This window comes from Alicyclobacillus tolerans, assembly GCF_900142255.1.
GTDB lineage: Bacteria > Bacillota > Bacilli > Alicyclobacillales > Alicyclobacillaceae > Alicyclobacillus_I > Alicyclobacillus_I tolerans.
Genome location: NZ_FRAF01000014.1, coordinates 1 through 57671, shown reverse-complemented (window position 1 = coordinate 57671; position 57671 = coordinate 1). Strand labels below are relative to the sequence as shown.

Sequence of the window (57671 nt, the reverse complement as noted above, 5' to 3'; positions counted from 1 at the left end):
CAGAGAATTTAGAATCGGCCAGTCAGCTACTGCATCGCTTCCATCTGGCATGGTTTCTGTTTCGCGATGCGGAGATGCCATGGTTGATCCGGCAAAATGATCGCGGGTGATAGCCAATGGTGCTTCAGGTGGTTGCTGGTTGAGATATTCTGGGAGCCATTCGCATAATTGTTCGCGTTCTTCGTAAGTCAACCAAACAGAACGGGCAGGCAATCCCTGAAAGTGCACGTTTTCTTGAGCATAATGCAGCCAGTGTGTCATGCGTTGATTATGTGGGTAGTGTTTGAGCAAAGCAGCATCGAGTTGAAAAATATCCTGTGCTTTTCCAGAGAGTGCAATAAATCGTAAGGGGCCATCTCCTCGACTGAGACGTTGACGGGCAAATAAAGTAATAAAGGAGGGAATATTGACTGCCTGTTCTAGACCAGCTTCTTTTGCTGCTGCACGCAAATGGTTGCCATATTCAAAGATGATGCTGCCCATTTTGGCAAAACGCAACATAGCCGCGGTGTGGCGAACCACACTTTGAGCAGATAATGTCAAATAGTGACTAGGATTTTCCGTCCGTAAACGTAAAGCTTCCGACACACTGCATTCATCTGGAATGTAGCCTCTTAACAAATCGTGGGCAGGTGTCTGGTCAGTCACAATATCAGGGACCATCCCACGGTTAGCTATAGAATCGTAAATTGTTCCAGCATGACCGAGCAAGCCAATAGAAAGGGGGTATTTCTTGCGGCATGCTGCCTGAGCCATTTGCAAGGCATTTTCTATACTGTTTGTAGCTACGTCGATATATCCTGTATCGAGTCGCCGCTGAATCTGTTCTGCGCTTACTTCTGCTACAATGGCCACTCCGCCGTTCATTTTGACGGCCAAAGGTTGCGCACACCCCATGCCGCCAAGTCCACTTGTCAAGACCCACTTGCCCAACAGTGTACCGCCCCAGGATTCGGCAACTTCACGAAGCGTTTCGTAAGTATTCTGTAGAATGCCTTGAGCGCCAATGTATGCCCAAGATGCGGCCGTGGACTGTCCATACATCAGTAAACCTTTTTGCTCTAATTGATAATGGTGATCCCAATTTGCCCATTTGGGCACGAGCATGCCATTTGAAATAAGAACGCGCGGAGCCATGGGATGAGTAGCAAAAACGGCAACAGGTTGGCCTGACTGAATAAGCAACGTCTCGTCTTCTCGCAAGTCAGCAAGTAAGTTTTGTGTTTCTAGCAGTGCTGCTTTGTTGCGAATCGCTCTGCCGGTACCATAAACCGTCCATTCGTAAGGGTTTTCGGCTACAGCGGGGGAAAGAACATTCTCTAATAAGCGATACAAGCCTTCCTGTGGCCAACCTTGACAATGCGTAGGTTGCATTCGATAAGACATCATGTCACTCCGTTCTTTCTTGCCGTTCGCAATGAAACGCTTTCATTACCACAAATTCCTGCTAAAAGTTCGCAATATTTTGCGTAGTCTGTTGATTGAAACTGCGTTAGTCTTCCTATGAGAATCCACAATATGAGGAGGTAGTCAGCGAACATGTTCATGGAAAAGCACAGTATTGATTATATTCCAAGTCATGAGCGACATGGAAAGGCCCGAAGTTTGTTCACGATTTGGTTTTCTGCTAATGCTCAAATCACGACTGTGGTTACTGGAGTCTTGGCCATTGTACTGGGACTCAATCTAGGCTATGCCGTGCTAGCCATCGTGATCGGCAATCTGCTTGGAGGTCTCTTTATGGCTTATCATTCTGCTCAAGGTCCGAAGCTTGGCGTTCCGCAAATGATTCAAAGTAGGGCACAATTTGGGAAGATAGGGGCTATTCTGCCACTTATTTTAGTTATCGTCATGTATATTGGTTTTTTCTCGAGCAGTGCTGTGCTTGGTGCGCAGGCACTGTCTGGGGTTCTCCATCTTTCTGTCACCATGAGCATCATCATCGTGAATATCGCAGCAGTTTTACTGGTAACAATCGGCTATGACCTGATTCATACTTATGAAAAATATGTAGCTATTGTTTTTGTGATTTTATTTCTCTATATCAGTGTGCGTATGATGCAATTTTTACCGCATGTTCACTCGACACCCGTTCCGTTTCACTGGAGTGCCTTTTTGCTGGTCATTTCCATCATGGCAAGCTGGCAACTGACCTACGCTCCTTATGTAGCAGATTATTCTCGCTATCTGCCGGAGAACACGTCGGTAACAGCTACCTTTTTCTGGACCTATTTGGGTTCAGTCATCAGTTCATCCTGGATGATGATACTAGGGGCTATGGCTGCAATAATTGCACCTAAACAATCTGCGGATATGGTTCAATATCTTGAACAACTTTCTGGAACTCATTGGTTTTTTGTCACGGGTATCATCATTTTTCTGGGCGTTCTGGCTATTAATGCTCTCAATTTGTATGGAGGATTTATGTCGGTAACGACAACGCTAGGGGCCATTCGTCATTTACATGTTACAGGTTGGCAACGCATGCTTTTTATTTTGTCAGTTGGAGCCATTGGTACGCTCATCAGCATTCTTGGACAGGGGGATTTTTTGACAGAGTACTCAAATTTCATTTTGCTGTTACTTTATTTTATAGTGCCTTGGACGTCCATTAATCTAGTGGACTTTTACTTCTTACGCAAGGGGAAATATGACATAGAAGGTATTTTGGGACGTAACGATGCTTATGCTGGCATCAATCTTGCAGCTATTGTAGCTTATGTCATAGGTGTTCTTGTACAGTTTCCCTTTATGAATACAACCTTACATGAAGGATTCATCGCTAAATGGATGCATGGCGCAGATATTGCCTGGGTGGTGGGACTGTTTGTCTCAGCATTCTTCTATTATCTGCCCATGCGTCTCCAAATGAATCGGGAACTTAGCAAGACTCAGTTAAATTTGTAAAAAATCAGAGGAATTGTTTCAAGTGAAGACGAAGTTTACAATATTGTTGGATTTATGGTTAGTTTTTCGTTTGCGATGATAGATGTCCATGAAGATTCTATTTTTTTGACAAGCATCCGAGAGAACGGCAGGAGGTTTTTTTGTGCGGGTTGTCGTGACGGGGTATGGCATCGTATCGCCGTTAGGGTTAGGGGTTCCAATCTTTTGGGATTCTTTGTTGGCGGGTGTTTCTGGTATTCATGCTTCACCCGCCTCTTTGGCCAATTGGTCACCGGCGAGCGCAGATATTCCTGATTTTCAAGCGGAGCAATTTCTAGATAAAAAACGAGCGTCGGAATTGGATCGGGCAGCGCAGATGGCGATGGTAGCCGCTCGGGAGGCCCTCACTCAGGCGGGTTACGAACAAAGTGGTGAAGTAAACTGGGGAGTACCTGTTCATCGAGTAGGTATTGCCGTTGGGACTACTTATGGAGGTGTGGGTTCGCTGGTAGAAGGTGCGGAGGCGATTTATCGACAGGGTAGGAATCGCGTCAGTCCGCGTCTGGTTACCAAATCTATGCCGAGTGGCACGGCTGGTGTACTGGCTCGTCATTATGGCGTGATGGGACCTGTGCTCACCATTTCTTCCGCTTGTGCTTCTTCGGCCAATGCTATTGGCGAGGCGGCTGCATGGATTGCTGCGGGGCGAGCGGATATTGTACTGGTGGCTGGCACAGAGTCGCTGTTCAATCCACCAATTTTAGCGAGTCTCTCTGCTTCTGGGGCGCTTGCTAAAACGGGGAATGGCGACCCATCCACCTGGTCCCGTCCGTTCGATCGCGATCGGCAAGGGATGGTCATGAGTGAGGCAGCAGCTGTGTTGATTCTTGAGTCAAGGGCACATGCTGAAGCACGTGGTAAAGAAATTTTAGCTGAATTCGTTGGTTATGGAATCTCGAATGATGCCTATCATGATACTTCCCCTCATCCGGACGGTGTTGGCGCGGCGCTCGCTATGGAACAAGCTTTGCAGCAAGCTGGACTCCAGCCGAAGCAAATTGGTTATATCAATGCCCACGCCACTGCTACGCAAGCGGGTGATGTGGCAGAGTGTCGGGCATTGCGCAAGGTGTTTGCCGATGCGTTGGCAGATATTCCTGTTAGTTCAACCAAAGGAGCTACAGGACATGCTTTGGGGGCGGCAGGTGCCTTAGAAAGTATTGTCGCTCTTTTGGCACTGCAAACGAGCCGCTTGCCAGTGAATTTGCATTGTGATGCACCGGATGAAGAAGCGCCTCCGCTTTTGGTTTTAGGTGAGGTCATGTACCGCTCTGTAGATTATGTTCTTTCCAATTCTTTTGGTTTTGGTGGGCAGAATGCTTGTTTAATTTGGAAGAGAACGATATAAAGTCATTTCTCTAAGAAACCAGGAAATAGAGAAAGGAGAAGCCAGCACATGGTCATGACGGCTGAAGAACGTCGGCAGTATTTGCAAGACTTGTTTCCGGTTTGGCCGCGATATACCTTGTCTCAGCACTTTGAACATTTATTGACTCTTTATGCCCATCGTCCACTTCTGATTGTTGAAGATAACGTGTTTACCTATGAAGAAGCGTGGGAAAAGGGAAAAGCGTTTGCCAAATCTCTTCTCAAACTTGGTGTCAAACGTCGTCAACATGTGGCGTTGCTGATGGCTAATGAGGCGGACAACTTCTTTGCGATGCTCGGAGTATGGATGATCGGTGCTGTTTGTGTGCCCATCAATACCATGTTGCGTAGCGATGAAATCCACTATCTACTGCGTCAATCAGACAGCCGTTGGTTGATTATGCACCAGACTGCCAGTGGTGTGGCTCACGATGTTGAAATAGAGAAGATTTATGATGAATTGACGAATCGTGATCGGTCTATACATCTTGAACAGGTTGTTTGCATTCAAAATAGTGAACGGCCGCTTGACGGGCGATTTATATCCTGGGAAACTTTTCAGCATCTTGCCGACGATGTCAGTGATGAGATTTGGCGCAGGGAACTTGAAAAGAATCGTTATCCAGACGAAGTGGCAGATATTATCTATACATCAGGATCAACTGGGCTGCCAAAGGGTGTCATGATTACGCACGATATGTTTTTGCGATGCGGTTTCTCCACTGCACTCAGTCGTGCTTTTGAAGATGGACGAAGAATTTATACGGCGTTGCCGCTTTACCATGTCTTTGCATTGGTGGAGGGGATTTTAGCGGCTTCTTTTGTTGGCGGTACACTGATTACTTCGCCACGATTTACCGCAACGACTACTTTGCAAATGATGGAAAAATATAAGGCGACGGATTTTCTCTGCGTACCTTCAATGCTTGTGGCAGTTGTCAATCATCCTGAAGTTTCGCGTTATGATGTCTCTGTACTGAATGCGCTGATGTGTGCAGCAGCACCTGCCCCCATTGCCATTTGGGAGCGAGCGGTAGATGTGCTCGGAGTTCAGGAAATTTGTGCGGGTTATGGTGGAACAGAGGCGACTGCAGCCACAGTACATACTGAAGTTGGGGCTCCAATTGAGATTGTGGTCAACAAAGTAGGGCGGATTAAGCCAGGTGGCTCCAGTGGCTTACCGGAATTCGGCGGGGCAAATTGTCAGTATAAAACCATTGATCCGTTTACCGGGGAGGATTTACCACCTGGCGAGGTAGGAGAGTTGACGGTCCGTGGCAATCTGGTAACGCGTGGCTATTACAACAAGCCAGAAGAAACGGCAGCGGTTATTGACAAGGACGGTTGGTTTCGTACGGGTGATCTCGGTCGAATCGATGAAGAAGGTTATCTGGAATTACTTGGGCGCAGTAAGGAACTCTACAAAATTTCAGGAGAGAATGTAGCTCCCAAAGAAGTAGAGGATGTCATTTGTAAGCATCCAGCTGTAGCTCAGGCATACGTCGTAGGTGTCAAAGATGCTATGACTCACGAAACAGGGGCTGCCTTTATTGAACTGAAACCAGGAGTGGAATGTTCGCGTCGTGATATCATAGAGTTTTGTCAAGAACGCTTGGCAAAATTTAAAATTCCTCGTCATGTATGGTTTGTCAGCGTTGAAGAATGGCCAATGACTGGAACAGGAAAGATTCAAAAATTCAAGTTGCAAGAGATGGCAGAAGCTCGTTTGAATCGTGATGAGAGTGATATGCGATTCATGGAATCCTGAACCAAGATGTCCAGGTGCCAAGAAAAATTTCTAACAAGCAAAGCTCAGCCAGCCATCTGGTGTTGGCTGGCTTTTTTCCTTGTCGGCATCGTCTGCAAGATGGGGTATTCTGACAGACCCTTACTGATGCGAGGGACTGTTACCATCAGGAATCGTATCCGTTGTGTTTGTGTGAACTGTGATATTTCTCGTCATGCATTTCATAGTGTTTGCTAGGATGCATGGAATGTGAATGCGAGTGCATGGAATGATGCATGGAATGGTGCATAGGACTGTAACTGGACTTGCTTTTCTCTGCGTAATGAGGAGAAGGTATTTTTAACATTTGTCCGGGATAAATCATATTGGGATTGCGAATACCGTTTGCTGATACGATAGCTTGCACGGTTGTCCCGTATTTGACAGCAATATCACCGAGTGTATCGCCCTTTTGAACCATATAACGTACCATGAATGGATGGACACTCCCTTCTGTTGCTAGATCGTGGACCGTGCAGTAGTCTATGCTGATATGCAAAAAGAGTAGCGGGATCAATGCCTATGAAGAGAATCCAAAAAGGCCTATTTAGGACGAAAAGATGATAGCGAAGTGCTGTGGTTGGAACAGGTTAGGAGTTGGCATCATGAAAACAGTCATCTTGTTGATTGTCACAAGTATATTATGGGCGGGAAATTTTGTAGCCGGTAAAGATTTGGTGGGGCATGCATCAGCTTTGACCCTGACAGAATTGCGCTGGCTTCTGTCCGCGGTTTGTTTGGTGCCTGTCATACGATTAACAGAACGCAAGTTTTGGCCTCAAAAATCCACTTGGCTGCCACTGGTGGGCATGAGCGCTACAGGCGTCGTGTTATTCAATGTATTTACTTATCAGGCACTTGAGCATACAAGCGCCGACCAAGTCGGGCTTCTTTCAGCGCTTAACCCACTTGCCATAGCTTTGGCTTCATTATTTTTTCTTCGTGAGCGACTGCGTGGTCTACAGTGGATAGGCATGTTTATCTCTTTAGCTGGCGTTGTCGTTGTGATTACGAGTGGTCGCTTGATGAAACTGTTGCAGTTACAGGTCAATCAAGGAGATTTATGGATGTTGCTCGCAGTCGCCATATGGGGAATTTATGCGGTCTTTAGCCGACAAGCGATGCGCGATGTATCTCCTTATCTGGCTACTTTTTGGTCAGCCGCTATAGGAGCCGTAGTCTGCCTGCCTTTTACAGCTTCCGGTTTATATCATTTGCCTGCTTATCCCGCTTTTTGGTATGCAGCAGGATATACTGCCGTGCTCGGTACGGTCGTGGCTATGGTTTTTTGGAATCTTGGCGTTTTACGTATGGGCGGAACCGTTGCGGGCATGTTTCTCAATCTCAATCCCATCTTCACGGTCCTCATTGCTTTTTTTACGCTTGATGAGACTGTAGGGTGGGCAGAATGGTTAGGCACAGCTTTAGTCATAGGAGGTATGCTCCTGTTTGCTGTACGTAAACCATTAAGAAGACATCGTGTCCAGGCAAAACTTGCAGATTCTTTATCCTGTCAGGAGGATTAAATCATCATCGGTGTCCATATACAGGAAAAAGTCCTCCTTTACCCACAGAGGGTCGGGAAAAGGAGGATTTTGTATAGGGATAGGCTCACACAAATTGCTCTTCTTCGGTCGATCCGGTCAAGGCCGTGGTGGAGGAGAGTCCGCCAGCAATCACTTGAGTTACTTCATCAAAATATCCTGTGCCAACTTCTCTCTGATGACGAGTAGCGGTATATCCTTCTGCTTCACTTGCAAACTCTGCTTGCTGAAGTTGCGAATAAGCAGCCATGCCAAATTGACGATATTGATAAGCGAGAGAGAACATGCTGTGGTTCAAGGCATGGAATCCAGCCAGAGTGACAAATTGGAATTTATATCCCATATCACCTAATTGTTCTTGGAAGGTGGCTATTGTCTTTTCGTCCAATTTCTTCTTCCAGTTAAAGGACGGAGAACAATTATATGCTAATAATTTGCCAGGAAATTGCTTGTGAATAGCTTCAGCAAAAGCTCTGGCCTCTTCTAAATTAGGTTCTGAAGTCTCGCACCATATCATATCAGCGTATGGTGCATAGGCGAGACCTCTGGCAATGGCTGCATCCAGGCCTCCACGCATTCTGAAGAATCCTTCCACTGTACGTTCTCCAGTCAAGAAGGCTTGATCTCTTGGATCCACGTCACTGGTTATCAAGTGAGCACCATTTGCGTCTGTTCGGGCAATAATGACAGTGGGTACACCCAAAACATCCGCAGCCAGGCGGGCAGCAGTCAAGTTGCGGATAGCTTGTGAAGTCGGCAACAATACTTTGCCGCCCATGTGCCCACATTTTTTCTCTGATGAAAGCTGGTCTTCAAAGTGTACGGCGGAAGCTCCTGCCTCAATCATTTGCTTCATGAGTTCAAACACATTCAGCGGACCACCAAAGCCAGCTTCAGCGTCAGCTACAATCGGCACAAACCAGTCTATATCACCTACACCTTCTGCAGATTGAATTTCATCAGCGCGCATGAGTGCCTGATTAATTCGTTTGACTACGTGGGGAACACTGTTGGCTGGATATAAACTTTGATCAGGGTACATATGGCCCGATAGATTCGCATCAGCAGCGACTTGCCAACCGCTTAGATAAATGGCTTTCAAGCCAGCTTTAACTTGTTGGACTGCTTGATTGCCCGTCAGCGCTCCCAATGCTTTAATATGGTGTTCTTGATGCAATAATTTCCAAAATTTTTCCGATCCGATTTCTGCAAGTGTATGTTGAATGCGCACGCTGCTTTGTAATCTAACCACGTCAGTCGCTTGATAATTTCTTGCAATTCCGCTCCAACGTGGGTTCGTATTCCATTCTTCTGTCAACTGGGCAATTTTCCGTTCTCTTTGGCTCATTCTGATCTCTCCCTCTTTTTCTGTTATATCACTTTTTATTCTTATTGATTATTGTTGTATAACAGTGGTGGTAAAAAAATTTATTCGTTGGACAAATTCATACAACGTTCACATTCATAGAGTGCTCCAGATGTACTTGTTGAAATAGGACGATTGCAACGATAGCAATAAAAACGGTTCTCATTTTCCGGGAATTCTGGAGACACCCATCCGAGTTGAACAGCAGGATGCAGTGGCTGATACGGTCGAGGTATCCATCCATAATCGTCATAAATATTTTTCATGAAGATTCTCCTTTCTTCACTTTCGGATGATTGTATAATATAACAAATGATCTGAAATTTCTACTGTTATAAAACAGTTTGTGAAAAAATTTTTATATAAAAAAATGCACATCAAAAAAGAGGCGTTTTTCAACGCCTCTTTTTTGATGTCAGTTATGCGTGAATGCCTATTTTGTCGAGTAGAAAAGCCATTTGTGTGGCACGTTCTTTCCACATTTCCAGACGTCCTGAAGAACCGAAATGTCCAGCTCCCATGTGGATACGCATGGCAATCATGTGCTCATCCGTCTTCATGACGCGCAATTTGGCGACCCATTTTGCCGGCTCCCAATAACCTACTCGCGGATCGTTCAAACCTGTAGTGACTAGCAGGTGGGGATAATCTTTCGCTTTCACGTTATCGTAAGGACTATAGCTCTTCATATATTGATAGTCTGTTTCATTTTCCGGGTTTCCCCATTCGTCATACTCCAATGTTGTCAGTGGAATGGTTGGATCCAGCATTGTAGTTACTACATCCACAAAGGGGACATCAGCCTCAATGACAGCAAATAATTCTCCAGCCATATTAGCGACGGCACCCATCAGCAGGCCACCGGCGCTGCCACCACGAGCCGCCAATATCTCAGGAGAAGTATAACCTTTTTTGATGAGGTGTTTGGCGCAGTCGATAAAATCAGTGAAGGTGTTCATCTTCTGTTGGAGCTTGCCTGACTCATACCAGGAACGCCCCATTTCGCCGCCACCACGAACATGTGCAATGGCTATGATCAAACCGCGATCGAGCAAAGGCAGATTTTGAGCTTGGAAGACAGGATCAAAACAAATACCGTAAGACCCGTAGCCGTTTAGAAGCAGTGGAGCAGGTCCCTTATGAAGTGCGTCCTTGCGATAGACGAGTGAGATGGGAATCTTTGTTCCGTCTTCGCTGTATGCGTATTCGCGTTGCTGTGTGTAGAGGGTAGGATCGAATTTTCCTGGTATCTCCTGTACCAGCAAAGCTTCTTTGGTAAGTTGCTGAAGATGAACGGCATACGTTGTTTTGGGTGTTAAAAATGATTCGTATTGCAGCAAAAGTTCATGGGTCTGAAATTCGTACTGTTCGAGTACACGAACGGTATAGACCGTTTCAGACCATTCCAAACGGTGCAACTCGCCTTGCGCATAGATCCAAACTTGCGTCAATCCGTTATCTCGACCCTCCAGCACTAGAGCATCAGCAAATGGATAAACGTTTGTCAAATAACGTGTCTCATCATAGGGAAAAACATCTTCCAGTGGCTGGCGATTGGTCGTTGGACATTTTTGAAGTCGGAAGTTCGTAGCATTTTCATTGGTTAAGACGAGAAAATCTCCCTGCCAGTGTTCCAGGGTATATTCGATATTCGGCCGTTTGGCTTGGAACAGTGTCCAGTTTTCAGTTGGCTGATGAGTATGCAAATAGCGTGTTTCACTGGTGGTCTTGCTGCTCGACTGCAAAAAGAGATATTGACCGTCACGTGATTGGCTCAGGCTAATGACGCAGGTCATATCCGCTTCTTCATAAATGAGTATGTCCTCTTTGTCTCCGAGCTTATGTCGCCATAGTTGATAGGGCCTTTGGCTTTCATCCACACTTATGTAAAAAAGGTATTGGCCGCTTGCATCCCATTCTATACTGTCGCTGATAAACACATTGGGCACTTCGTCACTCAGCCATTCCCCGCTGGCTAAATCTCGCACGCGTAAGGTATAGCGGTCTGTACCGTCTCTGTTTTCTAAATAGGCCAGATACTGTTGATTGGGAGAAATACGACGTTCTGTCACACTCAAATATTCTCCTGGTTTAGCTAATACATTTAAATCGAGCAGTACCTCCGGGGTAGAATGAGCCAAATCCGCCCGGTGATTAGCCTTTTGGCGAAAATAGACGGGATATTGCCAGTCCTTTGCCTGACGACGGGAGTAAAAGTAAGAGCCAAAACGCACTGGGATGGCTTGTTCTTCGTCTGGGATACGGGCAATAAATTCCTCGTAGAGATTTTCGGAAAGTTGGTTTAGAGGTTGCATAACTTCGTCATAATAAGCGTTTTCAGCTTCCAGATACCGTAGAACTTCATCATTGTCTTTCTGATTGAGCCAATAGTAATCATCAGTCCGCACATCTCCGTGTTTCCTTTGCGGTTGAGGATGGCGGGGAGCGAGTGGTGGCTGCATGGGAAAACCTCCAATTTGTTTCGTTTCAAAGTCGTTGCCGATGATCAACATTATACTCTTTTTAAGATTTTGATTGGTGAAGAAACGCATTTCGTGATACTCTTTCGACATACAACAGCGTGTGAGGATGAGATACCATGCAGACGCTCAAAGGTTTTGAGGCCATCAAGGTGGCGGAAGAATATCAGGTTCAGTTATTTGATACTGAATACCGTAGTGAAGTTAGTGTGGAGGAAGCGAAACAGTTTATTGCCAGTCAACGTCGACCGCAATCTTTTGTCTTGTCCAATTGGCCTGATTCGGAAGAAGAAGCGGAGTCTTTGGTCTTGCAAGTGATGGAAACTCATTTGCAGGAAACATGCAATGCTCAAATTCGTCTGGATGAAATGCTTGTAAAAATGGATCAGATGGGTCAATCCATGCATCCTTATGCAGTGGAATTGGCGGCAGAACGTTTGGTGGCGCAAAGAAAATTAATTTTGGCCAGCACACAAAAAGATGTACCTGTTTTAGAATTACCAAGAACCATTTATTTCCGAGATAGTTTTCTTGAAAAGATAGATGATTTAATCTGTCCCGATTGTGCTCGGCTCGATCTCGATGGACCTTTTCATGCAGCTTGTGTTGTCAAACTGGTCGACTTTCTGGCTAGTGGTACCTTTACTTTAAATGATATCACTGAGGAACGAGAACCTTCCACAGGCGCATCTCTGCTTGGCAAGTGGACATCTCGTCCGGGGTTGGATATCCAATGGCTATCCAAGAGGGCTCAAGCTGCTAAAACAAGGTGGCAATCTGTCATTAAACCGTTTTTTACGCGTGAAGATGAAGATGAATATACATTGCCGAATGCTTCAGCGAAAAATGTTTTTGTTTCTCCGCCGCCGTCAACGCCCGTTGTCCATGAGGAGACTACTGTGGAGAAGATCGAGGAGCGTCCGTTATCCTCGGTGGATAAGCGAATTAGCAAACAACAATTGATTGAATATCTCCAATCTGTTGAAATCATTGATGAAGGTGGAGAAATCGTCAGATTGCGCAGAGAGCGCGGAGAACTTGAAAATCGGCTGGAATTGCGTGAGCAGGAGATTCGTCGATTGCAAAAGGAACAGGCGCTGCTTGAAAAACAATGTGAAGAGTTACAGGCAGATGTAAACAAATTTGTGGAAGCTATGCAGATTGTCTCTAAACGCAGTTCACGAAGTCTCGTGCAAGAGGCATCCGCCACCCAAACGCTCGACAAAGATCATGAATCTTAAGCTACCCTTGTTTTTGCGATGGGGAGCGGCAAATCAGAGGAGATGGATTAAGAACGGTTCTCAAATAGTTTGAGATAAGAGCCGTAGCCTTCTTCCTCTAGTTTATCTTTCGGTATGAATCGTAAAGCAGCAGAATTAATACAGTAACGCAGACCGCCTTTGTCTAGAGGGCCGTCTTCAAAAACGTGGCCGAGATGGCTGTCTGCATTCTTGCTGCGCACTTCCGTTCGAATCATGCCATGACTGAGGTCTGTTTTTTCCATCAGACAATTTTTATCAATAGGTTGACTGAAACTTGGCCAACCACAAGCTGAGTCAAATTTGTCTAGTGAAGAAAAAAGCGGTTCACCACTGACGATGTCAACGTAAATTCCTTCCGCGTGATGATTCCAGAATTCATTGCGAAACGGGGGCTCCGTGGCGTTCTCTTGAGTGACAGCGTATTGAAGTGGTGTCAAGCGTTGTTTAAGGGTTGGACGATCCATATTTTCCCGCCTTTCGTTTCGTAAGGGTGTTGACTGCCTTTATTATGGCACTTGGACGAAGCGGCTTCAATGAAGCGAATAGCACAGGAGTAGCGATTTGGTGTGTAAATTGAACAGAAACGGATGGGATAAACTTGAGTTTAGAATGGATGGCTGGTTTTGCTCGTTTTTTGGCCGATCACGGTTATACAACGACGATGTGGGAAAATGGTTTTCATTCTGAGGATGCTAACGAAGTCTGTCAAACGTTGAGTCAATGGTTTCAAGAAAAAACTCATATGGATGGAGAGTTTTTAATCATTTGGGGTGCTCTGGATGGTGTGCGCTTTTCAGGAGACGCTGAACTTGCCTATTTTGACGGTCAACAGGCTTACGTTATGCCAAACCCTTTTCTGGAAGGCAATGGTGACGCTTTTGTAGCCGCATTGGATGCGCTTGCTCATGATAGAAAAGATTTGCTTTATCCAGCAGAAATTCAAAAGCGTATACTATTTAATGCTGTTTGATCTGCATTTTTAGAGTAGTTGTTGATAATCGGTAATAATTGCGAAGAATTTTCCTGGCCAATAAGGCTGAATAAAATAGTATACTAAGTAGTAGACATCGCATGAATGTTTAATAGATAAAGGAGTGGATCCTTATGTACGAATATATTCCTTGGTATATTGGTTTGGCAGTGAGTGTGGCTGTGCTGGGAACCTATTTTATCAATATGATTCACGAAATTCGCAAGGAAGAATCTGATGAAAGTTTTCATCATCCTCACACTTCTCATTGACATTGAGCAGTGCAGGGAGCGCCATGCGCGTTTTGGGCCCTCTTGGGCTCATTTTTTATGTTGCTTTTGGCCCGAACTGAGCCTTCAGAACGTAACGTAGGCGGTTGCGTCATGCGTGTTCTGAGAAGCCCCTGCCTTTAGGTATGGGTAGTGGCCACGGTGGATTTTAATGGTAGATAAAAAAAGCCTAGAAAGAAACTTTGAAGGAGGATGGGACATGCGGGGCGTTCAATGGCTGCGGCTGGTTCCTTTGTTCATTGCTGCTGCATCAATCGGCGTAGGTGTATATACCAGTGAGCATCAGTCTAAAGAAACGTCACCCGTTTCTTCCGCATGGTTACAGAAAGTGGGTCAAATTTCTGCCCAGTCATCCTCGCCTCAGCTTTCTGACCCATCTCCTGAAAAACATGCTTCTTTGCATAGTCGTAGCACCACAAATGCTAGGTTTGATACCAAACGTGTGTCGAAGGCAGCTCAAAAGCAGGTAAACGTTAAGCATCATGCAACGACTATAAGTTCGCTTAGCAACTCATCTGTCGTCGGATCCAATCAAAATTCCACTCAACAACAGAAAAGTAAGAACTCTGTTTCAACCCGTTCAGGTTCAGATTCAAGCTCAATTTCAGGGGCTTCCTCAGTTTCTGCTACCCAACATACATCAACACCCGAACAAAGCTCGTCAAGTTCAGAGCAATCGCATCCATATGGCGAATTCACATTGATTGTGAGTAAGTTTGAACATGTCATCGCTCAAAAAGAGATCCCTATTGTCCCTGACGAGAATCTGATGCAATATACCGAGCAGAATTTTCAAGTACAAACCGCTTATGGAGGCGGATTTGTAGTCTCCATTAACGGCATTCGTTCGCAATGGACGGGTGTACCTGTGAGTCAGCGTAAACCTTACGACTGGTTTTTATATATCAATGGTCAGGAAGCGCCCGTAGGTGCTCTCCAGATTATTCCTAAAGCTGGAGATGTCGATGTATGGGATTATCACAAATGGAATCCTGCCACAGGTCAAGGATGAATCAGAGACCAATAATAATTCGCCAACCTCATCCGTATGTTTATCTCTGTTTGGCAATAGCTTGGCTTTTTTTGATTTTTTCAATTACTTCTCTCTGGCAAATGATTTTTTTATGGGGTGTATCGGGCTGCTTATTCTTTCTGCAGCAATCCCGTACACGACGTTCTTTATTATCCTGGCGTTATTTATGGATTCTGGCTATTGTATATGCGATTGTACAGATATTCGCTGATGCAGGTACACCGTTTGCCCCTTTGATTTGGACGAGTGGACGTCTGTGGGGAGGCTGGGAGTTGCGTTTAACTCCGGAAGGCTTATACGCTGGGATACTGCAGACTCTTCGTTATCTGACAGCGCTACTATCCATGACGACTTTGGCTCTAGTTGTGAAGCCGGAAGATATTCAACATTGGCTGCCTCATTCATGGGCTCGTTTGCGTATTCTGCTTTCACTTCTTTTCAATATGTTGCCAATGGTGATGGATGAGTACCAGCAGATTCGTGAGTGGCTGTCGTTTCAAGATCGGCTTTTTCCCAGCAAACAGCGACAAAACGCTTTTCTGGCTGCAGTGTTGAAAGTGGGCGTTGCCTTGCGAATGTTGCTCTCACGTGCGCTCGAGCGATCCTGGAAACTTTCTGAAACCATGATGGTGCGTGGTTATGGAATAGGTCAGAGCAGCCGTTACTTGCGTATGCGTTTTCACAAATCTGATGGGCTGCGTGTAAGTCTTTTGATAGCGATTATGCTCGTTTACGGATATGCCTTACTGAATCTTTCTATCATCAAACCCGATTGGATTTCCTTAAATTCCTTTAAAAGATTCTGCGAGTGGACATCATTGCTTATGTTTCTCTTCACCTTATTCTCGAGCTTTTGGGGAGATGTTAGAAAAGGGAGACTTGATATACAGAAGAGGGGAAATGGTGATTGAGCTTCGCAATCGATATTGGTCAACTGCTTTATACTTACCCCAATCAACTACAACCTGCTCTCTCTATAGAGAACTGGCAAGTGGAGGCGGGAGAGTGGGTTTACATACAAGGAAAGAATGGCAGTGGAAAATCAACCTTTCTCAAAATACTCAGTGGTGCCCTGCCTCGTTTTTATGGTGGGGAGGTTGTAGGAACGGTGTCTTTCTTTGGCCATTCCCTCATCGGCATCGACCCAATTGAACATACACGCTTGGTTGGTTATGTACATCAACAACCAGAAGCTCAATCTGTCTATCAGCACGTTGCCCAGGAAGTTGCATTCACGATGGAAAATTTAGGATTTCATCCATCTCAAATGCACTGGCGGGTCACTGAAGTATTGGAAATGATGGGTATTTTACACTTGCGCGACAAACCGCTTGCTGAATTATCCGGAGGTATGCGCCAGCGGGTCGCGTTGGCCGCTGCCATCGCCCATCATCCTAAAATTTTGTTGCTCGATGAACCTACATCCCAGGTCGATCCTGCTGCTGCTCAGAGTATTTTGCAGATGATTCATCAGTTCCAGTTAGAATGGGGAATGACTGTGGTGATGACCGAGCATCAGAGTCAGTCCATCTATCCTTATGCTGGTCAGGTTGTTATTCTTGAACAGGGTTCCATGGTTTGGCATGGAGCTGCTTGTGAGGCCGTGGCATGGTGGCGACAGCACAATCCCATTTTTTTGCCGATCACGGCGCAATACCCGCTTTGTTCAGAAACATCACCATTAGAAGCGCCTCTTTCTGTTCAGGACATGCGTCAGAAATTGCTCCATGGGATGAGGCAGAAAACCGCTGGAGATTCAGCGAAAATCAGTTCGGAAGATAAGCAGATTGACAAACGGTGCATTGATTTCAGCAAGCAAGGGACGGCGAAAGTCGATCCGGTTCAAGGGTTGGTCGAGTTGCAAAATGTCAACGCCTATTATCCTCTAGCGGAAAAATTAGTATTGCAGGAGTTGTCGCTTTCCCTCAAGGAGCAGAGCAAAATTTGTTTAATAGGTCCAAACGGATCGGGCAAATCCAGTATACTGCGACTTCTTGCAGGCATGTTGTTTGTGCATTCCGGAAAAGCAAAGGGAAGTTTGTTGGCAACCCATATGCGCAAGGGAAAGCGAATGATACTAAAAGACATTGCCTATTTGCCTCAGAATCCAGCTCAATGGCTGTTTGAAGAGAGTGTTGAGGAAGAATTTCGCCGAGTCTTTCGCCGATTCAATCAACCTTTGACGGAAGAACGGCTTGTTCAAATGCTTAAGCAAGTCCATTTGCTTGCAGAACGTCATCGATCCCCGCAAGATTTATCAGGTGGAGAGCAATTGCGCCTGTCGATCAGCTTGACTTTATTGCTGAAACCACGTTTGTTGTTGCTCGATGAACCCACACGCGGTCTGGATGCAGATACAAGGATTTGGCTTCTTGACGAGTTAACTAGATGGGATGGTACAGTATGTATGGCAACGCACGATTTGGAACTTGTGGCAGAATGGGCAGATGAGGTAGTCTTTATAGACAGTGGACAGGCTGTCGTCGTCGATAATCCACGCCGCTGGATGAGTCAGGCGATGCTTTATGCTCCGGTGCTGGCACGAGCTTTTCGGGGAGTTGATGACGAGGTGTTTACCTGGAAAGATGCCGGACTCCGGGGGTGGACCCTATGCAAGAGTCCATGTTAAACCTGCGTCGTCTTGAAATGCTGCAGATATGTGCGAGTCTGTTAGTAGCCTTAGTGGTGTTGATTTATGGTAGTTTGCATGGGTGGGCCTGGTATTGGATAGCCTTGGCTGTACTCGGTTTGGCTGGCTATGCAGGCATTTTGACCATGCAAAGAAAACTGCAGGATGCCCGGCTGTTGACCGTAATCGCTACATTGGCGGCGATTGCTTCGGTAGGACGAGATAGTGTGCAGGGGATTCCAGATGTTCAGCCAGCTACGTTTCTTATTCTCATGTCTGGTTTCAGTTTCGGACCGACAGTCGGCGCTGCAGTTGGAGCATTGACCGCAATCGGTTCAAATTTAATCTTGGGTGAAGGAATATGGACACCCTGGCAGATGGTTGCTTGGGGTGGGATAGGACTTTTAGCTGGGCTGATTCGCAAATTTTGGATTCGCTTTCCTGTCTGGGGATTAATTCCAGTTGCCGTCCTTGGAGCGTATGGATTTGGCTGGTTTATGGATATTCAATACGTGATAGGCGAACAGCACTTGAATTGGCACACTTATCTTCTGGCCTGTATGAGTAGTTTTTTTCCTTTCGACACAACACATGCAGGGGTTACAGCAGGTCTAGTGCTTGTGGCTGGGAAACCCGTTTTTCGCTTGATGGAACGCTACAAACAGCGCATGGAGGCAAAGACGATTTCAAATCGCTCTGTCCAGGAAACCTCGCAAGAAACTTCGCAATCTATGAAATAAATAACGAGAGGGGTTTTACAAGTGAAACATATTCTTCGTTTTGGCACAGGATTCTTAGCCGCTAGTCTCTTAGTCGCGCCCATGACAGTGTATGCAGCCAACAACAATACTCAACCAACTGTAGCAGAAGCTGAGGCGTCGGCTGTTGCTTACATGAACTCGACTCAAGCAAACAGCTTGGTGAATTGGACCAAAATTGCTGATTTTGCAGCAGGACATATGGTTGCTTCACCTACATGGCCGGCCAAAGACCTGTCTGCGTCTGCTAGTACAGGAACGCTTGTTAAAGTGATTTTGAGCATGCTTGCTACTCATCGTGATCCGCATCAGGTGCATCATGTCAATTTGGTGCATGTATTGGCTAGCCGACAAATCTTAAGCGGTAAAAATGCAGGTTATTTTGCGGATGACAATAAAGGCACTGTCACAGGCAGTGTGACGAATCAGGCGCTGGCCATCATCGCACTTGAGGACGCTGGGAATACCGAATGGAATCCTAAACTTGCTGAGACGTGGTTGCTCGCACAGCAAAATAAAGATGGTGGTTTCGGCTATGCAACAGGAGTAGCGAGCGATTCCAACGATACAGCTTATGTGATTGCTGCGCTTAGTTCTCTGGGACTGACAGCAAAATCTCCAGCTATAGCGAAGGCGTTGCAATACGAGCGTTCACTTCAGCAGTCGAATGGTGGTTTTCTCTATCAAAGCAGTTCCCAATCTACAGATGCAGACTCTGATGGAACGGTTATGGATGCTCTTGCCAGCGTAGGCATTCGTCCTACAGCATGGACGGTAAATGGTCATTCACCCTTAGATAACTTAATGTCACTTTACGATGTAAAATCTGGTGGTTTTCGTTATATGAGCAGTGGCGAATATTCAGGAGTCAATGGCTATTCTACGCGTGATGCCATTTTTGGCTTGGCTGCCAGTGTAACGGGTGAATCTGTGTTCCAACGTCTACGCGCACCTCATTTAACTTCATTGAATCATTACTGGGACTCTATTGAAGTCAAGGGTGGTGCTTGGATCAATCATCATTGGATTCCTTTTATGCAGTTGAGGGATGTAGCTGCTGCAGGTACTTATCTGAATGAATTGAATCCCTACTGGCAAAGCGTTGCCGAAAATGGCGGCTTATGGGAAACAGTAGATGGCCATCCTGTATGGGAAGCTTGGAATTATCAACTCGCCAAACAAGCCTTGTCTGCTACATTTGGTGCGGATGCGGTCTATATTTCTCATCTATCCTGATACTTAGCAGTCAGAAAAATGTATCATTCTTAATGAGAGAAAGCAGCTTCCGCGCGGCAGCCTTGATGGTCGCGCGGAAATGGTACATACCTGTAAAAATTGTAGCCGATACTAGCAGCAGGTAATCTGCAGGGAGGTATCGGTTTTTGAACGCTCAAGGGCCAGGACAAGTTAAATTAGAGAATCATTTGCGGCAACATCTGAGTTTAGATGATCGCCGCAAAATGGAACGTTCCTTTGAAGCCATTAGTCCATTTGAATTTAAGAATGAGTTGATTCGTCTTGCTTCTGAGAAAAGCAAACAGGGCGCGGCGACTTTGCTCAATGCTGGTCGTGGAAATCCTAATTGGATTGCAGCCACACCTCGTGAGATGTTCTTCATGCTTGGCAACTTTGCTCTAGAAGAAAGCAAGCGTGTTTGGAGTGCAGGACATTTGGCGGGTAAGCCATCGAAACAAGGAATTGCTGAACGCATGCATATATTTTTAAATAATCATGAGACGGATGAAACTTCCAAATGGTTGCGTTCGTTTGTTGAGTACGGCAATTCACGTGGTTTTCCACCGGATGACTGGGTATTTGAACTTGTTGATGGCATCATTGGCGATAACTATCCCGAGCCTGATCGGATGCTGACGTATACGGAAAAAGTTGTCCATGACTTTCTGATTCGGGAAATTTGTCAGAATCAGTTCCCCTCCAGCAACTTTGAACTATTTGCTGTCGAAGGTGCAACAGCTGCCATGTGTTACCTGTTTAATACACTTTTGGAGAATCATTTGTTGAATCGCGGCGATAAGATTGCTATTGCAGTTCCGATTTTCCCGCCTTATGTGGAAATTCCAGAATTGCATAAATACAACTTTCATGTAATCAATCTTTATGCCAGTGGGATTGATAATCGTGGAGAACATACTTGGCAATATCCAAAAGAGGAATTAGATAAACTCAAAGACCCTTCTGTCAAAGCGCTTTTTCTCGTCAATCCAAGCAATCCGCCATCTGTTGCTATGAGTCCGCAATGCATAGATGAAATTGCCCAAATCATTCATCAGCACAACCGAGAATTGATCATTATCAGTGACGATGTCTACGCTACGTTTGTCGACGAGTATTGTTCATTGCTTGCCAAGTTGCCCCGCAATACGATTGGAGTGTATTCGCTTTCCAAATATTTTGGTGTCACCGGATGGCGTCTTGGAGTTATTGCCATTCATCCCGATCACGTTTTGAATGATAAATTGGGTGATTTACCGGATCAGATTCAAGAAGAACTTGCCAATCGTTATCGTTCGTTGACTCAACATCCGGAAAAATTAAGTGTTATGGAACGGCTGGTAGCTGACAGTCGTGAAGTTGCCCTCAACCATACGGCTGGATTATCCACGCCTCAGCAGATACAAATGGCTATGTTTACGTGGTTTGCGCTAACGGAAGATGGGCAGCGTTATAAACAGCAGACACGTGATATCTGTCGACATCGAATGGCGCTTCTTTACGAAGGTTTAGGATTGCCGCAACCGAATTTAGCGTACTGTGCGGATTACTATACAGAGTTCGATCTGGAAGTATGGGCAAAGCATCACTATGGAGACGCTTTTTTTGAATTCCTTGCTGCCCATTATGAACCTGTGGATATACTCTTTCGTCTTGCTGAGCAATCCGCTATCGTTTTACTCAACGGTGGAGGCTTTGCCGGACCCAAATGGTCGATACGTGTTTCTCTTGCCAATCTGAATGATGAGGCTTACTCAGACATCGGTAAATATCTTCATCAAGCTCTGGAATCGTACGTTGCGGCGTGGCGGGGACAAGAATCGCCAAATGGCTTACCATCTTCATAAGTTTCCTAACTTGAGTTTGCAAAGCGAGGGCCTTAGCAAAAGTGTATTTTGTTTATATGGTGAAGTGTAATGATGGTTCGTATTATACTGGTGTGACAACCCATCTGATGCAACGAGTAAAAGCTCACAATTCAAGTGCCAAAGGAGCCAAATATACGCGTAGCCGTCGACCTGTGCACTTGGTGTATAGTGAACCGATTTTACACAAGTCGGCGGCTTTGTCGCGGGAATATGCGCTCAAACGCTTATCACATGCTGAAAAAGCCGCTATGGCAGAAGCTTGGCTTCAGTATCACAAGTCACTTGGTGAGAAGGCTGAAGATTCTTGAAGAAATGTTTTCACATCAGCCATTACTGCGTTTGCGGCTTCTTGCCAAAAGTCGCTTTGGGTCAAATCGACGCCCAGATGCTGTTTTGCTAAATTCTCTACATTCATACGACCTGTATCTCGAAGCAGGGTCACATATTTATTGCCAAAGGAAAGACCTTCGGCTTTCGCTCGCGCATAAATACCTGTGCTAAAGAGGTAACCAAAAGTGTAAGGGAAATTGTAGAACGGTGTTCCCGTAATATAAAAATGTAATTTGGATGCCCAAAAATGTGGATGGTAACTAGATAAAGCGTTATGGAAAGCGTCTTTTTGCGCTTGAGTCATCAATTCGTTCAAATCCTGGACACCAAGCATGCCGCGCTTTCGCTCTTCATAAAAACGTGTTTCAAACAAGAATCGCGCGTGTATGTTCATGAACATAACAACACCGCGATCGACCTTATCTGCTAGAAGAATTAAGCGTTGTTTCGGGTCACTTGCTTCTTGCATAGTGGCATCAGAGACAATCGCTTCTGCAAATGTAGAGGCTGTCTCAGCAACATTCATAGCATAGCGAGTTTGGTAATACGGAAGTCCACGCATAACGTGCTGATGAAAGGCATGACCGAGTTCATGCGCTAGCGTAGAGACGTTTCCCGCCGATCCAGAAAAGGTCATGAAAATGCGCGTCTCTTGACTGATGGGGAAGCTGGTACAAAAACCACCTGGACGCTTGCCGGGTCTATCCTCGGCTTCAATCCAACGTTTTTCAAAACATTGGGAAGCGAATTTCCCCATTTCAGGATTGAAACGGCTGAATTGCTCGACGATTAAATCCCTGGCTTCTTGGTAAGAAAAGCGTTGTTCCATTTGACCAAGCGCTGCATCCACGTCACACCAAGAAGGTGCATCTACGCCAAGAAGCCGTGCTTTTTCTTTTAAATATTCCAGTAGTAGAGGTTTATTTCGCTCAACGGTATCCCACATGGCTTCCAAGGTTTCCTGACTCATTCGATTGATAAGCAGCGGTTCAGAAAGCGGCGAAGACCAACCTCTGGCACGGTAGAGTGCTAGACGATAACCTGCTATATGATTCAAAGTAGGCTGAAGCAAATCGGCTTCTTTAGCCCAAGTATCTTCCCAAATTTGGAAAATAGTTTCCCGTTCTTGGCGATTTTGTGAAGACATGCGATTAAACGCCTGACCCATGGATAGTTGTTCCGTTTTTCCGTCTTTATGTAATGTTATAGACATACGTCCAACTAAAATATTGTATAAATCCCCCCAGGAACGGTAACCGTCGATACCAAGTTGCACTGCCAAATCTTCCATTTCGGCTGGTAATTTGTCTTTAGCCCTGCGCGCGCGTTCGTTAAGCCAGAACCGGAATTCATCCATCTCAGGAGCTTTGAGAATAGTTTCTAATTGTGTGGCATCCAAACGCAAAAGATGCGCATCCAATTGAATCAGCAGCTTTTGATAAAGGGCATCTAATTCGTAGAGACGTGTTTGCAGCTGTTTGGCTTTTTCGTCCTTAACATCTGCTGATACCAAGCAGGAAAGGTAAGACCCGACTTCATGTAAGCGTGCGCCACAATTCTGAAGTTTTTGGATGACGTGCAGCAAAGAATCCGTTTTCATTCCCTCTTCAAGAAATTGCAACTGTTTCCGTGTTTCTTCCATGAAATGTGTAATTTCTGGAGAGTTGCTGTCTCCAGGAAATACGCTTTGCAAATCCCAACGCATCATGGACATATCCGACATTTCATCCCACCTCCAAGAGTCAGTATATCGAAAGACATGGAATTTGGGCTATAAGGAAAAGTGATAAAATATAAACTAGTGTAAAATAAGGAACTGGGCTTTCTATAGAGATCTATTGTATAGAACATTGATGGGGAGGTCATCCAAATGAATCGACAAGAAATCGCTATTTTTGCGGGTGGATGTTTCTGGTGTATGGTAAAGCCGTTTGATACATGGCCAGGGGTACTGCGAGTTGAATCAGGGTACACGGGTGGTGACGTACCCAATCCCACTTATGAACAAGTTTGTAGTGAAATGACAGGACATGTGGAAGCTGTCCGTATCACGTATGACCCGGAAAAAATATCTTATCAAGAATTGCTGAATATTTTTTGGAGACAAATTGATCCTACTGATGCGGGGGGGCAGTTTTACGATCGCGGTTCTTCCTATCAGACGGCGATTTTCTATTTCACAGAAGAGCAACGTCAGGAAGCGATACAGTCCAAAAACGAATTGGCTGCAAGTGGTCGCTTTGACAAACCTATTGTTACTCCTATACTTCCGGCTAAGCCATTTTATTTAGCTGAGGATTACCATCAGAACTATTATCAGAAACAACCTTTGCATTATGAGCGGTACCACCGAGCTTCTGGACGCGCAGATTTTACAGAACGCCATTGGGGAGGTTCAAAGTCAGTTGAATGAAACATCGATATGGAAAAATAAATGGTTTATTCTAGCAAATGTGTGTGTAGGAACATTTATGGCAACTCTTGATGGGAGTATAGCCAATGTAGCTTTGCCTACCATGTCACATGCTTTGCATGTGCACTTGCAGGAGATTCAGTGGGTTGTCACAGCGTATCTGTTGACGATTTGCGCATGGTTGCCCATTGTTGGCAAATTGGCAGATATGTTTGGCCGAGGCAGACTGTACAATTTCGGTTTTCTAGTGTTTGCCATGGGTTCAGCTCTTTGTGCGTTATCTGGCTCCTATGTTTGGCTCATATTGTCACGCATACTTCAGGCCTTTGGAGCTTCGCTTCTCATGGCTAACAGCCAAGCGATTGTCTCCGCTACTTTTCCAGGCAGTGAGCGGGGAAGAGCGCTGGGGGTGACAGGGGCTATGGTTTCTGTTGGTTCATTGACCGGTCCAGCTCTTGGTGGTATTTTAATTGATGCTTTTGGATGGTCTTCTATTTTTTGGATTAATGTACCCATTGGAGTCCTTGGTTTTCTCGTGGGGACACAGACATTTCGCAGACAAACCAAACGTCAACTGGAAACGAACTATTTTGATTGGGCAGGTTCTATGCTCTTTATGATTGCAATTATTTCACTGCTTTACACGGTCTCCAATGCTGACACATGGGGCTGGGGTAGTGAGTTGACGCTGCTTGGATTTTTTATATCTATTGTGGCCTGGGTGCTATTTGTATGGCGGCAATTGCGTGCTAGCCAGCCAGTTGTCGATTTGCGACTCTATAAAATCAATGCGTTTCGGGCAGGAAGTATTGCTGCGTTACTTTCCTTTGTCTCTTTGTTTTGTACAAATGTGTTAATGCCTTTTTATCTGGAAGGTGTGCTTCATTTGGATACGCGTGTAACAGGCTACACTATGGCAGCGTATCCGTTGACGATGGCTTTGGTCGCGCCATTTTCTGGTTGGCTTTCTGACCGGATCGGCCCACTCTTTTTAACCACAGGAGGACTTTGTGTCAATGCGTTGGGTTTTGCCTTGTTGAATACGCTTGGCTTGTATGAACGAGCCATATCAGTCGCTCTCTTGTTAGCAATGTTCGGCTTGGGTCAAGGGATGTTCCAATCTCCCAATAATTCAAGCGTCATGGGAGCTGTTCCGAGAGAACGTTTAGGAACGGCAGGTGGACTGAACGCACTGGTCCGCAATATTGGTATGATTCTTGGCATCACGCTTTCTGTTTCACTGCTCAGTTGGCGACTACACCAAATGACTGGGAAAATCGTGCCTGTTGGTGCGCAAATTAGCCAGCCGATGGATTTCCTTGCCGCATTGCACACTGTCTTTTGGTCGGCTAGTGCAGTATGCGTGCTAGGAGCGCTCTTTTCCATCACCAGAGCGGGCGCTCGCAACCAAAAACTTTCCTCTGCTGAGGCTCGCTGAATGAAGTGGTGAAGCATGCTGCATACTACCTTCTGATGTCAAGCAGGTTCAAAGGGATAAACAGTGTTTTCTCTTTGCCCTGACAGCGAGGGAGGAATCGCTATGCAGAGCAGCGGAGGCAAAAGGGCAAGTTGGCGTCCAATTATTTCAAATACACCATCCCTGCACCATCATCATGATGTAAAACCGGAAAAAGCACCTGGTGTCCCTATGCTGACGCTGATTGGTATCGGGGGTATTATTGGCGCAGGTTTTTTTCTTGGCTGCGGCGTACCCATTCGTTTAGCAGGACCATCTGTTTTGATTGCATTTCTTATTGGTGGAATTCTTACCGCTCAAGTGACAGGCGCTCTTACTTCGATTGCTGTCAAGGAGCCTGAAGAAGGCTCATTCAAAGTTTATGCCGATCGTTATCTTGGTTCCTACGCTGGCTATTTGCAGGGATGGATTTATTACTTGACGAGTGTATTGACGATTGCCAGTGAAGCTGTAGCTATGGCTGTATTTACCCATATATGGCTACCCCATATTGCAGAGTGGCTGACTGCCTCCATATATTCCATTATTATTCTTATCATTAATGCGTTTGGTGTAAGGAATTTCGATCGCGTTGAGTCTTTTATGTCTGTTGTAAAGATTGCGGCTTTGGTCGGTTTTATTCTTTTTGCTGTTCTTTTAATCAGCGGTTTATTAACAGGGATGCCGCATCCAGCAGCTTTCCTTTCTTCATCGGAGACTTTCTTTACACACGGTTTTACGGGACTTATGCAGTCCATGTTGATTGTCGTCTTTGCTTATGCGGGGATAGGTGTCTTTGCTACTGCAGCTGTCAAAACACCGCGTGGTCGGGATGTCGAGTTATCTGCAATTCTTACTATTCTCATCCTGACGGTACTTTACATTATGGCCGTGGGTTTTGTTATTTGGTTTGAACCGACACAAAGTGTCAATACATCGATTAGTCCATTTGTGTTGACTTTGCAGCGCCACGGTACAATTTGGCTAGCTGACATTTTCAATGCTGCCATTCTAATCGCCTCATTTAGCGTCATGGCAGGCGCCGTTTTTTCTTCCATGCAGATTTTGTACAGTCTTGGCGAGACAAATGAAGCGCCGCGTTTTGTTAAGATTCAAAATCAACGCGGAGTTCAATATGGGGCTCTACTCGCTACAGCGATTGGAATTGCGCTTTCGCTGATTCTTGCTTATGCTCTGCCGTCTAATGTGTATCAGTTTTTAATCAGTGCGTCCAGTTTCATGACTTTTTTCTATTGGTTTGTTATGTTGCTCACTTTTATCAGTTGGCGCTCTCGTTTACGCTCTGCCAGCCAATCCTTTCAAGTTTCCAAGCTAGCCTTCGGTGCGCCTGTCTCGTCCTATGTATGTCTCGCTCTCATTGTGGCATTGACGATTTACGCTTTGTTTCAGCCATCACAGCGGATCGCATTTTATGCGTTTGCTGCTATTTATCTATTGCTTACCATCGCTTATTGGTTTGTTCGCAAAAAGATTCAAAAGAGTGCAGGAAGCTAGGTCATAGATGGCGTAATCCCTACAGAACATTCGCGATAGTAAAACAGTTTGCGGATGAACTTAGGAGGGACAATGATGAGTCAAGTTTCCATGGATCAACAATCCATTGAAGAATTACAACAGTCAATGCAAAAGGGAGAATTCAGCGCTGTTGAGTTAACCCTTGAATATATGCGGAAAATCGCTGAGAACAATCAACAAGGAGCGTCATTGGCTGCAGTCATTGAAATCAATCCGGACGCTTTATTTCTTGCCGAGGCGATGGACAGGGAGCGTCACAGGACGGGGCTACGCGGGCCATTACACGGCATCCCTGTACTTATTAAAGACAATATCAATACGGCTGATGCCATGCATACCAGTGCGGGAAGTATGGCATTAGCAAAATCGTATGCAGGATATGATGCATTTTTGGTTCGCAAATTGCGTGCTGCAGGAGCAATTCTGCTCGGCAAAACCAATTTGACAGAATGGGCTAATTTTATGGCAGATCATATGCCGAATGGTTATAGTTCGCGAGGGGGCCAGACGCTCAATCCTTATGGACCCGGACGCCTCGATGTGGGTGGGTCGAGTGCCGGATCGGGATCAGCCATTGCTGCGGATTTTGCTACAGCGGCAATTGGTACAGAAACTTCCGGTTCTATTTTAAGTCCTTCCAGCCAAAACAGTTTGGTAGGTATCAAACCCACTGTGGGGTTGGTCAGTCGGCGAGGCATTATTCCGATTGCATACAGTCAAGATACTGCGGGACCAATGACACGCACTGTACGAGACGCTGCGCTATTGCTGAATGTTATCGCAGGTGTCGATCCCGATGATGCTGCTACGTTGACCTCTCAAGGTCAAATATTGGATGATTACACGGCAGGTCTTACACCTGAGGGCTTGAATAGAGCAAGGATTGGTGTTGTCAAGCAGTTTTTCAGTCAATTGAACGATTCTCAAAATCAACTTATGCAGGCGGCGTTTGACGTATTGCGTAAACAAGGCGCCATTGTCATAGAAGATTTGGAGTTGATAGATCCGGAAGAGGGAGATGCGGGCTACGAAGTACTGATTTATGAATTTAAGTCAGCGTTGAACGCCTATTTGAAAGAGTTGCCCCATCATGTGTCTATCCGTTCTCTTCAAGATGTCATTCGATTTAATGAAAAAGATCCAGAGCGTCTTTTAAAATTTGGTCAACAGATGTTATTGCGTGCCGAAGCTACAAGCGGTACGCTCACAGATGCGGAGTATTTAAACGCGCGTAGACGCGATTTACATTGGTCAAGACAACAAAATCTCGATCGCCTGATGGCAGAACATTCTCTGGATGCTCTAGTCTCGCCTGGATATTTTGCATCGTCGATTGCCGCTAAAGCGGGGTATCCTTCTGTCACAGTTCCGGCTGGCTATGATGATGAAGGGATGCCTTGGGGTTTGACCTTTACAGGTTGTGCGTTTTCTGAGGCGCGCCTATTGCAGCTTGCCTATGCTTATGAACAAGCAACGCTGCATCGACAAGCACCAAAGCTTTCGTATCGCTCAGAGAATTGAAAAACTTTGATTTGGAAAGGAAGGTGCGTTCATGCCCATCAAATTGCCTGAAGGCTTACCGGCTAAACGTGTTCTGGAACAAGAGCATGTATTTGTGATGGACGAGCAACGGGCCTTCCATCAAGATATCAGACCGTTAAAAATTTTGATTCTCAATCTTATGCCTATTAAAGAGACTGCTGAGACGCAACTTCTGCGTTTGCTCGGCAATACACCTTTGCAGGTGGAAATCACTCTGCTTAGAATGGAGACGCATCAAGCAAAGAATACGTCAACTGAACACTTGCAAGCGTTCTATACGACTTTTCGCGATATTGAGAGACAAAATTTCGATGGCATGATAGTCACGGGAGCGCCAATAGAACATTTGCCGTTTGAAGAAGTTGCCTATTGGCCGGAATTGACTCGCATTTTGGATTGGTCCCGTCAGCACGTTACATCCACCATTCATATCTGCTGGGGTGCGCAAGCAGGGTTATATCATCATTATGGTATTGCCAAGCGTCCGCTTGCAGAAAAAATGTTTGGTGTATTTACTCATGAAATTTGTCTGGATATTCCTCTTGTCAGAGGATTTGACGAAGGATTTTTAGCGCCCCATTCACGCCATTCTACTGTGGATGAAAAAGATGTTTTAGCTTGTCCAGAATTACAGTTGATTTCAAAATCTAAAGAAGCAGGCGTTTACATTGTAGCTACGGAAGATGGACAACAAATTTTTGTCACCGGCCACTCGGAATATGATCGGGAGACACTAGCGGAAGAATATCATCGTGATATTGAGCGTCAATTGCAAGTGCCATTGCCTAAAAATTATTTTCCGAATGACGATCCTTCACAAACGCCTCTGCACAACTGGCGTTCACACGCATATTTACTTTTCTCTAACTGGCTCAATTATTACGTTTATCAGCAAACCCCTTACGATTTATCCAGTTTGCACTAAAAGTGAGCATAAGGTGAGAAGGGGGATACCGTTTTGAAAGTTTGGCTTGCTAGGCAGGAAGATATTGGTCAAGAGCTGTTAGAGCGATGCATTCATCGCTTTCTTCCTCTGGCTGAAATACAGCTCTGTACTCTCCGACATTCTATAGAGGAACGGTTCATAGAAGGGGATTGGTTGCTATCCCTTTCTTCTCAAATGGAAAATCAGTTGATTCATATACAAGGAAGTTTATTCGGCGCAGAAAATAAGATTCAAAAAGAAATTCGATGTTCATTGCCTGCTCATTTGCAAACGAAAGATAAAGAAAAGAAGATAAAGAGAGCGTATCTATTGTTGGTCTATCGGCTGCTCGAAGAAGGATTGCAACATTCATTGCCGTGGGGCATTTTAGAAGGCATTCGACCTATCAAAATAGTCCATCAATTGTTGCAGCAAGAGTGGGATACACAACGGATTGTCAATCAATTACAAGATGATTATGGCGTTTCATCATCTCGAGCTCAACTCGCTGTAGAAGTTGCTCAGCGGGAATTAGCAGTTGTTCCAGATTTATATCGTTTATCAGGTGAAGTCAGTCTTTATATTGGGATTCCATTTTGTCCAACACATTGCGCTTACTGTACATTTCCAGCTTACTCAATGGCTGACAAAGCGTATTACGTAAACGATTTTCTTGCTGCTATGCAAAAAGAATTGAAGGCTATTGCCAATTTGCTGAAAGAATACCGCATTCCTGTTACAACAGTCTATCTTGGCGGGGGTACACCGACAAGTCTTCGCGCTTTGGAATTAGAAAAATTGCTGGATTCGATTCGCCGATGGATTCCTGGCTATGGTCAATGGAGGGAATTCACAGTCGAAGCGGGTCGTCCTGATACAATAACGCCGGATAGACTGCGAGTTTTGCGTCAATATGGTGTCAACCGTATTAGCATCAATCCTCAGACATATAGGGAGCAGACACTTCGCTTGATTCAACGGGGTCATACACCACACATGGTTGACCATCGTTTTTACGCGGCAAGAGAAGCAGGTTTTGACAATATTAATATGGATCTCATACTGGGTCTGCCGAGTGAAACATTGGCCGATGTTCAATATACGCTCGAACGAACACTCGCTCTCCAACCTGAAGCCATAACGGTGCATGCGCTCGCTTTTAAAAGAAGTGCAGCAGTACGTGAAGAAAAAGAAAAATACTCCATTCCAACAGATTCTGTGGTTCAAGAGATGATGAATGAAGCCATGCACAGTTTGCGTCAAGCCGCTTATTATCCGTACTATCTTTATCGACAACGAGATATCCTTGGACATATTGAAAATGTAGGAATGGCACGTGCAGGTAAAGAGAGTCCTTATAATGTGTTGATTATGGAGGAGAAACAAACCATTCTTGGCATTGGTGGAGGAGCTGTAAGCAAATGGGTTCGGCCATCGGATGGCAAAGTAACAGGACGGTTTGCTAATCCACGCGATCCCCATACTTATGTGCAGACCATAGATGAAGTCATTGCCCGCAAGCTGACTCAGTTTCGAAAAATATGGGACAAGAACACGCATCATTCAGCGGCCGCTTTTTCTAGTTCCATTAACAATGACATGTAATGCTGCATTTTTTCATTTTTTGCTGGATCGTTTTCTGTAAGGTGTAAAAAGCCTATCATCATCACAACGTGATCGACCAAACTAAGCAGAAAGAACTTTTCTTCTAGCTTCCAGCCTGCTTCTTTCATATTCGTAACATAGTTAGACCACAGAGAGCAGGCTGCATGAAGGTTGGCAGCTTCCGAAAGTAACATGGCCATATCCCGATATGGCGTGCTGACATACGCATATGCCCAGTCAATCAACAACCATCCCCGCCTGCTATGTACCCAGTTTCCACGGTGAAGATCTCCATGTGTCCAAGTTGTCCGCCCCTGATAAGTTTCATTAATGTACGACCAGAGACGAGGTTGATTCAACCATTCTATTTCTATAGGGGATTGACCAGTTTGGTACGCTTCTTCAAGTGCAGTCAAACCACGGGTTCTCCATGGTTCAAGTTTGTAAGGTTGAAGAATGGATGTCCAGCCTGCCTGAAGCCAATGTTCAGTGTATGAACTGCATTCAAGGTGCATACGCAGCACTAATGGAAGAGCATCTGTTATCCACTCATCGTTTGTGTTATGATATAGATTCAAGTCTGTTGTATGTTTGTTTGATGATTTTTCTGGAACGCTTTCATCTAAAAGCAAAATAGCACGGTGCTTTCCTTCTTCATAGATACCCAGTAATTGGGGGGTGAATTCTGGAATGAAAGGATAAATATATTTACAAACCATCCATTCGTTCTCAGTCTCCGGAGGGCACTTTACAAATGCCTCTAAAATTTCTCGATCTGACTTTAAAGTAAGATGATAGACGTTTGCTGTCGTTGCCATTGAGATGGGTGTGGCTTGCAGCAATATCCTGTTCTCTGCTTCCAATTGCTTCGTGAACCACAGCAACTGTTTTTTCATCCTATCCCTCTTTTCCGCAGGCCACATTGCTTAAAAATGATAAAGAATCAGGTGATACAGTGACACATGTTCTGCTTATCATCCTTGTTGTGCTGGCAGTGCTCATTTTTATCTGTCTGGCTATCCTATCCTTTTTAGCACTTTCTGTCTATTTTACTCTTCAGCCGATTCTTAGCGTACTTGGCCGGTTGGCCATGGTTTTAGGAATGGCAGAATGGTCAAAAAAATGGCTTGACAGATGGGAGCGCCGTCAACATCAACGTCGTCCATGACTTTCATTTCTATTTTGGATTCAGGAGGGGAAACCGGTGGAGACTGAGTCAGCCACTACGTCCGCTACAGATCAGTTAATTCAAGAAGAAGCAAGCAAGTTGAAGGAAACATTAGCGTGGATCGATCAGTCTTTGAAAAGATTAGAAAACATTCCGAGAGAATTTCCCAATGATGAACGTGAGCCACAAACTGCTGATGAAGTCGCTGCGCAGGCGGTTGATCGTTTGCGTGATGAGAGAATCGATGCATTGCGCAGAAGCACTCAGGAACCTTACTTCGGTAGGTTGGATTTTCAAACCGATGGTCAAGTCGAGCCGGAAATATGGTATATCGGCAAGCGTGGTCTCCAGGATGATACAGACGGAACGATAAGAGTCCTGGATTGGCGTGCTCCAGCCGCCAGTATTTTTTATGCTCATGCTGGGCAAGACAGAGCCACCTATCAAGCTCCTGATGGTGAAATCAGTGGAACAGTTTGGAGAAAACGGAATCTTGCCATTCGTCGCGGTCAATTGGAAAGAGTAGTGGATTCGTTTGTTCGTGGAGAACAAAATGGACAAGTAACAGATGAGTTTTTACTCTACCGTTTACAAGAAGGAAAAGATAATCGTTTGCGAGACATTGTCGCCACGATTCAGGCAGAACAGGACACCATTATTCGCGCTGAGAAAAATCGCGCCATCTTTATTCAAGGTGTAGCCGGATCGGGCAAAACCACAGTCGCCTTGCACCGTCTGGCGTACTTGCTCTATCAGCATAGTGAGCAGTTGAAGGCAGAAAAAATGGCCATTTTTGCACCTCATCCAATGTTTATGGAATATATTTCAGAAGTTTTGCCGGAGCTTGGTGTAGGTGGTGTTTTGCAAACAACTTTCAGTGAATTCGCTTTACGTGAATTGGATTATCGATTTAAATTGATACCTGAGGGTCAGCGTGTTCAAAGATGGTTTGAAACAGGGATGGATAGTGCAAGTCGCGAGTTCGCCACCATTTACGCCAAAGGACGGTTGGCCTGGCTGAAACGCTTGCAACAAGCTGTCTCTGAAGCAGAACAAATGTCTGTCCCTGACGTCACTTTTACACCTTGGCCTGGAGTACAGCTTGAGGCTCATTGGATCCGCAAATGGTTTACAGAGGATTACCGACACTATGCGTTAGCCGTTCGAGTGATGCGTGTACAGGCGCGTGTCAAACGTTGGATGGATATGGAGTATAAACGAGTTCAAGCAGAAGATCGACAGAAAAAATTGAAAAAGGCAGCAAACACAGCGTACCAGAGTTACTTGAAATTATGGCCTGCGTTGGACGAGTGGACAATGTATCAAAATCTGATGCCAGAGGCTTGGCAGCAGTCTCTGTCGCAGGTAAAACGAAAACGCGGTGAGCGCATTTATATTTGGCCGGAAGACTTAGCCAGTTTACTCTATCTGCGCCTTGTGCTCTATGGTGTTCAACCGGATGCAAAATTACAGCATGTGGTCATTGATGAAGCTCAGGATTTTTCACCTTTACAATTAGCAATCCTGCGTTTTTATTGCCAAACAGATTCGTTTACCATTTTGGGCGATCTCGCTCAAAGTATTTATTCCTATAGCGGGGTTCAAAATTGGGAAGAACTGTCTGGCTTGTTTTCTGAAGAGAGTGTTCAAAATTTCCAATTACAAGTCAGTTATCGATCGACACAAGAAATTGTCGAGTTTGCTAAATCTGCAATTGCTGCCTATCCACATTTGCCGCTTCCTGTCCCCGTATATCGATCAGGAGAGGCTGTGAATTTGTTGCATTACACTGATCAAACAGCTCAGCAAAAAGAGTTGCTAAAGTGCATAGATAGTTGGCAAAGTGAAGGGAGAATGCACTCCATTGCTGTGCTTTGTCCTAATGAAGAACTGGCTCAACACTATGCAGATTTGTTGCAGTCGACTGGATACAAGGCCACTCAGGTTACATGGGATCAGCGGGAATTTAGCGGAGGACTGTCGGTTATGCCGGCCTATCTTGCAAAGGGCTTGGAATTTGATGCTGTTCTTTTGACTGATGTGAGTCAACACTTTTATCCAGGCAATGAATCGTATGCTAAACTTCTCTATGTGGCCAGTACGAGAGCATTGCATCGACTCGCTGTATTGTATTCAGAACGCGAACCTTCACCTCTTTTGTCCCAGGCTCTCCATAGCCTTGACTGAGAAAAATCAGCTTCTGTGTAAATTGTCCAATCCGCATCTGCCCCTTCCGCTTCTCTCCTGAGCACATAGTCTACATTGTAGTCCCAATATGTGCTTAGGGGAGGTTAAATCAATGCATCCGTTGTATCATCACGCCATTCGCCTGCGTGGCCAATCGGTGTATGTGCATCACTTGAATGGAACGGTTTATCATGGAGTATTGCACTCTGTCACCACGAAAGGCATCTATCTTTTGCCCCATCGCCCCGGTGGACGGCTTGCTTCCGCTCAGTCCAATGAGTTGCAGGGCCAGAATGCACTTCATGAACCGCAAGATATGCAGTTAGAGGAAATTTTCTTTCCTGCCATGTTTTTTGGGTTTGGAGCCTTGGCGGGACTTGCAGCAGCTTCTGGTCCCTGGGGATGGGGTTGGTAAAAAATTTTTCTCATTTTATCCTCGGTGCTTTAAAGCCCGAGGATATTTTCATTTCATCCTACTTATAGATGATGGATTAGAGAAATAGCAGGCGGGAATTAACTCAATCGTCATATTATTTTGATAGACGTTTACGCATATATATGATATATATAGGAGTAAGAAGTAAGTTAGATACTTCCTTTTAGTGATTCGGCTATTCTCACTGGCCGAAAAAAGAGTGGAGAAAGGAGCCCTGTTATGTCTAATCATCTCGATACACTTTTACAGGAACAAAGATTGTTTGAACCATCCCAGTCATTTCGTCAACAGGCCAATTTTTCTGATCCATCCATCTATGATCGAGCCAGTGAAAACCCGGAAGAATACTGGGCTGAACAGGCAACTTATTTAGATTGGTTTGAACCTTATGAAAGCGTTTGCGAATGGGATCCTCCGCATGCCAAATGGTTTGTAAACGGTAAGTTAAATGCAGCATACAACTGTGTTGACAGGCATGTAAGGAAAGGAAAGAAAAATAAAGTAGCCATCTTTTGGGAAGGTGAACCTGGAGACAGCCGCGCAATAACTTATGGAATGTTGCAGAAGGAAGTAGATGTGGCTGCGCGGATGTTGCAATCTCTTGGTGTGAAAAAGGGCGATCGCGTCACTATTTATTTGCCGATGATACCAGAGCTTCCTATATCTCTGTTAGCATGCGCTAAAATCGGCGCTGTCCATTCTGTCGTATTTGGCGGATTTTCAGCTAAGGCGCTTCGAGAACGCATTCTGGATGCGGATTCAAAGGTACTCATTACAGCTGATGCAGGATATCGCCGCGGTAAACCGATTCCTCTCAAAGCAAATGCGGATGAAGCTGTTGTGGATACGCCGATTGAAAAAGTGTTAGTTGTTGAGCGTTTTGGTAAAGACGCTGGCATTGAAATGAAAGAGAATCGTGATATTTATTGGGCAGAGTTGGCTGCTAAAGTTTCTCGTGAACCGTTAGCTGCTGAACCGATGGATGCTGAGGATATTCTCTACCTGCTTTATACTTCTGGAACAACTGGAAAACCGAAAGGGATTGTTCATACCACTGGCGGTTACTTGGTTGGTGCGAATACCTCTTTGCGCAGTGTATTTGATTTGAAAGATGACGACGTGTTTTTCTGTACGGCAGACATCGGTTGGGTTACAGGCCACACTTATATTGTTTATGGGCCACTGTCTGCCGGGTCCACTGTGGTGATGTATGAAGGTTCTCCAGATTATCCAGGAAGAGATCGCTTTTGGGATATTTGTGAAAAATACGGAGCTACGATTCTTTATACTGCCCCCACCTCGATTCGCATGTTTATGAAATGGGGTCCGGAATACGTCAAGCAACACGATCTTTCCAGTTTGCGTTTGCTTGGCTCTGTTGGTGAACCCATCAATCCTGAAGCTTGGATGTGGTACCACGAGCATATTGGTCAAGGTCGATGTCCAATTGTGGATACTTGGTGGCAAACGGAGACCGGATGTGCCATGATTGCTCCTTTACCAGGTTTGGTTGCGACAAAACCGGGTTCGGCCACCAAACCGTTACCAGGTATTTTTGCCGATGTGGTAGATGAAGAAGGGCAACCGGTGGAACCAGGAAATGGCGGTTATTTGGTTATCCGCAAACCGTGGCCATCCATGTTAAGGACAGTTTGGGGTGATGATGAGCGATTCCGCAACACGTATTTCGGTAAGTTTGAGGGTGTTTATTTACCAGGAGATGGAGCTCACAAAGATAAAGATGGTTATATATGGATTTTAGGTAGGATTGACGATGTCATCAATGTATCCGGTCATCGCATTGGTACAGCAGAGGTAGAAAGCGCAATGGTTTCCCATCCTTCTGTAGCAGAAGCGGCTGTGATTGGTCGATCGCATGAAATCAAGGGGCAGGCTATCACTGCTTTCGTAACATTGCGTGAGGGAGTGGAATCAAGCGAAGACTTGGTGGCTGAGTTGAAACAGCACGTGGTTGAGAAAATTGGCGCTATGGCCCGACCGGAAGAAATTATTTTCACAGCAGAACTTCCTAAAACGCGCAGTGCTAAAATTATGCGCCGATTGTTAAGGGATATTGCAGAGGGTCGAGTCTTGGGTGACACGACAACATTGGCCGATCCGTCTGTGGTTGATGAATTGAAATCTCGATATAAAGAGTCAGACTAAATTTTATCAGGATTTGGCTGAACGTTTCTTCTTTACAGAAAGGGGGGATGACTTGGCGCTGCGGTTTCTCTAGAGCGGTTTTCCTGTTGATCTCGGTAGTCGTCTGTTTCCAATGGGGGATTTCTAGAAAAAGAGAGGCGGATGAAACATGTCAGAACAAATTAAAATTGCTGATCCAGGGCCGCTTGGTCTTGCCGGGTTCGGAATTACAACTTGCATTCTTTCTTTAATTAATGCGGGCATTGTTAGTTCAAGTGCAATTGGAGTCGTTCTTGGATTGGCGCTTGCTTATGGTGGTGGTGCTCAATTATTGGCAGGAATGTGGGAATTTCGTAAAGGCAACACGTTTGGTGCTACTGCCTTCTCTTCATATGGTGCTTTCTGGATTTCTTTTTACTTTATTGTTAAATCTGGGACAACAGCAGGCTTGGGTGTTTACCTACTCTTTTTTGGCATCTTGACACTCTTCCTATGGTTTGGGACTTTCTATCTTAGCCGGGCTTTGTTCTTTGTGTTTCTTTGTCTATGGATTGCCTTCTTTTTACTGGCGCTGAATGGATTCCATCTCATGTCTTCAACAGCGGGTGGATATGTTGGATTGCTTTGTGGCATTCTTGCTCTTTATACATCTTTTGCTACTGTTATTAATGCAACTGCCGGTCGAACGGTACTACCGTTAGGTAAACCCTTGGCCAAGTCTCAGCAAGACTCTGCAACCCTCGTTACAACTGCGCATTAAGCTGCGTTTCGAATTCATAAAAATGGGATGATATCTGGTTACTGTTAGTTCTTACTACCTGATGCGACTGTTCTGTGAGGAGAATATGCATCAGGTAGTAGGCTATTTTTAATCGGATTTTTCAGGAATAAAATGTGGGTTAAGTAGTGATGTTCAGAAAATATTATCGTTTTTCTCGTTTTTGGTTGACTTTTTTTGTCCATCCATGTTATCGTTATGGTTGCTTGCCGGAGTGGCGGAATGGCAGACGCTAGCGACTTAAAATCGCTTGTCCGTGAGGGCGTGCGGGTTCGAGTCCCGCCTTCGGCACCATTGAGTATTTTTGTTTTATGATTTCCAGAAGTGGATTTTGTCCCTCACAGAAAACCTCTTTCGACATAGTATGTCTAACGGGATTTCCCCAATAGATGAAATGTCAAGGAGGTTTTTGACGTGAGTGGAAGTTCAAAACTTGTATCTATTTTGAAATCACGTCGTTTGTATACATTGGTTGTAGGTATATTGGCTGGCCTAAAGTTGATTCTTGACGCTTTTGGTATCCATATCATCACATCGACTGAAGTGAACCAAATTGCCAATGGTTTTGCCGCATTGTTTAGCATTTTGTCTTTGCTGCTGGCTCACCAGTACCAGGGTGCCAATATCCAATCGAGTGCAAAGAGTGCAATCCAATCTATATCTGCGAATGAAGTTACTACACAGACTGACGCAACTCATTCGGAACAGAATCAGTTTGGTTCGGTTGCAATCAATGAAGCGGAGTATCCTCCACAAGCGGCTTCAGATGGATTGGCGCGTCCAATAGAAAACGACCCTAAAGAATAGATTCCATCTCCCATCTTTTCGCATGGAGCCGGCTTTGGTCGGCTCCATTGGTTTGTGCTATTTCTCGAAAAATTTATGCATATGGGGTTTACTTTTAGAGAAAATGAGTTATGATGATAATGAACTATGCAAACAATCCTTTAGAGTTCCCGTACGACCGATAGCCGATTCTGGGTGTCCGTTGTCCCGGAAATCGGTTTTTTTACATCAAGGCCACAGCGAAATTATTCGTTGCTGCTTGTGTAAGTCTCAGGATACTCCTTTGCGGTGTTTGCTGGTCTTATGAATGTGCACGTTTTAGTGCTCTAGGAGGTTTTTTTCATGCACGAAGGTACCGTAAAGTGGTTCAATGCTGAAAAAGGTTATGGTTTTATTGCAGTGGAAGGTGGCAATGACGTATTTGTTCATTACAGCGCCATCCAAGGCAACGGTTTTAAGAGCTTGGAAGAGGGTCAGCATGTTTCCTTTGAAATCGTTGAAGGTCCCAAAGGTCCTCAAGCAGCAAACGTTGTGAAATTTTAATTCCTTTTTCGGACTGTGGCCGGCGAGCATTTGTTCGTCGGTTTTTATTTTGCCAATAGAAGATGACAAAAAGTCATCCATTTTCTTTATGAGTTGACATAGGAGCGTGTTTTGCGTTATAGTAGTTCCCGTTGACTCAAAGCATGCGGCTGTAGCTCAGAGGGAGAGCACCACCTTGACACGGTGGGGGTCACAGGTTCGATTCCTGTCAGCCGCACCATTGAAAGAGTTAAAGCAATAAAGCGCACAGCAAAGACCGCCTCCTGTGAACACAGGAAAGGCGGTCTTTGTCACATTATACGGCGACATCGGTCATTGACAGAACACAATTACCGAAGAATCAGCTTTTCCATCTTAGGGCCCCTATTGAACAAAAAGGCTATTCTCTTATCAAATGGGACGTAAAACCGCTTGCTTTAGCTATGGGGATATAAGGCGCTCGCCGTGAGACGAATCTTTTTAAACAATAGATAGAACTGTGGTATCTAATGTATTGTACTATACTATTTGTGGTGATTCGTCATGAGTCGAGATGTAGATTCAAACCAAAATGTCACGTTCGACTGCAAATACCATGTTGTCTTTTGTCCGGAATATCGCCGTAAAGTGCTTGTTGAACCCATTGACGCAAGGTTAAAGGCGTTGCTTTCGGTAAAGGCAACCGACATTTCGGCGGAAATCGTTGAAATGGAAATCATGCCTGATCATGTTCATCTTCTCATTAAGTGTGATCCGCAATATGGCATTCACAAAGTCGTAAAACAACTCAAGGGATACACTTCCAAAGTTCTTCGTGATGAATTCAAATCACTAAAAAGTCGATTGCCTTCCCTATGGACGAATGCCTACTTTGTCGCTACGGTGGGCACTGTTCAACTGGACGTGATCAAGAAGTATATCGAAGAGCAGAAATCGAGGTGAGGTCGATCATGCGAAAAGCATACAAGTACAGACTTTACCCCGCGAAGGAGCAAGAAGAGAAAATTCAGTTGATCTTAGAACGCTGTCGCCTGCTCTACAATCGCCTGCTTGACGAACGGCGGTTCGCCTATGAAACAGACAAGACCACGCTCAATTACTATGATCAGGCAAATACGCTGAATGAGCGCAAAAAGTACATACCAGCATTGAAGCAGGTTCACTCGCAGGTATTACAAGACGTGGTAAAACGGCTTGACAAAGTCTTTCAAGCCTTCTTTCGTCGTGTGAAGTGGAACCCAATACCTTGCCTGAGTCCAAAGAAACAGTTGGGATCGATCTTGGTGTGAAGCATCTTGCCATTACGTTCGATGGGGAATTTTACGAACACCCGAAATTTCCGCGGGAATCCGAACGGAAATTGCACAGGAAGCAACGAGTCGTATCACGCAAGAAAAAGGGGGCTGCTCGTCGCCGCAAAGCCATCAGAGAACTGGCCAGATTGCATGAGCATATCGCAAATCCACGTAGAGACTACGCGCACAAAGTATCTCGAAAATTGGTCAATTCATATGGGCTGATTGCCTTCGAGAATCTAAACGTACAAGGCATGGTGAAAAATCACCATCTTGCCAAGAGCATTGTTGATGCGGCTTGGAATCAACTTGTGCGGTACACCACGTACAAAGCGGAAGAAGCTGGTCGTGGTGTCGTGCTAGTCGATCCCAAAAACACAAGTCAACCCTGCTCGAATTGCGGGGAAATCGTCTCTAAAAAGCTGTCGGAACGCATGCACCATTGCGAACACTGCGGATACGTTCAAGACAGAGACATAAATGCCGCACAAAACATTTTGAAACGTGCCTTAGCTGGATAACGTTTCTTTTGGCTCGGACTGAGCCTTCAGAACGTAACGTAGGCGGTTGCGTCATGCGTGTTCTGAGAAGCTCCTGCCTTTAGGCATGGGGAGTGGTCACGATAATGATGAAATGATGATTTTAGGCATTTTTACATTCAGTCCTCGCTTTAGTATAGAGGGTGGGTAGTTGCCTAAAGGCTTGTGTCAACAGGACAAAGTCATCGAATTTTAGAATGGTCTGTGATACAGTAAAGTTAATGAAGAATAAAAAGATGTTCCTATGGCATGTTATTTCAAAGAAGTGTCTCAGAACATCGATTCTATATGTAGATATATAAATATACAGATGTAAAGAAGGTTAACTATGAGTAGCATGCAAAAAGTGACGGATGTAATTTTAATCGGTGCTGGAATTATGAGCGCAACGCTAGGAACACTGTTCAAGGAATTGGCCCCGGATTGGGATATTAAAGTTTTCGAAAAACTCGGAGGGCCCTCGGAAGAAAGTTCTAATGAATGGAATAATGCTGGAACAGGGCATTCAGCGCTATGTGAATTAAACTACACTACTGAAAATCCTGATGGAACAGTGGATATTAGCAAAGCGATTAAAATTAATGAGCAGTTTCAATTGTCCAGACAATTTTGGTCGTTTCTTGTGAATCGTAATTTGATTCAAAATCCACAGAACTTTATTATGCCCATTCCACACATGAGTCTAGTACAAGGTGAAAAAAATGTAAATTTTTTGAAAAAGCGATATGAAGCTTTATCGAATAGCCATATGTTTCAAGGTATGGAATACTCAGATGACCCTGAAAAACTTAAGGAATGGATACCGCTGATTATGGAAGGTCGCACCTCGGACGAGCCTATTGCGGCCACTAAAATTGATTCAGGTACGGATATTAACTTTGGTGCCTTAACAAGGATGTTGTTTGAGCATTTGAAAAAAGAGCAAGTTGAAATTAAATACAACCATAGCGTTAAAAAAATCAAAAGAACCAGCAATAATCTATGGGAACTAAAAGTTTATGATCATGTTCAAGGGAAAACAGAAAGTCATTTGGCAAAGTTTGTATTTCTTGGTGCTGGCGGAGGAAGTCTTCCCCTATTACAAAAAACCGGAATTCCCGAGGCGAAGCACATCGGCGGTTTTCCTGTCAGCGGGCTTTTTATGGTCTGTCATAATCCGGAAGTTATTGAGCAGCATCACGCTAAAGTCTATGGAAAAGCCAAAGTTGGAGCACCTCCTATGTCGGTTCCGCATTTGGATACCCGTTATATTGATAACAAAAAATCGTTACTTTTTGGACCGTTTGCCGGTTTCTCACCCAAGTTCTTAAAGGCTGGTTCAAATTTCGATTTGATTCGGACGGTCAAACCTCATAACGTTCTCACGATGTTAGCGGCGGGCGTTAAAGAGTTTGCGTTGACGAAATATTTAATTCAGCAAGTCATGCTGTCTAATGAGAAACGTATGGAAGAACTAAGGGAATTTATACCGAATGCTAGGAGTGAGGATTGGGATATCGTCGTGGCGGGACAACGTGTACAGGTTATCAAAGATACGAAAACCGGTGGTAGAGGGACACTCCAGTTTGGTACAGAAGTAGTCAGCTCAGCTGATGGTTCGATTGCCGCTTTGCTCGGAGCTTCACCTGGCGCTTCTACAGTGGTCCATATCATGCTGGAAGTACTCGAAAAATGTTTTCCGCAACGTATGCCAGAATGGCAACCTAAAATTAAAGAAATGATTCCGTCTTATGGTCTATCTTTGGCAGAAAATCCAGAGTTGTTCCGCGAGATATTTGAAGATACAACGAAATCTCTAGGTTTGGATAAAGAACATACTGTTTCTGCCGAGGATTTGCAATCTCCGAGCTATGAGGATGGTTTTGTAACAGCTGAAGGATATATTACAGAGTAATCGAACGTGTAGATCCAGGTTTTGGATATACATTTACTTCCTGTTGATCACCTAAAGGGGGGATAAATTTGGTTTTTCAGCAGATAACAGTTGCGGGATGTGGTGTGTTAGGAAGTCAGATTGCGTTTCAAACTGCTTTTAAGGGATTCGATGTGACTGTTTATGATCTCAACGAAGAAGCATTGTCGAAAGCAAAAGAACGAATTCTAAAACTAATGAACATGTATCAAAAGGACTTGCGGGCATCTCAACAAGATGTAGAAAATGCTTTTCATCGAATTTATTTCAGTTCCAATTTAGAAGAGGCTGTTGCACAGGCAGATTTACTCATTGAAGCTGTACCAGAAGTGATCCAAATCAAAACGGAATTTTATAAACAGTTGGCCAAGGTGGCTCCTCCTAAAACCATCTTTGCTACTAATTCTTCTACATTTTTGCCGAGTCAGTTTGCGGAATTCACAGGAAGACCAGAAAAATTTCTGGCTCTGCATTTTGCCAATTCGATTTGGATTCATAACACGGCAGAAGTTATGCAGCATCCGGGAACAGATAAAGAAGTTTTCAAAGATGTGATCGCTTTTGCGGAAAAAATCGGTATGGTTCCGTTGCCTTTATACAAAGAACAGCCTGGTTATATTTTAAATTCATTGCTTGTTCCTTTTCTGGAAGCAGCACAGTTTCTATTGGTGAATGAGATTGCAGATGTGGCAACGATTGATAAAACTTGGATGATTGCTACAGGAGCTCCTGCTGGTCCTTTTGCTATTTTGGATACGATAGGTGTAAATACAGCTTATAATATTGCCAAAGAGAAAGCTAAGGCTGGGCATCCAGAGTATGAAAAATTAGCTAATATGTTAAAAACTCAATATATGGACAAAGGTAAACTGGGTCGGCAAAGCAACGAGGGATTCTACACATATCCTAACCCTCGATTTCGACAGCCTGACTTTTTGAAAGGATAAATTGTATTGCACGATCCGATATAGAATACAGTAAAATGGATTTCGCAAGCATTTCAGTACCGCTTACAGTTCGTACGTAAGCGGTAATTTTTATTCGTTGACGTCGATTATATAATTGTTCTATAATAAGAACAAAATACTTTATATAGAAATGCTGTTTGGAGGGGTAAGGGTGAAAATACAATCAAAATTGAGTATGGCCGGTATAACGGCTTTATCTGGTCTTGCCATGTTGGGTGCTGGAAGCTTTGCGTTATTTACAGCAGATGCTCATTCTTCTCAGCAGAACTTCGGAGCAGGTGTTGTTGATATCACGTTACATGGGGAATCAAATGTTTTTTCGAATGTTAAAGAGATCCCTTATTTTAATATGGTTCCTGGCGATCGCGCTGGTGGATATGTAATTTTGCATAATACAGGAAGTGTAGCGGAGATTCTTGATTTGCAAAATAATGTTCATGGACCTATATTTTGGGATGATGGATTGAACAATGGGAAGGTTGTCACATTAAACGGATTTGTAAAAGGTTCTAGTCAAGAGTTGAATCAACAAGCACTTTTAGCAGATTCACCATTTGGTCGTACAGTCTATCAAACATATAAAAATAATTGGCAACCAAGGTTGTTAATAGGTGGCCCCAAGTTAATTCCAGGATTCGGGTATGAATCTGTAGATTACCATGGTTCGAGCCCATTGAACGAATATCAAACTGACAATCATCCTGCTTATTATGTGCTTCAATACGCTATTTACAATAGCCTGCCCAAAGTCGTGGAGGCTCCTCATGAATACCCACAAGCGATAGGCTATCGTGTCAGTGGCTCCATTGTAAATACAAATTTATCTGTACCGTACACTTATCAACAAGCAGGTTATAACCTAAATGGTGGGGATTTTTCAGATTCGACGGGAACTTTGAACGTTGAATCGTCTGATGCATCGTTTGATAATGAACTTATTCAACCCACTAAATTTAGCGGATCGACCGATTTGAAAGGAATTGTGTTACAACCTGGTCAATATCTTTTGGTTACGTATCGAGGAGGATTGCCCAAAGAAGCAGGAAATGACTACCAAGATGCTTGGGGTAGTGTATCACTTTCGGTGCTGGCTGAACAATATGAAAATAATCATCAGAACATCCAAGTAACTGGCTCAAATGGAAATGGCGGTAATCCAATACAGTCCGGTCAAGGCTCTACAACCTCTCCGACTCCAAATCAATATTTTTCTAGTTTAAACGCAAATCCATTTAGTTCAAGTACTATATATGCCGGTCAAAATGTGAATTACACTTTGCAATTGTGGGATTCTAGTCATTCACCTCTTGAGGTTCCGGTGTCCGATATTTCGTTGTCGGTAACAAAGGGTACGGCAAAAGATGTTGTTTTCAGTCCAATTGATTCTCTCGGTAATGGATTTTATTCTTTTTCAGTCAGTGACAGTCAAGCAGAAATACTTCAAGTTGAAGCAACTGTTATGGCAAATGGCGTAAGTGTTCATGCAGAATCTAAGCCTATTCAGTTGGCTGTGGATCATAGCATTTTGAGTTCACTCTCCTTTGATCAATCTTCGGAGCAGGCAGGTCAGTCGGATACTTATACGCTATCATTAAAAAATGCTGCCAATCAGCCGCTTCAGGGATTAACTTCAGACATATCTTTATCCACTATCAAGGGAACAGCACAAGATATTGAATTTGGGCCTATTGTTGAAAAAAGCCCAGGCTTATACCAATTTTCAGTCAAAGATACGAAGTCTGAACTCATTCAAGTGAAGGCGACTATCAATGCTCTGGATACTGAACAATCGGTGACAGCTTCAGAAGAACAAATTACTCCCGGACCTGCCGCTCAATTGATCTTTTACCCTGATTATTTAGATTTCGCAACAGAAAATAGTAGAATCCCAGTCACTATCTCACTGGAAGACAAATATGGAAATATTGTTCCACAAAACGATGTACTTACCTTTCACTATCAAGGTCCATTTAATATTATAGGCGTAGATGGCTATGCGCAATTAACGAATGGTGTTTTTCATGGTACGGCCATAAATCAGTTTAATCCAACTTACAGTAACTATATGTACCAATATAGTCAATTACCCACAGGCTATTTCTTTGCAATCTTAGGAGATTCTAATTCTGTTTCTGACAATAGTAATGGATTAAATGCAACTTTCTCAGGAGAATTGTCTCCCCAATCACCTTCTTCTGGAGAAGGGGGTGGCTGCGGTTGCCTCTTCTAAAGCCAATAACATTCATATCTATCTTGGTGCTGATGGCCACAATTATGACGGGATGCGATGTAAAATCGCATCCCCATTTGACTCCATTACCCCAATCCACTTCTTCGCAATTGATTAATGATTCATCCATCGGCCCTTTTGCCATCCATATCCATACTCAAGATGGTAAAAATGGTCAGTTGGCTTCGGTAGGCCTCGTCTCGCTTCCGACTCGAAGTACATCTGGTCTTTCTGTATATCAGGTATTTTATTGGAGTCAAGGTCAGCAGGTTGAGGCTTACTTGACTCTTCCTTCCAAACCTGGAGATTACCCTTTGCTTGTTTTACTTCATGGGGGATGGGAAGTTCCCAAACCCGGAATGTATCATTCCCCATTTTCATGGCCAGCGTCCAATCAATATTCCAATCAAATTATTACTATTGCACCTGAATATCGAGGATACGTACAAAGTGAGGGAACTCTTCATGGTCTTCTTGGCGATCTCGATGATACTGAAGCTGCCATACAGTGGGCCTCACATATCCCAGGATATTCAATTCGGGGCCTCTATTTATTTGGTGAATCTCTAGGCGGCGGTGTTGCCTTGCAATATGCTGCGCAGCATCATGTTGATGGGGTAGTCGCTCTTAGTCCTTATGTGGGCCCTGATGCCATGGACAATTGGTCTAAAAAATTAGATTGGCGTCCTGACCCTGCGGCAGAGTATGCTACAGCATATGGGCCAGAGTATTTACATGGAAAACTGTCTTTACGATATGAGAAACGTTCTCCTTACGATCAAGCTCTTGAGATTCAAGCTCCTGTATTATTTTTACAGGGACAAGAAGACCATCATGTGATATGGCAATCTGTAGCTGCTATGGCATTAAGGATGAAAAAGGCAGGAAAAGATGTAAAACTTTTATTGTACAAATACGGCCACCATGGGTTACAGAAAAAATATCGATCCGTTACGCATCAGGCTATAGAAAAATGGTTTGAACAGCATGGACTTCCTGGCCCTTGGCCCACGTCAAGTAACATTCATTAATTTCTGCCTCAGAATACAGAATGGAAAGTATTCGCTTGTTTTCTTTTCTTTATTTTTCAACTCATTGGATTTGGAGGGGATGGGAGTATCCAATGATAGGTGACTCGTTACTACTGATCAATGCTCGCATTGTTGGCGAAGATAAAATTTTGGATCCCGGCTGGATGCATGTCACTGAAGGGGTAATTGGTGAGCTTGGACATGGAGCACCACCGAATGAATTGTTTTCAGGATTGGCGTATCATCAGGTTGATGCTCGTGGTCAGTGGGTCGTTCCAGGTTTTATTGATATGCATGTGCATGGTGCTAATGGAGCAGATGTTATGGACGGTACATCATCTGCTATTGAAAAAATTGGTCAATTTCACATTCAACATGGTACTACAGGCTGGTTGCCGACTACACTTACCGCCCCTATAGAAGCTTTGGAGAAGTCCATTCAAGCATCGGGTATCGCACAACAAACAGCTTGGAGGTCAGGTTCAGCACAGGTGTTAGGTGTACATTTAGAAGGTCCTTTTCTATCTCCATCCAAAATGGGGGCTCAAAATCCTGTGTTTGTACAGCCCCCCAACATATCTATAATGAAACGGTTACTGGAGACGGTGCCTGGCCTTGTGCGCAAAGTCACTTTGGCTCCCGAACAGCCAGGAGCTTTGCAGTTAATTCAGTTTCTTAGAGAGGAAAAAGTCATTGTTTCTATTGGGCACACAGTCGCTTCGTATGAAGAAACCATAAAAGCTTTCGAAGCTGGAGCAACGCATGCGACGCATGTATTCAATGCAATGAACAGCATTCATCATCGCGAACCCGGTGCTGTCGGTGCCTGCTTACTTTCACAAAATGTTATATGTGAACTCATAGCTGATGGACATCATGTACATCCAGAAGTTTTGAAATTAGTGATGCGATTGAAAGGTAAAGATGGTGTTATTTTGATTACGGATGCTATTGGAGCAACAGGTAAACCGGATGGAGTTTATCAGCTGGGGGGGATGAATATTGTGGTGAAACAGGGCATTTCGACGCTACAAGATAGTCAATCCTTGGCTGGTAGTACACTAACCATGGATGAGGCCATTCGAAATATGATGATTCAAGTTGGAGTAACCCTGTTTGAGGCAATACAAATGGCGAGTCTGACTCCTGCACGTGAACTGGGGTTGGATCATCGAAAAGGAGTTTTGGCGGTTGGGCACGATGCTGATTTTGTACTCTTAGATGAATCGTTACTCGCAAGTGAAACATATATTTTGGGCAGACGTCTATATCGGCGTTCATAAAGTTGGTAGATTGGTTATTTTGGAAAGCTGTATGCTATACAACTTGTATGGAAATCTTTGTTCAGTTAAAATAAGCATAGTCTCGTTGATACTCGGTGTATAAATTTACTTGAAAAGTAGACAAGACCGTTCATCCAGGGTGGAAGGGCTATTATGCTTACCACGGTGGAGAGAACGGTTTTTGATTTTTGTAAGCTTTTCAACTTTCGGTAGAATGGAGGGCTAAAGTAAATTGCAATTAGGAGATTTGATCTTTATACGGGGCACTCAAGGATTGGCGGGGCCGATTCGTAAAATTACTCGTAGTCCTTATACGCATATTGCTGGTTTGGCGCATCCGGAACAAGTTATCGAATCTCAGGCTTTACGGATTACAGGTTATGAGCATGTCCAAACCTATAAAGGTGTGGCAGATGTTTATCGATGTGAAGAATTAACGGATCGGCAAAGGAAAGAAATTGTAGAATTTGCTAGAAGTAAAATTGGTACAAGGTACGATTATCTGCTTTTTTTCTGGTTAGCAGGTAGACATCTTTTAGGTCAAAGCGTTCCACTCATAGCGAGTCAGAAACGTCGTATTTGCACAACGCTCTGGGCAGATGCTTATCGGTCTGTTGGCATCGACTTATGTCCAGGAATTGAATATCCAACTCCGGGGGAATTAGCCAATTCTCAATGGCTTAAAAAAGTGGATAGTTATTAAATAGGTGTACGGAATGCAGGATGTATAGCTTGCAACTTTTAAAATAAAAAGCCGCATTGCTGCGGCTGTTGAATGAAGATTTTCATAAGTTTTACTTACCGATGGCAGCGGTGTTTTTTCTCGCATTTGACAAGAATTTTTTCGCCCGGATGCAGGATAATGACGATAGGGCGATGGCGATGATGTTTTTTCATGACCTTAACACCTCCCTGCAATAGCTGTAGAAGATCTTATGTACAAGAATGCCAAGGTGTATGGACATTCAGGGGGAGGCATCAGCGGGTTTCCTACTTCATCCTGTACTTGCTTCTAGGTGTTACCCATTTGAGAGGAATCAATATCTAAAGATGGGTCGCAAATTTGAACTTTAACCAATTGCAATCATTCGATCAATGGGGAGTCTGGCGCGTTGACGGATTGTTTCAGAAACAGAAACAACATGTTGATTTTCTTTTAAGGATTCTAAGACTTTAGGCAAAGTTATCATTTTCATAAATGGACAGACGGCTGAGCGGTTTGCGGCGATGAAGGTTTTGTTTGGATTTTCCTTTTCCATCTGATGAAGAATTCCAGTTTCAGTTGCGATGATGAATTGGCTGGAGGGAGAATTTTTTGCCCTCTCCAGCATGCCGCCCGTCGATAATAGATGAGTTCGCTCTTTTGGAAGTTGACCTTCTGATAATAAATACATGCTGGAAGTCGAACATCCGCATTCTGGATGGATCAATAATTCTGCATCAGGATAGTCTCTAAACACGTTGTCTACGTCTGCGGGGGAGATTCCTGCATGTACGTGACACTCCCCCATCCATATGTGCATATTTTTACGACCTGTGGCGCGTTGTACATAAGCCCCCAAAAACATATCGGGTAAAAATAAAATCTCTTTCTCTTCAGGTATACTTTCTACAACTTTGATAGCGTTAGAAGAAGTGCAGCAATAATCACTTTCTGCCTTGACTTCTGCAGATGTATTGATATAAGACACAACTGCGGCGTCGGGATATGCTGATTTCCAATTGCGGAGATCGGCGAGTGTGATTGAATCAGCCAGAGAACAGCCTGCGTGAATATCGGGCAACAGGACAGTCTTGTCTGGATTCAGAATAGCGGCTGTTTCAGCCATAAAATGAACGCCACAGAAGACAATCACATCAGCGTATGTTTGAGCGGCTGCTCTTGCGAGTGTTAATGAATCCCCTAGAACATCTGCAATATCTTGAATTTCTGGTAATTCGTAGTTGTGGGCAAGAATGATAGCGTTGCGTTTTTCTTTCCATTCCATAATCTCATATCGTAAAGAATCTTGATCATTTACAGAGGACATCAGGGTGGCTCCTTAGATATCAGTTTTCATATAGCTGAGATCATCTTTTCTCTACTTCAAAACGGTGAACCATTCATCATGGGATGAAACTTTCTACATCAAAGATTTATTCAAATCAAGAAGTGATTATACTGAAGTATATACAGTTGTATTCTTGTTGATCAACTGTTTTATTTGGATTGAACATAGTAGTATATACACATGTAAATATATAAAAATAAAGATAGGCTAGTTTTCAGAAATGATCGATGAGATTGATTCATTTTCATTCAATCTGGGAGGTATATGGATGTACATCAACGAGACCACAAAAATGTTGATTCGAATGGCGCTTGCGGAGGATATAGGTAGAGGAGATTGTACAACCGAATCTGTGATTGATTCTCATCTCCACGCTCAAGCTTTGATCTTTGTAAAGCAACCTGCACGAATTGCTGGATTACCAATCGTTGAGGCAGTATTTTCTGAACTTCATCCAGAAGTGAATGTTCATCACTTGGTAGAAGATGGAGAAGAACTGAAAAGTGAGAAAAATGTAGTTTGTCAAGTGGAAGGTCCGGCTCGCGCTCTATGCATGGCTGAACGTACAGCGCTTAATTTTTTAGGACGTCTTACGGGAATTGCTACATATACAAGTTTAGCCGTTAAACACTTAGAAGGTACAGGGACTCAATTGCTAGATACTCGCAAAACAACTCCTGGTTGGCGTTTGTTAGAAAAATATGCGGTAAAAATGGGCGGAGGACAAAATCATCGTTATGGTCTGGATGATATGGTTCTTATAAAAGATAACCATATTGCTATCTGTGGAAGTATCACTTCAGCAGTTCAGAAAGTACGCGCTAGGGTCGGGATGTCCTTCAAAATAGAGGTAGAAGTTGATACCTTGGAACAATTGAAAGAAGCGTTAGAGTTAGAGGTTGATATGATCCTGCTAGATAATATGGATATCCCTACATTAAGACAAGCAGTACAACTAACGGATGGACGAGTAGAACTAGAGGCTTCTGGGAATATGACTATCCATCGATTGGCGGAGGTTGCTCGTACAGGCGTTTCCTACATATCCATGGGAGCTTTAACCCATTCTGCAAGCAGTGTAGATGTGGGCATGGAAATTGTATTTGTGTAAACGGTGAAACACTTTCATACCGAAGAGAGGCCATCGTGATGGAAACGTTAAAATATGATTTCGTTATTGTAGGAAGCGGACTTGCGGGCATCGCAGCTGCGTATCTGCTTAGTTCGCATGGCAGTGTACTGCTTCTCTCTAAAGATTTTCCTACGGAAAGCAATTCTTTTGCCGCCCAAGGAGGAATGGCAGCCGCTATTGGAATGGATGATAACGTAAACTTACATGCAAAAGATACATTAGAGACGGGGAATGGATTATCTGATCCAAGAGCTGTCCAATGCTTAGCAGAGACAGCTCCTCGTATCGTTCATTGGCTGCAAGAAATAGGAGTTTCATTTGATCAAAGCTCAACGGGACAGATTTCCTTAGGCTTGGAAGGTGCACATTCAAGACGACGGATATTGCATGCTGGGGGAGATGCAACAGGACGAAAATTGATGGAAGCTTTGATGGTCGCTTTGAAAGAACGACCTAACATTCATCAGCTGGTCAATATGCACGTTCTTACCCTCTTGCAAAATCAGAATGGGCGCGTGATAGGTGCAAGGGCACAGTTTGCAAATCGCACACAGGAAAAAATTGAATTTTATGCTAGACGTGCAGTCATTTTAGCCACAGGTGGAGTAGGGCAGTTATTTCAAAGAACAACCAATCCAAGAGGAGCAACAGGTGATGGACTTGTCCTGGCATATGATGCAGGTGCAAGTTTGCGCAATCTGGAATTTATTCAATTTCACCCAACAACCCTCTATTTTAATGGATTTCCCGCTTTTTTAATTTCCGAAGCTGTACGCGGTGCGGGTGGCATATTAGTAGACGATTTTGGAGAAGCCGTCATGAAAGATTATCCATTAAGAGATTTAGAAGCGCGTGATTTGGTGGCTAGGAAGATTTATCAGCGTATGCAAGAAGGCAGACATGTATATCTGGATTGTCGCCACATCCAAAATTTTCAACAAAAATTCCCCAATATTTTTGCCAGATGTATATCTTATGGAATTCATCCTACCCGAGATCTTCTGCCGGTTTTTCCTGCAGCCCATTTTATGATGGGCGGAATAGCTACTGAGATGAATGGTCAAACAGATGTAGAAGGCCTTTACGCGATAGGCGAAGTCGCTTGTACAGGGGCGCACGGAGCCAATCGATTAGCCAGTAATTCTTTATTGGAATGTTTGGTGATGGCATTTGCTTTAGACGAACATTTCCGCTCTGAGAACAACGAAGAAAGTGAAGTTAACGTTTCCTTAACCCAGTATCAAATGGAAAGAATTCCAGATAGCCAGGAACTGTTAGACCAAGTCCAAAAAGTAATGTGGAAAGCAGTGGGTATTGTTCGTGATCAATGCTCTTTGGATAAGGGTTTGAAAACCATTGTTGAACTTCAGCAAAAACATCCGCAATCTGGTCTTCTTTGTACAGCAAGATGGATTATAGCATCAGCGATTTCTCGGCAGGAAAGCAGGGGAGCACATTTCCGAGAAGATTTTCCTGTCCCCGATCCTCGGTTACATCATGTGGATACTTGGCTGCGTCGAGAAGAATTCCCTTCCATTTATAAAGATGCATGCGATGATTTTAATATCTCACAGAAGATTCGGCGTCTGTCAGTCGTAATGGCAGAAGTTTGACATAACATTAAATATCCCGTCATGGTATCCGCTTCATGCGCGGGTGAAATTTAAGGGAAAGGAACCATGCGCATGTCTTTGCAAATTTTGTTCCGCCAAATGGATATTCAGATGGCACAGGAAAATTGCGGGGTATTTGTGGGACAAATTCATGTTTCTGGACTGGATTCCAGTGGAAAACAGAATATTGTTCATGACTCAATGCTCGGCAGTGTAAATTATTTGTATCAAAATGTTCAAATTGTAAATGACAGAGACATTTTTGTAGATGGTTTCATCCAAGACCAGGATATGAAACCGCAATGGAGTAAAACGCAATGAGTCAGCAAAATCAGTTACCGGAAATTATTGTAAAAGTGGGCTCTATTAGTGATAATTCTGGCGTATATATATCTAATCAAAACGTCATTCTGGGTATCAGCAATCATTCTAAAACGAATAGCGGGATAGGTTCTATAGATTCCCACAATGCGCTTTTGGGCAATTTAAGCATCGTTTATGACAATGACGGAATTGATACCCCGATTGACGATCGCGATGTGAAAATCTATCAGTCACAGCCGGATGCTTCTGAGAAGATGACGCAGATTGCATTTGATAGTATCCAAGTGTTGAGTATATCGCAGAATTCGGGAGTATTTGTAGGAGATGTGAAAATAACAGGACTTGATTCTCATGCGAAGCAAAATTTAGCACGCGGAGCCACGAGTGGCAATCAAAATGTTGAAGCGAAAAACGTCAATTATATTGAAGATGCAGATTTTGTGGACGGAGTGATTTTTGATCAGGATTTTAAGGCGCTCATTCGCTAGGAGGTTCCTCTCCATGCCAAACATGATTTGTATTGGTGCAATCAACATCAATTGTCCCCAACAAAATGCAGGGGTGTTTATTGGCGAGATTAACTGTGGCGGTTGGGATGCAAATCAAAAGCAAAATCAGGGATTCGGTGCATTGAACGGTTTATTTAATTTTGTATGTTTTCAGTCGGCCTATCTTTATGACAATTTTGAGTTGATAGATGGTTTGATGAACGATTCGGACTTCAAGCCGCTGATAGGGATGAATATCTAAAGAAAGCGAGGTTGGTTTCATGCCGGTCTTTGTAATGATAGGAAATATTAATTCCAGTACACCACAGCAAAATGCCAACGGCATTTTGGTTGGCGAGTTTAATTTCAGTGGTTGGGATGCCAATATGAAATACAACGCAGCTTATGCGGGTAATTACGGCGTGTTTAATTTTAGTAATGGTTTATACAATATGTTGAATGATGGGTTTGAAGGTATAGATGGTGTGATCAACGATCAAGATTTCAAACCGGATATGGGAGGGAATATGTAAGAAATAGGATTGTTGTTGTGCTCCCCGAAGGCAGATTGCTATCACAAACAACATGTGTCTATGGGGAGCACATTCGATAAGATACTGGCAAAATCCTCAGTTAATCGTGATAAGTGACTTGCAAGAAAACAACGTCATCTTGCGCTGTCAATCTGGTTTCACTTCCTACGGGAATCATCCAGGCAGCAAAATGTTTCACAGCGTGTGCAGGAAGAGTGTCCCACTCCATAAATGCCGTCCCAGAGACCATGATGATGGTTATGGGGGATTGGATTGGCGCGATGGTGTGAACAGTGTTAGCCTTCAATTGAACGCGATCGATATGAAAAAATGGACAGTCGATAAGAACTTCGACATGATTTCTCTCTTGCCGGTAAGGTTTGAGCGCTTGATGAGATAGTTGAGTATTGTAAGATAAAACATCAGCCGCTTTATCCACATGCAATTGGCGCGGTTTTCCACTCGTATCAGTTCGATCCCAATCATAGACACGGTAAGTGACATCGGAGGTTTGTTGAACCTCAAGCAGGACTGTGTCAGCTAGCAATGCATGCAATGTCCCCGCTGGTACATAGACTAAATCTCCCTCACAAATCGATTGATAAATGAGATATTCACGCACTCGTTTAGACTTTACGGCTTGGATATATTCCTCACGATTCTGAAAGCGGTGTCCATAAATCATTTGTTGGGATGCCGGGCTATTCAGGATGTACCAAGCTTCGCTTTTACCATAATCTTTTTCATATTGAAGGGCATAGTTGTCGTCAGGATGAACTTGTACAGACAAATCCTGCCGCGCCTCAATCAACTTGATCAGGATTGGGAAACGAGGTTGCGGAGAGTGCCCTAAATAAGCGTCTGGGTATTTTTCTGTCAGTTCCTGCAATGTTTTTCCTGCTAAAGGACCATTTTCTACTACACTTAGAGCATTTGGATGAGCCGAAAGCAACCAGTATTCACCGATTGGGTGAGACAAATGTTCTACAGAGAAGTGTTTTTTCATGGTGTGTCCACCCCAGAGGCGTTCTACTGGAATGGGACGAAATTGGACTGGATAAGGCTTCATTGGTTACAGTCGTCTCCTTTTGGGTTCCTGGACGTAGAGGCTAACTCTATTCGATCATTTTACAGGAAAATAAGAATGGGCTGTATGAAATTTTCAATATTTGGGTGTTTTGCAAGTGCGTAATCTCATGCTTAGGAATACGATTGAGATGGAGGCGTATCGAGTCTATTGGAATTGAGAGTAGATTGGGCGAAGGGATTATTGCAGGGAGTATGACAATTAGAAAACATCGCCATACTTGAAGCGTCACAGTCAACTTTCGACATCTTAGCATCGAATCGCGCCAAAGGAAGGACGTGTGAACGTGTACAGCGTAGAATTGCAGACTAGAGCAGCGTTCACGGAATTGTATCATTTTTTGAGTGGCAAGGGTTTGCGTCTTTCTGTGGTAAGCAGAGGTGAACCGTCACAAGATACGTTAAGGCTCTTTTTTACACATCCTGATGAGATCGCTGTATTGCTGTCTACTTTTTTGTGCGAAATATGGAAACCGTTGTACCTGAGGCACTTGCTTACCATCAAAGCACCTTGTCTGGAAGCTGATGAACTCGAGTATATTTCGCTTTTAGTTCTCCACGAAGTACGTCGAAATGAGATACAAACGCAACACGAAACGCTGAATATACAGGAAGCCATTATGCAGTCCATCCATTATGCGCAAGAAGCATCGGTACCAATTATGTTGGATATGATTGCGCGCTTTCGTTTTCAACAGAATTTACAACTTGTGGAATGGGAAATTGATCATCAACTACAACAATTTTTTTCTGATCGTGAATATGCGGAGTCTGTAGAAATTCTCCGTTTGATTCTTGATGAACAGCCGCAACATTTGGAAACTTTCGATGTTTATATTACAAACCATCATATATGGATATGCAATCAGACAGGTGAGTTGGTACGTGATCGAGAAATGACTCAAGCACTGATGCGAGCGTCAGCTTCGGAAGAGATTCATCCTGAAGATTTCGCTATGAGTCTCCTGATTACGAAATCTCCTCAGTGGATAAAAATTCATAATTTAGCGCACAATCAACAATATCCAACCTTTGCTGAGACACTCAAGCGAGTATTTCGTGAACGTGCCATTTTTTGCGGCGGTTGTTCTACTTGTCAACTCCTTCATCAACAGCAAATTGTGTTTTTTCGCACTCCGGGCGACATGGAGACTTGACACTTGACATTCGTTTGGCATAGGATATCGAAAATAGGATGATCATCAACGGAGCACTGAAGAAAGACGAGCTTTTCATTCTCGGACATTCAGAGATTTCTCGCCGCGGCTGAAAGCGTGAAACCAGCAGATTGAAAAGACACCACTTTCTGAGCTTCTGGCAGGGAGAGAGGCTGTATAGGCCTAAACTCGAAATGCTGGACGGGGCGTACGTTATACGCACAAAGTGGCAGTTTGAAAAGGGCTGCAATTTTGGGTGGAACCACGGAAACCAAGCGTTTTCGTCCCATGGGGACGGAGCGCTTTTCTTTTGTGCGCCCGGCATGGGCGTTGTCTCTACGGTGAGAGTCCGGAATGGTGAAGGTAGCAGTAGCCATTAGCTTAAGCCAAGGGTGTCCACCGTGAGGTGGAATCTGAAGGAAGGCGGCGGCAAACCTCCGACCCGAGGTTCACGAACTCCAATCGAGGCTAGCGACAGTTGGGTGAGTCTGCAAAACAAGACAAAGCCCTTGCTACCGAAGGCTGTCGAGAGTAAATGGAGCGGGTAGATGGAGGGAAAGACAACGTTCTTACCCGGGGAGGTCTGTCCGGCACGCCAGCGATGCTGGTAAGCGTTTCTGAAAGGAAACGTTGAACGGACAGAAGTCAGCAGAGGTCATACTACCTG

General features: G+C 44.2%; 53 protein-coding genes and 2 tRNA genes (1 of these 55 running past the window's edge). 45 read left to right on the top strand and 10 right to left on the bottom strand.

What is annotated here, in order from left to right; genetic code table 11:
• Window positions 1-1386, bottom strand: the 5' portion of a protein-coding gene (gene hutU, locus BUA75_RS09215) for a urocanate hydratase (RefSeq protein WP_238413652.1). The gene continues 228 nt to the left of window position 1, outside the view; the window shows 1386 of its 1614 coding nt (coding positions 1-1386); its start codon is at window positions 1384-1386; its stop codon lies beyond the left edge, outside the window.
• Between the two features lie 153 nt (window positions 1387-1539).
• Between hutU and BUA75_RS09210 the strand changes: the two genes are divergently transcribed.
• The 3 genes from BUA75_RS09210 (at window position 1540) to BUA75_RS09200 (ending at window position 6082) form a co-directional block, all read left to right on the top strand.
• Window positions 1540-2907, top strand: coding sequence for a purine-cytosine permease family protein (locus tag BUA75_RS09210; protein ID WP_072874317.1), 1368 nt, complete (start codon window positions 1540-1542; stop codon window positions 2905-2907).
• Between the two features lie 142 nt (window positions 2908-3049).
• On the top strand, window positions 3050-4294 hold the full coding sequence (locus BUA75_RS09205; protein ID WP_072874316.1) for a beta-ketoacyl-[acyl-carrier-protein] synthase family protein: 1245 nt from the start codon (window positions 3050-3052) through the stop codon (window positions 4292-4294).
• Between the two features lie 48 nt (window positions 4295-4342).
• The gene (locus tag BUA75_RS09200; protein WP_072874315.1) at window positions 4343-6082 is read left to right on the top strand and encodes a class I adenylate-forming enzyme family protein; all 1740 of its coding nucleotides are present in this window, start codon (window positions 4343-4345) and stop codon (window positions 6080-6082) included.
• A 145-nt stretch (window positions 6083-6227) separates the two neighbouring features.
• On the opposite strand, the gene BUA75_RS09195 is transcribed toward BUA75_RS09200, so the two are convergent.
• Window positions 6228-6533: a LysM peptidoglycan-binding domain-containing protein gene (locus tag BUA75_RS09195; protein ID WP_072874314.1), complete on the bottom strand. Its 306-nt coding sequence runs from the start codon at window positions 6531-6533 to the stop codon at window positions 6228-6230.
• A gap of 172 nt (window positions 6534-6705) precedes the next feature.
• Here BUA75_RS09195 and BUA75_RS09190 point away from each other — a divergent pair, with 172 nt between their 5' ends.
• Window positions 6706-7626, top strand: a complete 921-nt coding sequence (locus tag BUA75_RS09190; protein ID WP_072874313.1) for a DMT family transporter — start codon at window positions 6706-6708, stop codon at window positions 7624-7626.
• A gap of 85 nt (window positions 7627-7711) precedes the next feature.
• Here BUA75_RS09190 and aceA read toward each other — a convergent pair whose 3' ends face one another.
• From aceA to BUA75_RS09175, 3 genes are all read right to left on the bottom strand, one after another.
• A complete protein-coding gene (gene aceA / locus BUA75_RS09185) occupies window positions 7712-8992 on the bottom strand; it encodes an isocitrate lyase (RefSeq protein WP_072874312.1) in 1281 nt (426 codons plus the stop codon).
• A gap of 80 nt (window positions 8993-9072) precedes the next feature.
• The gene (locus BUA75_RS09180; protein WP_072874311.1) at window positions 9073-9276 is read right to left on the bottom strand and encodes a hypothetical protein; all 204 of its coding nucleotides are present in this window, start codon (window positions 9274-9276) and stop codon (window positions 9073-9075) included.
• Window positions 9277-9429: 153 nt separating this feature from the next.
• Complete coding sequence (locus BUA75_RS09175) at window positions 9430-11472, bottom strand: S9 family peptidase (RefSeq protein ID WP_072874347.1); 2043 nt, start codon at window positions 11470-11472, stop codon at window positions 9430-9432.
• A gap of 137 nt (window positions 11473-11609) precedes the next feature.
• On the opposite strand from BUA75_RS09175, the gene BUA75_RS09170 reads away from it, so the two are divergent.
• Window positions 11610-12731: a hypothetical protein gene (locus tag BUA75_RS09170; protein WP_072874310.1), complete on the top strand. Its 1122-nt coding sequence runs from the start codon at window positions 11610-11612 to the stop codon at window positions 12729-12731.
• A gap of 47 nt (window positions 12732-12778) precedes the next feature.
• On the opposite strand, the gene msrB is transcribed toward BUA75_RS09170, so the two are convergent.
• Window positions 12779-13216 (bottom strand): peptide-methionine (R)-S-oxide reductase MsrB, encoded by a 438-nt coding sequence (gene msrB, locus BUA75_RS09165; protein ID WP_072874309.1) that lies wholly within the window; start codon window positions 13214-13216, stop codon window positions 12779-12781.
• Window positions 13217-13350: 134 nt separating this feature from the next.
• Here msrB and BUA75_RS09160 point away from each other — a divergent pair, with 134 nt between their 5' ends.
• From BUA75_RS09160 to BUA75_RS09125, 9 genes are all read left to right on the top strand, one after another.
• Window positions 13351-13722 (top strand): hypothetical protein, encoded by a 372-nt coding sequence (locus BUA75_RS09160; protein WP_072874308.1) that lies wholly within the window; start codon window positions 13351-13353, stop codon window positions 13720-13722.
• 134 nt (window positions 13723-13856) lie between these two features.
• Window positions 13857-13994 (top strand): hypothetical protein, encoded by a 138-nt coding sequence (locus tag BUA75_RS15885; RefSeq protein WP_165611988.1) that lies wholly within the window; start codon window positions 13857-13859, stop codon window positions 13992-13994.
• 217 nt (window positions 13995-14211) lie between these two features.
• The gene (locus tag BUA75_RS09155; protein ID WP_072874307.1) at window positions 14212-15024 is read left to right on the top strand and encodes a DUF4430 domain-containing protein; all 813 of its coding nucleotides are present in this window, start codon (window positions 14212-14214) and stop codon (window positions 15022-15024) included.
• Window positions 14982-15956, top strand: coding sequence for an energy-coupling factor transporter transmembrane component T family protein (locus BUA75_RS09150; protein ID WP_083574252.1), 975 nt, complete (start codon window positions 14982-14984; stop codon window positions 15954-15956). Before BUA75_RS09155 ends, BUA75_RS09150 begins: the two co-directional genes overlap by 43 nt.
• Entirely contained in the window at window positions 15953-17674 is a 1722-nt protein-coding gene (locus BUA75_RS09145) for an ABC transporter ATP-binding protein (RefSeq protein WP_072874305.1), read from the top strand. The genes BUA75_RS09150 and BUA75_RS09145 overlap by 4 nt, the downstream gene beginning before the upstream one ends.
• Window positions 17656-18414: an ECF transporter S component gene (locus BUA75_RS09140; protein WP_072874304.1), complete on the top strand. Its 759-nt coding sequence runs from the start codon at window positions 17656-17658 to the stop codon at window positions 18412-18414. The genes BUA75_RS09145 and BUA75_RS09140 overlap by 19 nt, the downstream gene beginning before the upstream one ends.
• A 21-nt stretch (window positions 18415-18435) precedes the next feature.
• The gene (locus BUA75_RS09135; protein WP_072874303.1) at window positions 18436-19668 is read left to right on the top strand and encodes a prenyltransferase/squalene oxidase repeat-containing protein; all 1233 of its coding nucleotides are present in this window, start codon (window positions 18436-18438) and stop codon (window positions 19666-19668) included.
• A gap of 146 nt (window positions 19669-19814) precedes the next feature.
• Window positions 19815-21512 carry an aspartate 4-decarboxylase gene (gene aspD / locus BUA75_RS09130; protein WP_242650284.1) on the top strand — a complete coding sequence of 566 codons (1698 nt, stop codon included), beginning with the start codon at window positions 19815-19817 and terminating at the stop codon, window positions 21510-21512.
• A 56-nt stretch (window positions 21513-21568) separates the two neighbouring features.
• Complete coding sequence (locus tag BUA75_RS09125) at window positions 21569-21841, top strand: GIY-YIG nuclease family protein (protein ID WP_072874346.1); 273 nt, start codon at window positions 21569-21571, stop codon at window positions 21839-21841.
• Here BUA75_RS09125 and BUA75_RS09120 read toward each other — a convergent pair.
• The gene (locus BUA75_RS09120; RefSeq protein WP_242650283.1) at window positions 21805-23586 is read right to left on the bottom strand and encodes a M3 family oligoendopeptidase; all 1782 of its coding nucleotides are present in this window, start codon (window positions 23584-23586) and stop codon (window positions 21805-21807) included. The genes BUA75_RS09125 and BUA75_RS09120 overlap by 37 nt on opposite strands.
• 147 nt (window positions 23587-23733) lie before the next feature.
• On the opposite strand from BUA75_RS09120, the gene msrA reads away from it, so the two are divergent.
• The 6 genes from msrA to hemZ all read left to right on the top strand — a co-directional run bounded on the left by msrA (window position 23734) and on the right by hemZ (window position 31340).
• Complete coding sequence (gene msrA, locus BUA75_RS09115) at window positions 23734-24276, top strand: peptide-methionine (S)-S-oxide reductase MsrA (protein ID WP_072874302.1); 543 nt, start codon at window positions 23734-23736, stop codon at window positions 24274-24276.
• A complete protein-coding gene (locus BUA75_RS09110) occupies window positions 24269-25714 on the top strand; it encodes an MFS transporter (protein ID WP_072874301.1) in 1446 nt (481 codons plus the stop codon). Before msrA ends, BUA75_RS09110 begins: the two co-directional genes overlap by 8 nt.
• 102 nt (window positions 25715-25816) lie before the next feature.
• Window positions 25817-27247, top strand: a complete 1431-nt coding sequence (locus tag BUA75_RS09105; RefSeq protein WP_083574250.1) for an amino acid permease — start codon at window positions 25817-25819, stop codon at window positions 27245-27247.
• Between the two features lie 75 nt (window positions 27248-27322).
• Window positions 27323-28789, top strand: a complete 1467-nt coding sequence (locus BUA75_RS09100; protein ID WP_072874300.1) for an amidase — start codon at window positions 27323-27325, stop codon at window positions 28787-28789.
• A 31-nt stretch (window positions 28790-28820) separates the two neighbouring features.
• Complete coding sequence (gene metA / locus BUA75_RS09095) at window positions 28821-29735, top strand: homoserine O-acetyltransferase MetA (RefSeq protein WP_072874299.1); 915 nt, start codon at window positions 28821-28823, stop codon at window positions 29733-29735.
• A gap of 33 nt (window positions 29736-29768) precedes the next feature.
• A complete protein-coding gene (gene hemZ / locus BUA75_RS09090) occupies window positions 29769-31340 on the top strand; it encodes a coproporphyrinogen dehydrogenase HemZ (RefSeq protein WP_072874298.1) in 1572 nt (523 codons plus the stop codon).
• On the opposite strand, the gene BUA75_RS09085 is transcribed toward hemZ, so the two are convergent.
• Window positions 31295-32236 (bottom strand): phosphotransferase, encoded by a 942-nt coding sequence (locus BUA75_RS09085; protein WP_072874297.1) that lies wholly within the window; start codon window positions 32234-32236, stop codon window positions 31295-31297. The genes hemZ and BUA75_RS09085 overlap by 46 nt on opposite strands.
• 59 nt (window positions 32237-32295) lie before the next feature.
• On the opposite strand from BUA75_RS09085, the gene BUA75_RS09080 reads away from it, so the two are divergent.
• From BUA75_RS09080 to BUA75_RS09000, 18 genes are all read left to right on the top strand, one after another.
• Window positions 32296-32508 (top strand): hypothetical protein, encoded by a 213-nt coding sequence (locus BUA75_RS09080; RefSeq protein WP_072874296.1) that lies wholly within the window; start codon window positions 32296-32298, stop codon window positions 32506-32508.
• Between the two features lie 36 nt (window positions 32509-32544).
• Window positions 32545-34695: a HelD family protein gene (locus tag BUA75_RS09075; RefSeq protein ID WP_072874295.1), complete on the top strand. Its 2151-nt coding sequence runs from the start codon at window positions 32545-32547 to the stop codon at window positions 34693-34695.
• A 112-nt stretch (window positions 34696-34807) separates the two neighbouring features.
• Entirely contained in the window at window positions 34808-35110 is a 303-nt protein-coding gene (locus tag BUA75_RS09070) for a hypothetical protein (RefSeq protein ID WP_072874294.1), read from the top strand.
• A gap of 240 nt (window positions 35111-35350) precedes the next feature.
• Window positions 35351-37297, top strand: a complete 1947-nt coding sequence (acs, locus tag BUA75_RS09065; protein ID WP_072874293.1) for an acetate--CoA ligase — start codon at window positions 35351-35353, stop codon at window positions 37295-37297.
• Between the two features lie 148 nt (window positions 37298-37445).
• Window positions 37446-38036, top strand: a complete 591-nt coding sequence (locus BUA75_RS09060; RefSeq protein WP_072874292.1) for an acetate uptake transporter — start codon at window positions 37446-37448, stop codon at window positions 38034-38036.
• Window positions 38037-38262: 226 nt separating this feature from the next.
• Window positions 38263-38348 (top strand) — tRNA-Leu (locus BUA75_RS09055).
• A gap of 120 nt (window positions 38349-38468) precedes the next feature.
• Window positions 38469-38861: a hypothetical protein gene (locus BUA75_RS09050; protein ID WP_072874291.1), complete on the top strand. Its 393-nt coding sequence runs from the start codon at window positions 38469-38471 to the stop codon at window positions 38859-38861.
• Between the two features lie 321 nt (window positions 38862-39182).
• Window positions 39183-39383 carry a cold-shock protein gene (locus BUA75_RS09045; RefSeq protein ID WP_072874290.1) on the top strand — a complete coding sequence of 67 codons (201 nt, stop codon included), beginning with the start codon at window positions 39183-39185 and terminating at the stop codon, window positions 39381-39383.
• A gap of 145 nt (window positions 39384-39528) precedes the next feature.
• A tRNA-Val gene (locus tag BUA75_RS09040) sits at window positions 39529-39603 on the top strand.
• Window positions 39604-39905: 302 nt separating this feature from the next.
• Entirely contained in the window at window positions 39906-40304 is a 399-nt protein-coding gene (tnpA, locus tag BUA75_RS09035; protein ID WP_072874289.1) for an IS200/IS605 family transposase, read from the top strand.
• Window positions 40305-40312: 8 nt separating this feature from the next.
• The gene (locus BUA75_RS16105; protein ID WP_207549740.1) at window positions 40313-40651 is read left to right on the top strand and encodes a helix-turn-helix domain-containing protein; all 339 of its coding nucleotides are present in this window, start codon (window positions 40313-40315) and stop codon (window positions 40649-40651) included.
• Window positions 40594-41178 carry an RNA-guided endonuclease InsQ/TnpB family protein gene (locus BUA75_RS09030; RefSeq protein ID WP_207549739.1) on the top strand — a complete coding sequence of 195 codons (585 nt, stop codon included), beginning with the start codon at window positions 40594-40596 and terminating at the stop codon, window positions 41176-41178. The genes BUA75_RS16105 and BUA75_RS09030 overlap by 58 nt, the downstream gene beginning before the upstream one ends.
• 346 nt (window positions 41179-41524) lie before the next feature.
• Window positions 41525-43090 carry a malate dehydrogenase (quinone) gene (mqo, locus tag BUA75_RS09025; RefSeq protein ID WP_083574247.1) on the top strand — a complete coding sequence of 522 codons (1566 nt, stop codon included), beginning with the start codon at window positions 41525-41527 and terminating at the stop codon, window positions 43088-43090.
• A 68-nt stretch (window positions 43091-43158) separates the two neighbouring features.
• A complete protein-coding gene (locus BUA75_RS09020) occupies window positions 43159-44055 on the top strand; it encodes a 3-hydroxyacyl-CoA dehydrogenase (protein ID WP_072874288.1) in 897 nt (298 codons plus the stop codon).
• Window positions 44056-44227: 172 nt separating this feature from the next.
• Window positions 44228-46306 carry a TasA family protein gene (locus BUA75_RS09015; RefSeq protein WP_072874287.1) on the top strand — a complete coding sequence of 693 codons (2079 nt, stop codon included), beginning with the start codon at window positions 44228-44230 and terminating at the stop codon, window positions 46304-46306.
• A gap of 77 nt (window positions 46307-46383) precedes the next feature.
• Window positions 46384-47337, top strand: a complete 954-nt coding sequence (locus BUA75_RS09010; RefSeq protein ID WP_207549738.1) for an alpha/beta hydrolase family protein — start codon at window positions 46384-46386, stop codon at window positions 47335-47337.
• A 92-nt stretch (window positions 47338-47429) separates the two neighbouring features.
• The gene (gene nagA / locus BUA75_RS09005) at window positions 47430-48620 is read left to right on the top strand and encodes an N-acetylglucosamine-6-phosphate deacetylase (protein ID WP_072874285.1); all 1191 of its coding nucleotides are present in this window, start codon (window positions 47430-47432) and stop codon (window positions 48618-48620) included.
• Between the two features lie 232 nt (window positions 48621-48852).
• Window positions 48853-49323: a C40 family peptidase gene (locus tag BUA75_RS09000; protein WP_072874284.1), complete on the top strand. Its 471-nt coding sequence runs from the start codon at window positions 48853-48855 to the stop codon at window positions 49321-49323.
• Window positions 49324-49690: 367 nt separating this feature from the next.
• Here the strand turns inward: BUA75_RS09000 and nadA are convergent, their stop codons facing one another.
• Window positions 49691-50650: a quinolinate synthase NadA gene (gene nadA, locus BUA75_RS08995; protein WP_072874283.1), complete on the bottom strand. Its 960-nt coding sequence runs from the start codon at window positions 50648-50650 to the stop codon at window positions 49691-49693.
• Between the two features lie 289 nt (window positions 50651-50939).
• On the opposite strand from nadA, the gene nadC reads away from it, so the two are divergent.
• The 6 genes from nadC (at window position 50940) to BUA75_RS08965 (ending at window position 54761) form a co-directional block, all read left to right on the top strand.
• Complete coding sequence (nadC, locus tag BUA75_RS08990; RefSeq protein ID WP_072874282.1) at window positions 50940-51782, top strand: carboxylating nicotinate-nucleotide diphosphorylase; 843 nt, start codon at window positions 50940-50942, stop codon at window positions 51780-51782.
• Between the two features lie 38 nt (window positions 51783-51820).
• Window positions 51821-53416: an L-aspartate oxidase gene (gene nadB / locus BUA75_RS08985; protein ID WP_072874281.1), complete on the top strand. Its 1596-nt coding sequence runs from the start codon at window positions 51821-51823 to the stop codon at window positions 53414-53416.
• A gap of 72 nt (window positions 53417-53488) precedes the next feature.
• Window positions 53489-53737 (top strand): hypothetical protein, encoded by a 249-nt coding sequence (locus tag BUA75_RS08980; RefSeq protein ID WP_165611987.1) that lies wholly within the window; start codon window positions 53489-53491, stop codon window positions 53735-53737.
• On the top strand, window positions 53734-54228 hold the full coding sequence (locus tag BUA75_RS08975; protein WP_072874279.1) for a hypothetical protein: 495 nt from the start codon (window positions 53734-53736) through the stop codon (window positions 54226-54228). Before BUA75_RS08980 ends, BUA75_RS08975 begins: the two co-directional genes overlap by 4 nt.
• 13 nt (window positions 54229-54241) lie before the next feature.
• Window positions 54242-54490: a hypothetical protein gene (locus BUA75_RS08970; protein ID WP_072874278.1), complete on the top strand. Its 249-nt coding sequence runs from the start codon at window positions 54242-54244 to the stop codon at window positions 54488-54490.
• Window positions 54491-54509: 19 nt separating this feature from the next.
• Window positions 54510-54761: a hypothetical protein gene (locus BUA75_RS08965; protein WP_072874277.1), complete on the top strand. Its 252-nt coding sequence runs from the start codon at window positions 54510-54512 to the stop codon at window positions 54759-54761.
• Between the two features lie 100 nt (window positions 54762-54861).
• On the opposite strand, the gene BUA75_RS08960 is transcribed toward BUA75_RS08965, so the two are convergent.
• Window positions 54862-55830 carry a type I phosphomannose isomerase catalytic subunit gene (locus tag BUA75_RS08960; protein WP_072874276.1) on the bottom strand — a complete coding sequence of 323 codons (969 nt, stop codon included), beginning with the start codon at window positions 55828-55830 and terminating at the stop codon, window positions 54862-54864.
• A gap of 304 nt (window positions 55831-56134) precedes the next feature.
• On the opposite strand from BUA75_RS08960, the gene ytxC reads away from it, so the two are divergent.
• Entirely contained in the window at window positions 56135-57004 is an 870-nt protein-coding gene (gene ytxC / locus BUA75_RS08955) for a sporulation protein YtxC (RefSeq protein ID WP_072874275.1), read from the top strand.
• Window positions 57005-57671 lie beyond the last annotated feature (667 nt).

Coding starts and splice junctions, on each gene's coding strand:
- BUA75_RS09210 (WP_072874317.1), top strand. CDS start 1,540: ATGTTCATGGAAAAGCACAGTATTGATTATATTCCAAGTCATGAGCGA.
- BUA75_RS09200 (WP_072874315.1), top strand. CDS start 4,343: ATGGTCATGACGGCTGAAGAACGTCGGCAGTATTTGCAAGACTTGTTT.
- BUA75_RS09195 (WP_072874314.1), bottom strand. CDS start 6,533: ATGGTACGTTATATGGTTCAAAAGGGCGATACACTCGGTGATATTGCT.
- BUA75_RS09190 (WP_072874313.1), top strand. CDS start 6,706: ATGAAAACAGTCATCTTGTTGATTGTCACAAGTATATTATGGGCGGGA.
- aceA (WP_072874312.1), bottom strand. CDS start 8,992: ATGAGCCAAAGAGAACGGAAAATTGCCCAGTTGACAGAAGAATGGAAT.
- BUA75_RS09180 (WP_072874311.1), bottom strand. CDS start 9,276: ATGAAAAATATTTATGACGATTATGGATGGATACCTCGACCGTATCAG.
- BUA75_RS09175 (WP_072874347.1), bottom strand. CDS start 11,472: ATGCAGCCACCACTCGCTCCCCGCCATCCTCAACCGCAAAGGAAACAC.
- BUA75_RS09170 (WP_072874310.1), top strand. CDS start 11,610: ATGCAGACGCTCAAAGGTTTTGAGGCCATCAAGGTGGCGGAAGAATAT.
- msrB (WP_072874309.1), bottom strand. CDS start 13,216: ATGGATCGTCCAACCCTTAAACAACGCTTGACACCACTTCAATACGCT.
- BUA75_RS15885 (WP_165611988.1), top strand. CDS start 13,857: ATGTACGAATATATTCCTTGGTATATTGGTTTGGCAGTGAGTGTGGCT.
- BUA75_RS09155 (WP_072874307.1), top strand. CDS start 14,212: ATGCGGGGCGTTCAATGGCTGCGGCTGGTTCCTTTGTTCATTGCTGCT.
- BUA75_RS09150 (WP_083574252.1), top strand. CDS start 14,982: ATGGGATTATCACAAATGGAATCCTGCCACAGGTCAAGGATGAATCAG.
- BUA75_RS09140 (WP_072874304.1), top strand. CDS start 17,656: ATGCAAGAGTCCATGTTAAACCTGCGTCGTCTTGAAATGCTGCAGATA.
- BUA75_RS09125 (WP_072874346.1), top strand. CDS start 21,569: ATGGTGAAGTGTAATGATGGTTCGTATTATACTGGTGTGACAACCCAT.
- BUA75_RS09120 (WP_242650283.1), bottom strand. CDS start 23,586: ATGTCGGATATGTCCATGATGCGTTGGGATTTGCAAAGCGTATTTCCT.
- msrA (WP_072874302.1), top strand. CDS start 23,734: ATGAATCGACAAGAAATCGCTATTTTTGCGGGTGGATGTTTCTGGTGT.
- BUA75_RS09105 (WP_083574250.1), top strand. CDS start 25,817: ATGCAGAGCAGCGGAGGCAAAAGGGCAAGTTGGCGTCCAATTATTTCA.
- BUA75_RS09100 (WP_072874300.1), top strand. CDS start 27,323: ATGAGTCAAGTTTCCATGGATCAACAATCCATTGAAGAATTACAACAG.
- metA (WP_072874299.1), top strand. CDS start 28,821: ATGCCCATCAAATTGCCTGAAGGCTTACCGGCTAAACGTGTTCTGGAA.
- BUA75_RS09085 (WP_072874297.1), bottom strand. CDS start 32,236: ATGAAAAAACAGTTGCTGTGGTTCACGAAGCAATTGGAAGCAGAGAAC.
- BUA75_RS09070 (WP_072874294.1), top strand. CDS start 34,808: ATGCATCCGTTGTATCATCACGCCATTCGCCTGCGTGGCCAATCGGTG.
- acs (WP_072874293.1), top strand. CDS start 35,351: ATGTCTAATCATCTCGATACACTTTTACAGGAACAAAGATTGTTTGAA.
- BUA75_RS09060 (WP_072874292.1), top strand. CDS start 37,446: ATGTCAGAACAAATTAAAATTGCTGATCCAGGGCCGCTTGGTCTTGCC.
- BUA75_RS09045 (WP_072874290.1), top strand. CDS start 39,183: ATGCACGAAGGTACCGTAAAGTGGTTCAATGCTGAAAAAGGTTATGGT.
- tnpA (WP_072874289.1), top strand. CDS start 39,906: ATGAGTCGAGATGTAGATTCAAACCAAAATGTCACGTTCGACTGCAAA.
- BUA75_RS16105 (WP_207549740.1), top strand. CDS start 40,313: ATGCGAAAAGCATACAAGTACAGACTTTACCCCGCGAAGGAGCAAGAA.
- mqo (WP_083574247.1), top strand. CDS start 41,525: ATGAGTAGCATGCAAAAAGTGACGGATGTAATTTTAATCGGTGCTGGA.
- nagA (WP_072874285.1), top strand. CDS start 47,430: ATGATAGGTGACTCGTTACTACTGATCAATGCTCGCATTGTTGGCGAA.
- nadA (WP_072874283.1), bottom strand. CDS start 50,650: ATGTCCTCTGTAAATGATCAAGATTCTTTACGATATGAGATTATGGAA.
- nadC (WP_072874282.1), top strand. CDS start 50,940: ATGTACATCAACGAGACCACAAAAATGTTGATTCGAATGGCGCTTGCG.
- nadB (WP_072874281.1), top strand. CDS start 51,821: ATGGAAACGTTAAAATATGATTTCGTTATTGTAGGAAGCGGACTTGCG.
- BUA75_RS08980 (WP_165611987.1), top strand. CDS start 53,489: ATGTCTTTGCAAATTTTGTTCCGCCAAATGGATATTCAGATGGCACAG.
- BUA75_RS08975 (WP_072874279.1), top strand. CDS start 53,734: ATGAGTCAGCAAAATCAGTTACCGGAAATTATTGTAAAAGTGGGCTCT.
- BUA75_RS08970 (WP_072874278.1), top strand. CDS start 54,242: ATGCCAAACATGATTTGTATTGGTGCAATCAACATCAATTGTCCCCAA.
- BUA75_RS08965 (WP_072874277.1), top strand. CDS start 54,510: ATGCCGGTCTTTGTAATGATAGGAAATATTAATTCCAGTACACCACAG.
- BUA75_RS08960 (WP_072874276.1), bottom strand. CDS start 55,830: ATGAAGCCTTATCCAGTCCAATTTCGTCCCATTCCAGTAGAACGCCTC.